Origin of the sequence: Nocardia sp. 2TAF39 (assembly GCF_052114905.1) — a bacterium.
Taxonomy (GTDB): Bacteria; Actinomycetota; Actinomycetes; order Mycobacteriales; family Mycobacteriaceae; genus Nocardia.
In genome coordinates, this window is the sequence record NZ_JBFRFQ010000030.1 from 1 (window position 1) to 56,315 (window position 56,315).

The following is a 56,315-nucleotide window of genomic DNA, read 5'->3' on the forward strand; positions in this document are numbered from 1 at the left end:
CTCAACGAAGCCGCTCATGCGCCGAGCCGAACGAACGCTCAACGAAGCCGCTCATGCGCCGAGCCGAACGAACGCTCAACGAAGCCGCTCATGCGCCGAGCCGAACGAACGCTCAACGMAGCCGCTCATGCGCCGAGCCGAACGAACGCTCAACGMAGCCGCTCATGCGCCGGGCCGAGCGAACGCGAGGCAGCCGCCTAGCGACCACCGAGTCCCGACATGGCGATGCCGCGGATGAACGCGCGCTGTGCGATCGCATAGATCACCAGCAGCGGAAGCAGGATGACGACCGCGGCGGCCATGAGGATGGGCCACTGGGTGTGGTACTGGCCTTGCAGCCGGACCAGACCCAGTGTGGCGGTGGCGATCTCGTTGCGCTGGATCATGACCAGCGGCCAGAGGAAGTCGTTCCACACGGTGATCCAGGTGAGCACGGCGAGCACCATGAGGGCGGGCCGGGTGTGCGGCAGCAGGACCCGCCAGTAGACCTGCCAGGTGGAGCAGCCGTCGAGGATGGCCGCCTCCTCCAGTTCCGTCGGCAGCGTGCGGAAGAACTGGCGCATCAGGTAGGTGCCGAAGGCGCTGCCGAACAGGCCGGGCACGATCATCGCCCACGGCGTGTCCACCCAGCCGAATGCGCGCATCAGCAGGAACTGCGGAATCACCGTCACGGTCAGTGGCACCATCAGCGTCGCGAGGTAGGCCAGGAACAATACGTCGCGCCCACGAAAACGCAAGCGCGCAAAGGCATACCCGGCCAAAGAGCAGAAGAAGACCTGTCCCGCCGTGACGCACAGCGCGTAGACCGTGGTGTTGAGCAGCATCCGGCCCAGCGGCAGCAGGTCGAAGACCTTGCCGTAGTTCGACCACCGCGGACGCTGTGGAAGCAGCGCGGCGTCGGCGATCTCGCCGTCCTGCTTCAGGGACCCGGACACCGCCCACAGGATCGGTGCGAGCGCACACCACGCGACGACGACGAGCGCGGCGTACACCGCGGTGCCACGCACCATCCGCCGCACGATCGCCCGCTCTATCCGGCTGCGGGCGAGGAGCGCACTCCCGCGCCGGAACGGCAGCGCGCGTCGCACCACCTGGTAGGCGTTCACTGTTCGACCTCTGCCCGTCGGGCCATCCGCAGCTGCATCAGCGTCAGCAGGAACAGGATCGCGAAGATCACCCAGGCCAGCGCAGAGGCGTAGCCGACCTCGTAAAATCCGAAGGCGTTCTGGAACAACATGATCCCGAGCAGGTAGGTGCCCGTCTCCGGCCCGCCGTTGCCGCCGGTCAGCGCGTAGGCCTGGTCGAATGCCTGCACCGAGTTGATGATCGTGATGATGAAGACGAACGACAGCGGCCCGCGGATCAGTGGCAGGGTAATCGAGGTGAACCGCCGCAGCGCTCCGGCGCCGTCGATCTGCGCCGCCTCGTAGAGCGTTTCGGGCACGCCTTGCATAGCGGCGAGCAGGATGACCGTCGCGAACGGCACGCTCTTCCATACGGTGACGAGACTGAGCGAGACCAGCGCCCAATCCGGATCGATCAGCCACGGCACCGCGTCGATCCCGACCCAGCCGAGCGCGAGGTTCAGCAGCCCATCCTCGGTGAAGATGAACCGCCACACCACCGCCATCGCGACCGTGGAGGCGACCAGCGGCAGGAACACGATGGTCCGAAATATTCCGATACCACGTAACTTTCGATTCAGAACCGCGGCGACCGTGACCCCGATCGCCACCGTGGGCACCAATGTCAGCACGGTGAAAACGGCTGTGTTGCGCAACGCGATGAGAAACAGCGGGTCCGAACCGAACAACCGGTGATAGTTGTCCACACCGACAAATCGCATCGGGCTGAACAAGTCCCACGATTGAAAACTCAGATAGAGCGAGAAACCCAATGGAAACAACAAGAATACGGCGACGGCCCCCATATTGGGCGTGATGAACGCCCAACCTGCTCGTTCCCGCCGCCTGGCCAAATGGGTCGGCGCGCCGGCGGGGGCCTGACGGAGGGCTTTGCCGGCGGTTTGCGACCACCGCGCTCTCGTCATGGCATATCCAGAAGTGCGTCGACGTCGGAGGCGAAGCGGCCGTTCAGGGAAGCCGCGGTGGCCGCGCCGCGCAGGACCCGGTTGGAGCCGCGCTCCAGCAGCGCGGATACCTTGCCCCACGCAGGAGTCACCGGCAGCGGGCGGGAGTTGGCCGGGCCATCGGTGAACACCTCGAGATTGCGGATCTCGCGGTGTGCGGCGGAGAACTCCGGTGCGCCCATGGCGGATTTCAGCACCGGCACGAAGAGGCCGGACGCGGCGATAATGGCCTGCCCCACCGGTCCGGTCGCGAATTTGACGAACTCCCACGCCTGTTCGATACGCGGACTGTCCGCCGCGATGGACAGGCCCGTGCTGCCGACGTCGGTGCTGGCGCCGCGGCCGCCGTGCGGGCCGGTCGGCAGCACCGTGACGTCGATAGCGAGATCGTCGTGCCCGGCGAATTCGGAGTAGAGCCAGTGCCCGCCCAGCACCATCGCCGCCCGGCCGCGGCGGAACAGGTCTGGTGCCGAAACAGACTGCGTATCGGCAACTTTCGGCGCTACGCGGTGGCGCACCGCAAGATCGGCGTAGAACTGGAACCCTTCGGCGAACTTCGGATCACCGAGATTCGTCCTGGTCGGGCGCACCGACGGCGTGAACCACTCGGCACCGTTGTTCCTGCCGAAACAGGCCGCCGAGAAGTACGGCACCCAGGCGTCGGCGAAACCCCACCTGGTCCGCCCGGAAGACTCGTGACTGGTCAACGCGCGGGCCGTAGCCAGGAACTCGTCGAACGACCAGGCGTCGCGCCAGCGGGCGGGCGGGGTGACCCCGGCGTCGGCGAACAGCTCGCGATTGCAATAGAGGAATACCCCCGACCATTGTTCGGGCAAGGCGTACTGCCCGCCCCCGTAGGCGAAGGTGTCATACAGCGCCGGGTAGCTGTCGGCCCGCAGCGCGGCGGCGTAGGCCGGATCGCGATCGAGCAGCGTGTTCAGATCCAGCAGTACGCCACGCTCGGCCAAGCCGGAATACAGCAGCTCCCACGCCATCATCACGTCCGGGCACTTGCCGCCCGCGCAGTAGGTGAGCATCTGCTGCAGCGGGTCCGGACCGGACATTATGGTACGAATCCTGATGTCCGGGTACCGATTCCGGAATTCGTCGATGATCTTCAGCCGCACCCGCGCCTCTTCCGGCCTGGCCTGGAAGAAGAAAGTCAGCGCGTCGTCGGGAGACCCGCACCCGGCGCCGGCGAGCAGCGGCGCGGCCAGTGCCGACCCGAGCAGCGTCCGACGACGGACCGGGGCGACGGGGGTGGGACGCGACACAACCCTCCTCGGGGGCGGATGTGGAGCTTCTCGAACCGCATGGCAGCATACTTCCGGCTACATCGGCGTGACGGCCGACACATGAACAATATTTCACGGTGCCCGCCCTGAATGCGGAATCGGCACACGTCGGGCACCGATCGGATACGTTGTCACATGTTTCGGCAGGATCCTGCGTGTTTTACAGGAGAGTAAATAGATGGCGACAATCGAATATCTGCGGACCGATCCCGATCTGCCGCCTGTCGGCGTGGTCGACAAGTCACCGATCACTCCTGCCAAGAAAGCGATCTTCGCCGGGATCGCCGTACTCGGCGCCATCGCGTGGGCAGTGCTCGCTATCTCGCGTGGCGAATCCGTCAACGCCGTGTGGATCGTGATCGCCGCGGTCAGCACCTACATCATCGCGTACCGGTTCTACGCCAGGTTCATCGAACGCAAGATCACCAAACCGCGCGACGACCTGGCCACGCCCGCCGAGATCCTGGAGAACGGCAAGGATTACATGCCGATGGACCGGCGGGTGCTCTACGGGCACCACTTCGCCGCCATCGCGGGCGCCGGCCCGCTGGTCGGCCCGGTACTCGCCGCGCAGATGGGCTACCTGCCAGGGACGATCTGGATCGTGGTCGGCGTCGTGCTGGCCGGTGCGGTGCAGGACTACCTGGTGCTGTGGGTCTCGATGAAGCGGCGCGGGCGCAGCCTCGGGCAGATGGCCCGCGACGAGCTGGGCGTGATCGGCGGCTGGTCGGCCATCGTCGGCGTACTCGTGATCATGATGATTCTGCTTGCGGTGCTCGCGCTGGTGGTGGTCAACGCGCTCGCCCACAGCCCGTGGGGTGTCTTCTCGATCGGCATGACCATTCCGATCGCGCTGTTCATGGGCGTGTACCTGCGCTTCCTGCGGCCGGGCAAGGTCGGCGAGGTGTCCGCCATCGGGTTCGCGCTGCTGATCCTGGCCATCCTCGGCGGCGGCTGGGTGTCGGAAACAGACTGGGGCGCCGACTGGTTCACGCTCTCGCCGGTGACCATCTCCTGGCTGCTGATCGCCTACGGCTTCGTCGCCTCGGTGCTTCCGGTGTGGCTGCTGCTCGCGCCGCGCGACTATCTGTCCACCTTCATGAAGGTCGGCACCATCATCCTGCTTGCGGTCGGCATTTTGGTCACGCTTCCGGTGCTGAAGGCGCCCGCCGTCTCGGATTTCGCGGCCTCCGGCACCGGTCCCGCCTTCGCGGGCTCGCTGTTCCCGTTCCTGTTCATCACCATCGCCTGCGGCGCGCTGAGCGGTTTCCACGCGCTGGTCTCCTCCGGCACCACGCCGAAGCTGCTGGAGAAGGAATCGCACGCGAAGATGATCGGCTACGGCGGCATGCTGATGGAGTCGTTCGTCGCGGTCATGGCCATCATCACCGCCTCGATCATCGACCAGCACCTGTATTTCGCGATGAACGCACCGCTCGGACTCACCGGCGGCACGGCGGAGAAGGCCGCGGCCTACACCAACAGCCTCGGACTGAGCGGTCCCCCGGTGACGCCCGCCGAACTGAGCCAGGCCGCAAGCGATGTCGGCGAGACCAGCATCATCTCCCGTACCGGCGGCGCGCCGACGTTGGCCGTCGGCATCTCCGAGGTGTTTCACCAGTTCCTCGGTGGCGCGAGCATGAAGTCGTTCTGGTACCACTTCGCGATCATGTTCGAGGCGCTGTTCATCCTCACCACGATCGACGCGGGCACCCGCGTCGCGCGCTTCATGCTGTCGGACGCGCTGGGCAACTTCGGCGGTGCGGCGAAGAAGTTCCGTGACCCGTCCTGGCGGGTCGGCGCGTGGCTGTGCTCGGGCGTCGTAGTCGCGGCGTGGGGTTCGATCCTGCTGATGGGTGTTACCGACCCGCTGGGCGGCATCAACACGCTGTTCCCGCTGTTCGGCATCGCCAACCAGTTGCTCGCGGCGATGGCGCTGACCGTGGTTCTGGTGATCGTGGTGAAGAAGGGCCTGGCCAAGTGGGCATGGATTCCGGCGATTCCACTGGTCTGGGATCTCGCGGTGACCATGAGCGCGTCCTGGCAGAAGATCTTCTCCGACGATCCGAAACTCGGATACTGGAAGCAGCACAGCATCTGTCAGACGGCGCAGGACGCCGGGAAGCTGTGCCTGACTGCGAAGACCCAGGACGATATGACCGCGATCGTGCGCAATACCTTCATCCAAGGCACGCTGTCGATTCTGTTCGCGGCGCTGGTGCTGATCGTCGCGGTGGTCGGCGCGGTGGTGGCGTTCCGTGCCTGGCGCTCCGGCCGGACCACGACCACCGAGACCCCCGAAGAGCCGTCGAAGATCTTCGCGCCCAGCGGTTTCGTCGCCACCCCGGCGGAGAAGGAAGTCCAGAAGCAGTGGGACGAGCTGATCGCGGCTGGAAAGGTTCGCGCGCCCGGCGCGGCGCACGCGCACGCACGATGAACGACGCCACGGCGCCGCGTGCCGGCCGGTCCGCACGACCGGTCGGCACGCGGCTGCGCGCCGCGGCACATGCCTGCGTCGGCGGCGCTCGCGCCGGCGTCTGGTGGTTCAACTCGATCCTGGGCGGGCAGGATTACCGGCGGTATGTCGATCATCTGCGGCGAAATCATCCCGGTTGCGAGATTCCGACCGAACGGGAGTACTGGCGCCGGCGCCATGCCGACGCAGACCGCAATCCCACCAATCGCTGCTGCTGAGTCCCGCCGAGGGCACGGATTTCTCGGTGCGCGCCGCCGCACGTCGAGTTGTTAGTTCACGCAATATTCGGCCGCTTGATCGTTGTGCGATGTCACCGCGGTCGTGCGAAGCGCGGACCCCAGCACGGGATGGTGGCTGATTTCCGCTAGCACGGGTCGGCCGCAGCTGACATTGTGGTTGACGTGACGATCACGGCATTGGATTTCGAGCGCTGCTATCGGGCGGTGTCGACTCGCGACTCCCGATTCGACGGGCAATTCTTCACCGCGGTGCGCACTACCGGAATCTATTGCCGCCCTTCGTGTCCGGCTATCACGCCGAAGCGTGCCAATGTGTCGTTCCTGCCGACCGCCGCCGCGGCGCAGCAGGCGGGCTACCGCGCTTGCCGCCGCTGTCTGCCGGACGCGGCGCCCGGCTCGCCGTTGTGGAACACCAGGGCGGATCTGGCCGCGCGGGCGATGCGGCTGATCGGCGACGGCGTCATCGAACGCGGCGGGGTACCCGCGCTGGCCGCCACGCTGGGCTATTCGCAGCGACAGCTCACCCGCGTGCTGACCACCGAGTTGGGCGCCGGACCGTTGGCGCTGGCCCGTGCGCACCGCGCGCACACCGCGCGGCTGCTGATCCAGACCACGGCGATGCCCATGTCGGACATCGCGTTCGCTGCCGGGTTCGCCTCGATCCGCCAGTTCAACGACACGGTGCGCGAGGTGTTCGCGGTCAGCCCGACCACAATGCGGACCGAGGCGCAACGTGCGAGAAACGGGTCCGCGGCACGCCCGGCGCCCGTCACCAACGGATCGCTCACCCTGCGGCTGCCCTACCGGGAGCCGCTGGACCGCGCCTGGCTGGAATGGTTTTTCTCCGCACACGTCGCCCCCGGCGTGGAGCTGTGGGAGAACCGCGCCTACACCAGGAACCTGCGCACCCCGCACGGGCACGCCACGACGCGGCTGAGCTTCCAGCGCGACCACGTACGGGCCGAGTTGTCCCTGCACGATATGCGCGACCTGGCACCAACGGTGGCGCGGTTGCGGCATCTGCTGGATCTGGACGCCGACCCGATCGGCATCGACGAAGCGCTCGGCGTCGGGCCAGCACAACCCGGGCCGTCCGCCGAACGGCTGTCGGACAACCACACCGAGCAACTGCCGGACGCGGGTGCGGGTTCGCCACCGGATGCCGAGGTGATGCCCGAGGTCAGCCGGTCCGGCGCACGGCGGCCCTCGTTCACGCCGGGCATTCGGGTGCCCGGCTGCCTCGACGCAGCCGAGCTGTTGCTACGCACCATGATCGGACAGCAGATCTCGGTGTCCGCTGCCGCCACGCACACCGCCCGGCTGGTCGAAACGCTCGGCGAGCGAGTGGACGGGCCGCTCCCCCTGCTGTTCCCCGCCCCGGACGTGATCGCCGAACGCGGCGCCGAGGTCTTGACCGGCCCCGCGCGGCGGGTCCGCTCGATCGTCGCCGCGGCGGAGGCGCTCGCCTCAGGTGAGCTGGTGCTGCACCAGGGTCGCACCGCCGTCGATCTGCGCCGCGAACTGCTCGCGCTGGACGGGGTCGGGCCGTGGACGGCCGACTACGTGACCATGCGCCTGCTCGCCGAACCGGACGTCCTCCTCGGCACCGACTTGGTCGTCCGCCAGGGCGCGAACCTGCTCGGCATCGACCTGAAGGACACCGCGCGCTGGGCGCCGTGGAGGTCGTACCTGTCCATGCACCTATGGAAGGCGGCGTTGACGGAACGTGCCACGCGATCGAGCACTTCCACGCACGCCACGAAGAAAGGCAGTGTCGAAACATGAACGCCACCACCACAACCCGCTCCAGCGTTGGCGAAATGCGCAACCTCACCGCGGACTTCGCCGTCATCGCCACCCCGGTCGGACCGTTCACCGCGCTCGTCGATGCGGACGGAGCCGTTCTGGCCTCCGGCTGGACCGCCGACGCGGAGAACCTCCGCGGCCTGATCCATCCCACGCTGCGCCCGGCCGCGCTGCGGCAACGGGACTCGCTTGGCGAGGTGACCAGCGCGGTCACCGCATACCACGAAGGCGACCTCACGGCGATCGATCCGATTCCCATTCGCCAGCAGTCCGGGCAGTTCCTGGTACACGCCTGGGCCGTGCTGCGCATGGTCCGGCCGGGTAGCCCGCTCACCTACACCGAATTCGCCGCCCGCGCCGGCCGCCCCGAGGCCACCCGTGCCGCGGCCAACGCGTGTGCCCGCAACGCCGCCGCGCTGTTCGTGCCCTGTCACCGGGTCGTCCGCATCGGCGGAGCGCTCGGTGGCTTCCGCTGGGGCCTCGATGTGAAGCGCTGGCTGCTGGGCCATGAGACCTAGGATGCACGATCCGCCCGTGCACAGCCACTGTCGGGCGCCGCCGCAAGAAGATCGGATATTCGACCGCCGGAGAGCCGAAAGCATGCGATGACGTCAAAGCATGCGATGACGTCCGACCAACGTCATGATTCTTCTCGATGATCTCGACTCAGGCGAACTGCCTCCCGAAATACTGATCAGCTCGGTGACGATGGCTGAACTCGCGGCAGGATCGCACTACACCGATGATCCCGCGGAACGTGCCCGCCGCATCGAACGGCTGCAGAACGCCGAGGCGCTGTTCGAGCCGGTTACCCTTTGATACCCAGGCCACGCGCCGCTATGGACACATTGTCGCTGCCGTGCTGGCCGCCGGACGTAGTCCCAAGCCTCGCCGTATTGATCTGCTGATCGCGGCGATCGCATCGGCCCATCGTCTGCCTCTTTTCACTGTCGATCCGAAGGATTTCGCGGGCCTGGAGAATCTCGTCACCATATCCGCAGTGACCCATCCGGACGATCGCTGACAAGCCGCTCGCGGCGTCAGGCAACGGTGGCTTCCAGGTGGGAACCGGTGCGGCCGCGCAGGACGTGTAGGCGGCTCGGGATGCGCTGGCGCATCTCGTCTACGTGACTGACCACGCCGACTACCCGGCCACCGGCCCGGAGTTCGTCGAGCACTCCCATCACGGCGTCGAGGGTGTCCGCGTCGAGACCGCCGAAACCCTCGTCGATGAAGAGGGTGTCCAGCACCAGGCCGCCCGATTCGGCTGCGACGGTGTCGGCCAGGCCGAGCGCCAACGACAGCGAGGCCATGAATGTTTCGCCGCCGGACAGTGTCTTGGCCGGTCGGACGACGCCGGTGTAGTCGTCGCGGATGTCGAGCCCGAGCCCGCCTCGGCGACCGCGCGGCCCCGCCTTGTCGGAGTGGACGAATTCGTAGCGGCCACCGGACATCCTGCGCAGCCGCACCGACCCCGCCTGCGCCACCTCTTCCAGGCGGGCGGCCAGGACATAGGAGCGCAGCGACATGCGCCGATTGTTCTCCCCCCGCCCCGCGACGACCTCCGCGAGACCGGCCAGTTCCGCATAGGCCTGCTGCGCGGGGGCGATTCGGTCGACGGCGGCCCAGAGCTGGCCGCCGAGATCCTCGAGCAGACTCACCCGCTTGCTCGCTTCGGCGTGGGCGGCGACCGCGGCGTTCAACCTGTCCTGCGCGGCAGCGACCTGCGCGTCGAGTTCGGCAAGGTCGCCAGGCTCCAGCGCCATCGCCGCTCGGATCTCCGGTTCCGCCAGCACCGCTTCCGCGTGGGCACGGGCCCGGTCGGCTGCCACGAGTTCCGCCTCGAGCTCGGCCTGCCGCTCTGGGGTACGGGAGGCAGCGGTGACGACCTTCGCGTAGGCGGTCAGCACCGCGACGTCATCGCGCGGAGCACTCGTCGCGGCGCGGACCGCAACCTTGCGGATATCGCGCACCGAATCGACGTCGACGTCGGCGGCGGCGGCGGCAGCGGCAGCGGCAGCAGCGCCGTCGGCGGCGGAAGCAATGCCGACGTCGGCAGCCGCGGCATCGCCGTCGGCGGCGGCAGAGTCGGCGGCAGCAGCGCCGTCGGCGGCGGAAGCAATGCCGACGTCGGCAGCCGCGGCATCGCCGTCGGCGGCGGCAGAGTCGGCGGCGGCAGAGTCGGCGGCGGCAGAGTCGGCGGCGGCAGAGTCGGCGGCGGCAGAGTCCGCGGGCACAGCAAAGGCCTCGCAGGACTGGACCACACTGCCCGCCGTCTCGTCCGCGGCGGCCGCACGATGTGCCGGTGCCGCGGAGCCGCCGACGCCGGGCCGCGGATCGCCGACTGGTACTTCTGGCACGAAACCCGCTGCACAGGAGAGGTTTTCGACTCGGTTGGCAATCACCGACACCTGATCCCGGGTGGCCGCCGCCTCCACCCGGGCATCGCGGAGAGCGGTGGCGTCCGCGACCAGGGCGATGAGCCTGGCCCGGCGGCGGTCGATGGTCTCGTCGTCGCCCGCGGCTGTGCGCAAGCGGGCGGTGAGTTCGGCGAGGCGAATGTCGGCGGAGGCGATGGTGGCGGCGACGGCGCTGCGGCGGGCGGTGGACTCGCGCAGCTCGTTGTGCAGGCGGGTTTCGTCCCCGCGTAGCCTGGCCAGTTCGACGGTGCTGCCGTCGGCGCGCGCCGCCAGCTCGGCGTTGTCCTCGTAGCGGTCGGTGGCGGCGCGCAGCGCGGCGGCGAGTTCGACGCGGTCGGCGTCGCCGCCACGCGCGATGAGCGCTTCGATCTCCCGTTCGAGCCCGGTGATGCGGGCAAGCACCCGGTCGCGGTGGTCTTCCGCCGCGCGCTCGGCCACCACGGCGGCGTCCTCTTCGGCCTTGGACACCGCGGTGACGGTGGGCTGGGCGGGCACGGGATGGTCCGCGGACCCGCAGACCGCGCACGGTCGGCCGTCGACCAACTCGCCGGCGAGTTCGGCGGCCATGCCGGTCAGTCTGCGCTCGCGCAGGTCGAGCACGAGCTCCTTGGCATCGAGGTGCGCCGTGCGGGCGGTCTCGAACTCGACCCTGGCGTGGTCGAGTGCCGTTCGGCGGGTGGCCAGTTCGACGGCGGCCGTCGCGGCGGTCTGCAGGCGTTCGGTTTCCGCGGTGAGCCCCGGCAGCGCCGCGACCGCTTCGGCCGCCTCGCGCGCTCTGGCCTCAGCGGTGGCAAGCGCGCCGGGAATCTCGTCGCGCAGCTCGGTGAGCTTCGTGATCCGCGTGGCCAGCGCCACGTCTTCGTCGCGCAGCGCATTCAGCTCGCCGCTGAGGCGGGCGGCGGTGGCGGCATCGGCGCGCACTTCGTCCAGCGCGCCGATCTGCCCGCTCCAACGCCGGATGGCCACGTCGAGGTCGGCGTCCTCCCATATCTCCGGCACACCCTCCCTCGTGGCACCCTCGAATCGGACCAGCTCGGTGCCACCGAGATCGGAACCCGCCGGATCGAGCAGTTCAACCGCCAATTGCTGTGCTGCGCTGCGATTTTCGCTCTCCTTGCGGCGCAAGGCCAGCACCGACGAGCGCGCCTCGCCGATCGCGGCGGCGACCGGTTCGGCGCGGCGCGCGAGCTCGAGTTCTGCCTGCAAGGCGGCGCGCCGGTCGGCGCTCGCAGCGTAGTCATCGAGCTGCCGACGGGCCGTGGCCATGCGGCGGTGCAGCTCGTGCAGCCGACGCTGTTCCTCGGCTTTCGCGCGCGTCCGTGCCGAGTCCTGGTGGCAGTGTTCGGCTCGCTTGGCGGACGTGGTCAGATCGGCGCGCGCGGTGGATAGCAGATCCTGCGACCACCCGACGGCCTCCAGCGGGCCGACCGACTCCGCCACTCCGACCCCGGCCGCCATGCCGACCTGGGTGATCAGCCGATCGATGCCCTGCTTGCGCGCTTCCAAATCGGCTTCCGCGGCGCGGCGTCTGTCCGCCAGCCACTGCTCGGCGGTACCGAAACGCCGGGTGTCGAAGAGCTTTTCGAGCAGCTTCTCCCGATCTTCGTTCTCCGCCCGCAGAAATCGGGCGAAATCGCCCTGCGGCAGCAGCACCACCTGGAAGAACTGGTCGGCGCTCATGCCGAGCAGGCGAAGGATCTCGTCACCGATATCGCCGATCCGGGAGAGGTTTTCGCCGCTGCCGTCCAACCAGGTCAGCGTCGCCTTGGCGGGTTCGGTGCGCATGCCGGTGCCGCGCCGTTTGGGCCGCTCGAATTCGGGTGTGCGGGTCACGCGCAGCCGCCGCCCGCCAAGAGTCGCCTCGAGCACAACCTGCGGCGGCGTCTGCTCCGGTGCGTGATCGGAGTGCAGCCGCTTGCTCTCACCGCGCGCGCCCGGAACCCGGCCGTAGAGGGCGAAGGCGATCGCGTCCAGCACGGTCGTCTTGCCCGCGCCGGTCTGACCGTGCAGCAAAAACAGCCCGTCGGCGCCGAGCACGTCGAAGTCGACTGCCGTGGCCTCGGCGAACGGGCCGAACGCGGTCATCTCCAGCTTGTGCAGCCTCATGCCGCCACGACCATGCCGACACCCGGATACGGCACGATCATGCGGACAATTCCCCGCTCATGGCGGCGACCGCCACTTCCGGCTCCCGTTCCGCGACGGCGGCGGCGAGCGCGCGTTCCAGCCATGCCATTTCGCCACCGCTCGGCGCACCACGGACGTCCGTGAGGAAGCTGTGGGCGACTTCGGTGTCGCGGCGACCGTGCACCCGCTCACGGTAGCGCAATTCGGGGTTGCCACCGGGCCGCATCCATTCCACGTGCACCGCGAACGGGAACCGTTCCCGCAGCTTGCGCATGGCGTCGACAGGACGGGCGATGTCGGTGAGCACCGCAGAGACGTAGTGCTGCTCGGCCGCGGTGTAGTCCGCGTCGGTCAGCAATTCGTCGAGGGTGCCGGTGATTTTGCTCAATCCCCGTACCACCGGCAGATCCCTGCGCCGGACCGAGCGCAATCCGGTCTCGTCCAGTTCGACGATCCACACCGCCTTGCTATGCGAGTTCTCCGCGAACGAATACGGTAGCGGCGAGCCGGAGTAGCGCACCGACTCCGACAGCGTCTGCGGCGAATGCAGGTGGCCCAGCGCCACGTAGTCGATGCCATCGAAGGCGGACAGCGGCACCGTTTCCACTCCGCCGACCGAGATCGATCGTTCCGATCCCGTGGCCTCCCCGCCGACGACGAAGGCATGCGCGAGCACGACCGTCCGCACGTCATCGCGGCCGGCGATGTCCGTGCGGATCCGGCCCATCGCGGCGTCGAGGATCTCCGCATGCGAACGCGCCTGCGGCACATCGAGTTCGGCGCGGGTGATCTCCGGCTCCAGGTAGGGGATGCCGTAGAACGCCACAGGTCCGTGCTCGTCCTCGAGCAGAACCGGCCGGTCGGCATCGGCGACGGTGGTGCGCAGATGCAGCCCGCCCGCCGCGGCGAAACTCGCGCCCGCCCCGAGCCGCGCGGGCGAATCGTGGTTACCCGACGTCGCGACGATATGCGCCCCGGCCGCGCGGATGGCCTCGAATCCCCGGTTGCACACCGCGATCGCGTCGGCACTGGGGATGGACCGGTCATATACATCCCCCGGCAGCACGACGACGTCGACCGACTCCTCCACCACCAGCTCCGCGATCGCGGCCAGTGAACGGGCCTGGTCGGCAAGCAGATCCACGCCATGGAACGTGCGCCCGATATGCCAGTCCGAGGTGTGCAGCATCCGCATGCCGCGAAACCGTAGGCCAACCCACCGACAGACTCCAATTGCCGCGCCGGTTCATCGGACTGCCGTGCCGCCGCACGGGCGTTATAGCGTGTCCAGATCAGCGAGTTCGACGTTCCCCGGGCCGACCGAACGCTCGAGGCAGCCGCGTACCCGCCAAGCCGACCGAAAGCTCGAGGCAGCCGCGTATGCGCCGGGCCGAGCGAAGGCGAGGCAGCCGCCTTACCTGGATACCAGCGCCACCGACGACCCCGACGTGCGAGGTGAGCTGCTCACCAGCCACGCCGAACATCTGGGAGCGCACGTCGACCAGCTGGCCGACAAGGCGTACCGGGCGGCCTGCGATCCCCGCGCCCGAATTCGTGGTGCTTGTTCGTGCCCGGCGATCCGTGCGGCTGACCACCGACTCGGCTCTGCTGCAGTGAGTGTTCGGCCGGAACGTGATCCTCGCGACGCCTCCCAGTTGATCGCGATGCTGCGCATGGTCGTGTTCGGCTGGCGGCAGGAGGCGTTGTCCAGGGACATGAAGACGGTGCAGCGCCGCGGCCGCGAGCTCTACCAACGACTCGGGATGATCGGCAGGCACCTGGAGCGGCTCGGCGCACAGCTGGGCAAGGCGTGCTTTCAACTGCACCGCTGCTTCCGTGTAGTCGCGATATGGTCACCACACGCGAACTCCACGCCCTGGAAATAGCCGAACTGGGAGGTGCCCGCGATCCCACAGCGCGGATTTTTGGCCACGTCCGGTGGGCTTGGCCAACGCCGGCGAGGAGCCGGGCAACGGCCCTGCCGTCACGCCGCCGATCGCCGCGGCGGTTAGTGTGCATATCGTGGCTGCTTCCCAACGTGTGCGATCCCGGGTGCCCGCGCCGCAACGTTCGATCCTGCCGTCGGTGCCGGGCCTCCCGGTCGGCGCGGCGGTCCTGATCGCGGTTGCCTGCACGTTTGTGGGATTTCTGATCGATGCCGGCGGCGACGGCGGCGAGTTGACCGGCTCGTTCACCGCGCTGTACATCGTCGGATGTGTGGCGGCCGTCGCTGCCGTGCGCTACCGCGGGTTGTTCAGCACGATGGTGTTGCCGCCGCTGCTGCTGTTCGTCGCGGTGCCGTTGGCCTACCAGCAACTCTCCGGGCGCGGCTCGACCTCCCTGAAGGACATTCTGCTGAACCTGGCGATCCCGCTGGTGAACCGGTTCCCGACCATGGTGCTGGCCACCGTCATCGTTCTACTGATCAGTGGCGGCCGGATCATGATGCACCGCCGCGAGGAGGCGGAGGGCCGGTCACCGGCGTCGCGTCGTGGCGAGCGGGGCAGGCCCGCGGCTAAGCGGCCACGACCCGGCCGCCCCTCCGGCTCGCTCACGGATTCGGCACGGCGCAGGACGCGCCGCCCGAAGGATGATGCCGATGCGCCCGACTCGGACGAGGAAACCCCCCGCCCGGCCCGCCGCCCCGCGACCCAGGTCGCCGACGCACCGCCCCGGGTCGCGCCGTCCCGTCCGCGCGAGGGCCGCGCTCCAGCCCGCGGCGTGTCCCGCCCGACGGCGGCCATGCCCCGTGCTGAGGGCGAGCCGTCGCGCGCGGCTGCCCGCCGCCGCGATGTGCCCCCGCATCCTCAGCCCAATGTGCGCTACCGGGAACGCGACTCCAGCCGCACCGAGCGACGCAGGCCGGAGAACCTGTAGCGGCAGATGCCGCGTCGTCGCGTCCGAGGCAGGACACTCAGCCCGCTTGCCTCAGCCGCTCGCGAAGCTGGTCGATGTAGCCATCCACAGCGTCGGCGGACACGATCCGCTCAGCGGCGCGTGCTGCGCAATTCTCGGGGCAGCGCGAAAACGAGGGTCTCGTTCGCGGTGGTGACCGGCTGAACATCGCCGTAGCCGTGCTCGGCCAGCATGTCCAGGACGCCGCGGACCAGGATTTCCGGGACCGACGCGCCGGAGGTGATGCCGATCGTGCGCACGCCGTCGAGCCAGGCCAGGTCGACCTCGCGGGCGAAGTCCACCAGGTGGGCCGCCTTGGCGCCGGCACCGAGCGCGACTTCGACCAGGCGCACCGAGTTCGAGGAGTTGCGGGAGCCGACCACGATCACGAGATCGCATTCCGGCGCCATCGCCTTCACCGCGACCTGACGGTTCTGCGTGGCGTAGCAGATGTCGTCGCTCGGCGGGTCCTGCAGGCCGGGGAACCGATCCCGCAGCCGCTGCACCGTCTCCATCGTCTCGTCCACGCTCAGCGTGGTCTGCGACAGCCAGATCACTTTCGACTCGTCGCGCACACTGACCTTGTCGACCGCGTCGGGGCCATCGACCAGCTGCACATGCTCGGGTGCCTCACCGGCGGTGCCCTCGACCTCCTCGTGGCCCTCGTGGCCGATCAGCAGGATGTCGTAGTCGTCGCGGGCGAACCTCTTCGCCTCCTGGTGCACCTTTGTCACCAACGGACAGGTCGCGTCGATGGTGTGCAGATTGCGCGCGGCGGCGGATTCGTGCACCGCGGGCGAGACACCGTGTGCGGAGAACACGACCACCGCGCCCTCGGGAACCTCGTCGGTCTCGTCGACGAAGACGACGCCGCGCTCGCGCAGCGTCTCCACCACGTGCCGGTTGTGCACGATCTCCTTGCGCACATAGATCGGCGCACCGTGCTTCTCCAGCGTCTTCTCGACGGTTTCGACCGCACGATCGACGCCGGCGCAGTAACCGCGTGGCTCGGCGAGCAGCACTCGCTTACCGCCGTCGGCATCGGCGTTTCCGGCGCCTGCCGAGCGGGCGATTCCGACGTTCAAGGGAATGGCCGATGACATGCCCACAGGATACGTGCGGCCGCCATCCTCGCCACGTCCGGGAGTTGTCCGTCACAATCACCACTCATCGTGCGGTATCGACCGGTCAAGGGCTGCGAACTGGGGCGGAAGGTGGTCGCGAGAAGCCCGGCGGAGCGCGGGACCCAACAGCGATTCGTACCGGGATCAACGTTCATTCTCCGCGTCTGCACGCCGCACCTCGCAGTGCCGGCCGATCCGTCGCGCGCCTGGATAGACGAATATGCGAACCGCGCGCGCCCCTCCTTTGCATAACACACCATTTCGGGCAGGCTAGGACCATGTTCCGACCACCGTTTCTGGCCCGGGTCGCCGCCGGTGCCGCCGTATACGCCCTCGAGGAATCCCGCAGGCTGCCAACGGCGGCAATGAATTTCCCGATCACGGCCATCAGTCAGATGCTGCAGACGACGATGCACGTCCAGCAGTTCGTGACCAGTTTGGCGCTGAAGGGCGACGCGGTTTTCGACCGGCTGTCCAACAGCCCGGCGGAGCAACCGGAGTGGGCCACTTTCGACGAGGACCTCGCCGAGGTCCCGAACCCAGGGCCCACTCGCAACAGCCGTTTCGACCTGTATGCCGCGGACGAGCCCGCACCGTCCCCATTCGGCGCGCCCGAACCGTACCCCACGGAAACCGCCGCCCGCGCCACCGAGACCAACGGCCATGCCTCCTCGGCGTCGATCTCCGAGCCGGAGACCGCTGAGCCGGAAACCCTGGAGCGGGAGACCACTGAGCCGGAAATTCGGGAGCCCGAGACCGTTGCGCCGGAAGCCGCCGAGTCGGAGCCAGAGCCCGTCGCGGCCGCGTCCGAGATCGCCGAGCCGGATGTCGCCCTCCGCTACGGCTACGCCAGTATGACCCTGGCCCAGCTGCGCGCCCGCCTGCGCATGCTGACGCTCGAGGACCTCACCGCGTTGCTGGAGTACGAGCAGCGCACCCGCGCCAGGGCGCCATTCGTGACCATGCTGACTAATCGGATCGCCACCGTGCGGGCCCAATGACCGAACCGAAACACCCCCCGTATACCTGCCCCTCCGCGTATACCTGACCACATGAAACAGGACGGCTACCCATGACGTGCGTGTATGCCTGACCGGAAGACACAGGACGGCTCACAGGCTGGGGCAGGGGGGCGGGCCAATTCCGCCGAGCAACCGTGGCCGGTGCGTTCGGTGGCGATCAAGGTCGCCCAATGGATCGACCGGCTCGGCAGCATCTGGGTCGAGGGGCAGATCACCCAGATCAATGTGCGCCCCGGCACGCGCACCGCGTTCTTGGTGCTGCGCGACCCGTCTGCCGACATGTCCCTCTCCGTGACCTGCGACCCGGATCTCATCCGCAATTCCGCTGTCCCACTGCAGGAGGGCAGCAGGGTGGTGGTCTACGGCAAGCTCTCCTTCTTCACCGGTCGCGGCACGATCTCGTTGCGCGTCATCGAGATTCGGCCCGTCGGCATCGGCGAGCTGCTGGCCCGCGTCGAGCGGCTCAAGGCGCTGCTGGCCGCCGAGGGCCTGTTCGATCCCCGGCTCAAGCGCCCGATTCCGTTCCTGCCGACAACGATCGGCCTGATCACCGGCCGTGCGAGCGCCGCAGAGCGCGATGTCCTGACCGTCGCGCGAAATCGCTGGCCCGCAGTGCGTTTCGAGATTCGTAATACCGCGGTGCAGGGTCCGACCGCGGTACCGCAGATGCTCGACGCACTGGCCGAGCTCGATCGCGATCCGGCCGTCGACGTGATCGTGCTCGCGCGTGGCGGCGGCAGCGTCGAGGACCTGCTGCCGTTCTCCGACGAGGCACTGTGCCGCGCCATCGTGGCCGCGATCACCCCGATCGTGAGCGCGATCGGCCACGAACCCGACAACCCGCTCAGCGACTTCGTAGCCGATCTCCGGGCGGCCACTCCGACCGATGCCGCCAAGCGCGTCGTCCCCGACGCCTCCGCCGAGCTGGCCGGCGTCCGTGAGCTGCGCGCTCGCTCCGCTGCCGCGCTGCGCGGGTGGGTCGACCGCGAGACAAATGCGCTGGCCCAACTGCGGTCCCGGCCGGTGCTGGCCGACCCGCTGCGCGAACTCGACCTCCGCTACCAGGAGGTCGAGCGCCTCCGGACAGCGGCGCGCCGCTGCACCGAGCAACTCATCCGCACCGAATCCACGGCGGCGAGGCATCTGCGCGAGAAACTCACCGCCGTAGGCCCGGCCGCGACGCTGGCCCGTGGCTACGCTGTTGTACAGCGCGTCACCGGTCAGGAGCGGCATGTGGTGCGCACGATCGAGGACGCGCCCGCGGGCAGCCAATTGCGCATCAGAGTCGCCGACGGCGCCGTCACGGCCGCCGCGCTCGGCACCCAGGTCCTTGGCGCCGAGCACACCGACACAGGGAGGAACTGACCTTGGCCGAGCCCGGCAAGTCCACGGGTGGGAACGGAAAAGGAGCAGACCCGGCCGCCGATCAGGCCGAGATCGCGAGCTTCGGCTACGAACGCGCCCGCGACGAACTGGTCAACGTGGTGAAGATCCTCGAACAGGGCGGCCTCGACCTGGACGAGTCCCTCGCTCTGTGGGAACGCGGCGAGGCGCTGGCCAACCGCTGCGAAGAACACCTCGCCGGTGCGCGCAAGCGTGTCGAGGACGCGCTGCACCGCACCGATCTGGAGGAGCAGCAATGAGCATTCGCCGCGCCACCCCGGACATCCGCACCACCGACATGGAAGCCAGCCGCGACTTCTACCGTCGGCTGGGTTTCCACGAAGCGATGGATTTGGGCTGGGTCGTGACGATGGTGTCGCCGTCCAACCCGACTGCCCAGGTCCTGCTGGTGGGTCCGGACGCGGAGCAGCTCCAGCCGACCATGAGCGTGGAGGTCGACGACGTCGACGCCGTGCACGAGGCGATGACCGCCACGGGCGCCGACATCGTCTACCCGCTACGCGACGAGCCATGGGGCGTACGCCGCTTCTTCGTCCGCGACCCGAGCGGAGCCATCGTCAACGTGGTGAGCCACCGCTGATGGCTTGGCGAAGAAACCGAACGAGGCGAGGTCATCGGCCCGCAGTGTGCCCCAGCGGATACCGAGCGAGGCATGTGGGCGACGACGAGCCTACTGACCCGTTCTAGCGCGTGGGCGTCGCCGTGGCGCAGTACCGTGCAATGCCGTCTTGCGCCTGCAGCCGCACGAACCCGGCTTTCTCCAGCACCCGGACCGAGGGCGGATTGGACAACTCCACCTCGGCGTAGACCGTGTGGACCTCGGGCGCGGTCAGCGCGTGGGCGGCAAGCGCCCTGGTCGCCTCGGTCGCGTAACCGCGACCCCGACGCGATGCGACGACGCCGTACCCGATCTCCAGTTCCCCGTCGACCGCGGGCCAGAACGACCCGGCCGACCCGACGACGAGTCCACTCGCGCGCTCGACGACCAGTCGATGCCCGAATGGACCAAGCCAGTGCGGATGCTCGGTGAGCAGGCCCGCGATGACCCGATCGCCCTCGGCAGGGAAGTCGGCGGCCCACACGGCGCCGCGTCGGTCACCGAGCACGGCAGCCGCCTCGTCGGCGGTCCACGACCGCAGCACGAGACGCTCGGTGGTCAGATCGGGGGAAAGAGAAATAGACACGTGACACTCCTGGTCATCGAAGAAGACCCGGTTCGCGTCGAAGCGTCTGCGGAATCAGAGGTGCGCGAACCGGAGGAAGGCATGCGAAAAACAGCTGAAGACAGCCATATTCATCGACCTCCGACTTCGGTTCGGCACGCGTCTCGCACCGGGAGCAACGCTAACGGCGGGGGCGAGAGAAGGCAAGGGCGCGGTCATCGCTTCATGGAGGCAGGTCCACCTGGCGATATGTGACACATATTTGTGACACAATGCTCAGGTGACCGCCATTCCCATCCGCGAACTGTCGCACCACACTGCCCGGTGCCTCGCATTGGTCAAAGCCGGCGAAACCCTCGAGATCACCGAACGAGGCAAGGTCATAGGCCGGATCGTACCGGTGGACGCAGAGCGGGATACCCGAGCGCGCTTGCTCGCCGAGGGACGAATACGACCGGCGCAGAGGAGCCGATCGGACCTGCTCGCGGACGTACGCCGCAGACTGAACCACGAATCAGTCGACGCCGACAGCCAGGCGAGCGCGGCGTTGCAGGCATTGCGCGATGACGAGCGCTACTGATGCTGTACCTGGACACCAGTGCGCTGGTGAAGTTGGTCCACCTCGAGTCCGAGTCGGCCGCGCTGGCTCGGTGGCTCGACGACAGAGCCGACCTGCCCTGGGTTTCGTCTGCGCTGGTCGAGGTCGAGTTGGTACGCGCGATCCGCGTAGCCGAACCAGCTGATCTGGTTCACGTACCGTCTGTCCTGGGGCGGGTCGACAGGTTGGAGATGGACGGGATCGTGTGCGCGAACGCCGCGGCGATTTCTCCGGCCGCCGTGCGAAGTCTCGATGCACTTCACCTGGCCACCGCGTTGGAACTGGCCGACGATTTGACCGCCGTCGTGACCTACGACAAACGGTTCGGCGATGCGGCGGAGGCCGCTGGGTTGACCCGGGTCGCGCCCAGTTGATCAGCGCGTCAGCGGTGGAGCGCTGGTGATCGCCTGAGCGAGCGTCGCGAACGCCGCGTGGTTGCCCGCTCCGGTGATCAGCACCCTGGACTGACCGAGATCCGCGATCCACGCGGTCTCCGAGCCCTGCTCTGCGTACACGATCCACTTCTGCTCGCCGATTTGCTCGGTGCCGCTCGCGTATCGGGACCCGAGCACAAATCTCGCCAGCGCCTCCTCGGTCGCGTTGCTCTGACTGAACCTCATATAGGTACCCTGCGGTGTGATGTAGCCGACGGTACTGACCGGTCCGCCGCCGGTACTGCCGACGGATTCGCGGCTACCGGAGTTCGGTGTCCAGTCGGCGGGCAGGTCCGGGTTTCGGATCGGGAACGGCAACGTGCGCGCGTCTGCGGTGAGAGCGGCCCGCACGTCGAAATGCGGAATCTGCCCCTGTGTCGGACCGTTGGCGGCGAAACTGCATTGACTGGCAAGACCCGCGAAAACCACGGCGATCAACACCAACGGAATAAGCGACCAGAACAGATCCCGGTAGTCGTTCAGAATGCGTGGCTTTTGGTACGACACGCTCCCAGTATCCACTTGCAGGACGGCACTCCCCCGCGCACCCCGATCCCTGGAACAGGTGCACGACCGTGCCACCTCGAATGAGAGAATTGACCAGTACGCACCGACGCACAGGAGGCACCTCGCAATGACGGCATCTTCCCCGAAACCGAGCCGCCGCGAGGCGCCCGACCGCAACCTCGCGCTCGAACTGGTCCGTGTGACCGAAGCCGGAGCGATGGCCGCGGGCCGCTGGGTCGGACGCGGCGACAAGGAGGGGGGCGACGGCGCCGCCGTCGATGCCATGCGGCAGCTGGTCAGCTCGGTGTCCATGCGCGGCGTCGTCGTCATCGGCGAGGGCGAGAAGGACGAAGCGCCCATGCTCTACAACGGCGAGGCCGTCGGTGACGGCACCGGCCCCGAAGTGGACTTCGCAGTGGACCCGATCGACGGCACCACGCTGATGTCCAAGGGCTCGCCCGGCGCGATTGCCGTGCTCGCGGTCGCCGAGCGCGGCGCGATGTTCGACCCTTCGGCGGTGTTCTACATGCACAAGATCGCCGTCGGCCCGGACGCCGCCCACGTGGTCGATATCTCGGTCCCGATCCGCGAGAACATCAGGCGGGTCGCCAAGGCAAAGAACTCCTTGAAATCCGACCTGACCGTCTGCATCCTGGACCGTCCCCGCCACGCCGAACTGATCCAGCAAGTGCGTGACGCGGGCGCCCGCATCCGCCTGATCTCCGACGGCGACGTCGCAGGCGCGATCGCTGCGGCCCGCCCGGACTCCGGCACCGACATCCTGGTCGGCATCGGCGGCACGCCCGAGGGCATCATCGCTGCCGCCGCGATGCGCTGCATGGGCGGCGAACTACAGGGCATGCTGGCCCCGAAAGACGACGAGGAACGACAGAAGGCCATCGACGCCGGCCACGACCTCGACCGCGTGCTCGGCACCGATGACCTGGTCTCCGGCGAGAACGTCTTCTTCTGCGCCACCGGCATCACCGACGGCGATCTGCTGCGCGGCGTGCGCTACTACGGCGGCGGCGCGTCGACCCAGTCGATCGTCATGCGCTCCAAGTCCGGCACGGTCCGCATGATCGACGCCTACCACCGGCTCACCAAGCTGCACGAGTACTCGTCGGTCGACTTCATCGGCGACGAGGACGCGGTACCTCCGCTGCCGTGACATCGGCCGCGCCTTCGGCGCGGCCAATAGACTCAGCATATGACCGAGGAGACGCAGTACCGCATCGAGCACGACACCATGGGCGAAGTTCGAGTTCCGGTGAACGCTTTGTGGCGGGCGCAGACCCAGCGGGCCGTGGAGAACTTCCCGATCAGCGGACGCGGCTTGGAGCGCGCGCAGATCCGCGCGCTCGGCCTGCTGAAGGCCGCGTGCGCCACGGTGAATCGCGACCTGGGTCTGCTCGATCCCGTGAAGGCCGATGCCATCATCGCCGCGGCGAACGAGATCGCGGAGGGTAAGCACGACGACCAGTTCCCCATCGATGTCTTCCAAACCGGTTCGGGCACCAGCTCGAATATGAACGCCAACGAGGTGATCGCTTCGCTCGCCAAGGCGAACGGCGTCACTGTGCACCCGAACGACGACGTCAACATGTCCCAGTCGTCCAACGACACCTTCCCCACCGCAACACATCTCGCCGCCACCGAAGGAGTCATCACCGAGCTGGTCCCGGCGCTCGAGCACCTGCGGCTCGCGCTGCTGGACAAGGCCACCGAGTGGCGGACCGTGGTGAAGTCCGGACGCACCCACTTGATGGACGCGGTGCCGGTGACTCTCGGTCAGGAGTTCGGTGGCTACACCCGGCAGGTCGCGGCGAGTATCGACCGCATCATGGCGACGCTGCCGCGGCTGGGCGAGCTACCGATCGGCGGTACCGCGGTCGGTACCGGCTTGAACGCCCCAGAGGGCTTCGGCGCGCGGGTCGTCGCGGAACTGGTGCGTGCCACCGAGATCGATGCGCTGCGCGAGGCCGAGGACCACTTCGAGGCGCAGGCCGCGCGGGATGGTCTGGTCGAGGCGTCCGGCGCGCTGCGCACAATCGCGGTGAGCCTCACCAAGATCGCCAACGACATCCGCTGGATGGGCTCGGGCCCGCTGACCGGACTGGCCGAACTTCAGCTGCCCGACCTGCAGCCGGGCAGCTCGATCATGCCCGGCAAGGTGAATCCCGTTCTGCCCGAGGCGGTTACCCAGGTGGCCGCACAGGTGATCGGCAACGACGCGGCGGTCGCCTTCGGCGGCGCGAACGGCGCCTTCGAGCTGAACGTCTACATCCCCGTGATGGCGCGAAACCTGTTGGAGTCGATTCGGCTGCTGGCCAACGTCTCTCGGCTGTTCGCCGACAAGTGCGTGCGCGGTCTGGTCGCCAACGTCGAGCATCTGCGCATCCTTGCCGAGTCCTCGCCCTCGATCGTCACACCACTGAACTCGGCAATCGGCTATGAGGAGGCGGCCGCAGTCGCCAAGGAAGCACTGAAGCAGAAGAAGACCATCCGCCAGACCGTCATCGATCGGGGCCTGCTCGACGAGAAGCTGACGGAGGAGGAACTCGACCGTCGCCTCGACGTGCTCTCTATGGCAAAGGTGAAAGACGTGGAGTAATCGGGTGAAAGACGTGGAGTAATCGCGCGCAATCCCGGCGCAAACGCCACGTTGGACACCCTCGTCTGCTCCAACGTGGCATTCGGCCCTTTGGCTTCCGCCTGATGCGGATGCTGAATTAATCCGTTTGCAATCCGAAGGTGTTACAGCCGCTGCGGCCGTTGTCACCGACTACAGGTACGAGGGTGCCGAAAACATCGAACGCTCGATCTGCTCCGACCGAAATCCCGGCGAACCCGCCGCTATAGAAGGCTTCGCCGGGATTCACTTACGGAAAGGCACTTTCCGATACGCTCGTGACCCGATCAGCCGCGCAGGTGAGCGAGTTCGTCGCGCGCCTTTTCCCCTTCGGGGCCGAAGTCGGTGCGGCTGAATACATTCCAGCGCTTCAACAGTGGAGCGAAGACCAGTTCGCCTTCCTTGGCGCGGTCGTAGATGCCCGCCTCGGCGAGAACCTCGTCACTTGTGCGACCATCCGCCAGCGTCACCGTGGGGACATGGAAATCCGCGACCCGGTCGGCGATGGCGCGCACGGTCTGGTCCGGCGCCAGGTCGAGACCGGCCGCGACCAGGTCCGCGAAGAAGACCGACTGCAGTTCGTCGTCCAGTGCGATGCGCTCGGCGATGGCGGTGACCATCGGGTTCTCACCGAGCGCCGCGATATTGCGATGCCGGATCACACTGGCCGCCTCCTCGAACGCACAGGTGGCCAGCACCTCGAGCAGGTGCATCGCCGGGCGGCGGAAGCCCTTGGTCATATGGTCCATCCGCAGCCGCTCCAGTTGGACCGGGTCGACCGACCTGGTGACCATGAGGTAGTTGCGGATCATGATCTCGTGCCGGTTCTCCTCGGCGGTCCAGCGACCGACCCAGCGCCACCAGGCGCCGGTCCGCAGGTACTTGCCGACCTCCCGGTGATACGAGGGCAGGTTGTCGGCGATCAGCACGGAGACAGTCAACGCCAACTTCGTGACGTCGTTGAGCTCGGATTGTTCCGGCTCCCAATCGACGCCGCCGAGGAAGGCGAAGTTGCGCCCGTCGTCCCACGGCACGAAATCGTGCGGCTGCCAGCCGTCGGCGACATCGACGTGTTTGCGCAGATTCAGTTCTACGTCCATCGCGAGGGATTCGAGCAGTTCGCGATCGGTCAAGAGAGTTTGCACCAAGACAACCTAGCGGCTGGGCCCGCGAAGCGGGCATCTGGGAATGGGACCGAACAGGCGCTCCGGGGCCGCCGGGGCGGCCGCGGACACCGGAAACCGAATCACTTCGGCGTGACGGTGATATTACCGTCTACCCAGGTGATGGTTCCGCCACTGAAGTCGCTCTGCTTGCCGCCCGGGATGTTTTTCTCGTCGCTGATCGGGTGGCCCAGGTTGCCGTTGGCACCGCCATCGGCTTTCCATGCTGCCCGGATCTCACCCCACACGATGTGCGGTTCGCCGTCCTTCGGCTTGTAGATCGTGCCGCCGACAAAGTCCTGGAACTCGCCGTCGTCGGGCCCGTCCGCTTCAGCTTCCAACGGCGCGCCGAGCGGGCCGGTGGGGCCGCCGCTCGCCACATACTTCTCGTAGATGTCGCCGGAGACGGTGACGGGCTCGCCACCCTGTGTCGGAAGCTTGGTCTCCTCCGCGGCGCCGTGCGGAGTGGCCTCGCCGGTGTGGGTCGCGGCGACCGAAGTGCTCAGCGGGTTCAAGGTGACGGGGTTGGTGATCGAGGCGGCGCTGCTGTCCTTGTCTTTGTCGTCGCCACAGCCGGCGACGACGAAACCTGCCGCGGCGATCAATGCGATGAAACCAGCCGTTCGTCGAGCGAAGTGGTGCATTTCCATCCTCTCGAAATCGGCCGCGCGGAGTGCCACGGACTCCGTGGCGCTCCGCGCGACCCAGGCCGATGTTCGGCAATGACCCGGCAGCAACTCGCCGGGTCATACCGAACAGCTATCGCGGCGGATAATACCCGCCGGCTATGAGGTGAAACACACCGCATTGCCGGCCGCCCCATCAGGCGTTGGGACCGTACTCCTCCAGCATCTCGGTAACCAACGCCGCGATCGGCGAGCGCTCGCTACGGGTCAGCGTGACATGAGCGAACAGCGGATGGCCCTTCAGCTTCTCGACCACCGCGGCGACACCGTCGTGCCTGCCGACGCGCAGGTTGTCGCGCTGAGCCACGTCGTGGGTGAGTACCACCCGCGACCCGGTGCCGAGGCGGCTGAGCACCGTGAGCAGCACATTGCGCTCCAGCGACTGGGCCTCGTCCACGATCACGAAGGAATCGTGCAGCGACCGTCCACGAATGTGGGTCAGCGGCAACACTTCCAGCATGTCGCGGCTGAGCACCTCCTCCATCACCTCGCGGCTGGCCAACCCGTCGAGCGTGTCGAAGACCGCCTGCGCCCATGGGCCCATCTTCTCGCTTTCGCTACCGGGGAGGTAACCCAACTCCTGGCCACCGACCGCATACAGCGGACGGAAGACCACCACCTTGCGCTGCGTTCGCCGTTCCAGCACCGCCTCCAGGCCCGCGGTCAGCGCGAGCGCGGACTTACCCGTGCCCGCCCGGCCGCCGAGCGACACGATGCCGACGCTCTCGTCCAGCAGCAGATCCAGAGCTATGCGCTGCTCGGCGGAGCGACCGTGCAACCCGAACGCCTCACGCTCGCGCACCAGCTGGACACGTTTGTCCGGCGTGACCCGGCCCAAGGCACTGGAGCTGGTGCCGAGCAACCGGATGCCGGTGTGGCAGGGCAGTTCTCGCGCGGCATCGAGGTCGATCACCGACTCGGCGTAGAGCTGATCGACCTGCGCCGAGCTGACGTCCAGCTCCACCATGCCGGACCAACCCGAGGTGACGACGTCCTGCGCGTGGTACTCGTCGGCGTGCAAACCCACCGCACTGGCCTTGACCCGCAGCGGAATATCCTTGGACACCAGCACCACTTCGCGGCCCTCGGCCGCGAGGTTGAGCGCACAGGCCAGGATTCTGGAGTCGTTGGTGTCGGTGCGGAACCCGACCGGAAGGACCGCGGGATCGGTGTGGTTCAGTTCCACCTGCAACGTTCCGCCCTCGGTGCCGATCGGCACCTGCTGATCCAGCCTGCCGTACTGCAGGCGTAAATCGTCCAGGTTGCGCAGGGCCTCCCGGGCGAACCAGCCCAATTCGTGGTGGTGCCGTTTGCCTTCGAGTTCGCTGATGACCACCAGCGGTAGCACCACGTCGTGTTCGCCGAACCTGGTGTACGCCCAGGGATCCGACAGCAGAACGGAGGTGTCGATGACAAAGGTATTGCCGGGTAATTGCGAGGGGCGGGCCCCCTTCGCGGCGGCTCCGCCTTTCGCGGAGCGGGATTGCGCCGAGGGAGCGGAAACGGAGCGTGTAGCAGTCACGGTGGGCTCCTATGTGTTCGTGCGGCACTCGCACGAACGATCTCGCTGGACCGGTCCGTCCTGATGGACCCCGACGTTGCCGTCAGGCGCCACGAGGGCCGGGTGCCGGCCCCCTCGTACTGAGTAGCTCAGTCACGGTCAGGACCTCCCGTACGAGCCACACCGCCGCGGCCCGCATACACGACGCTACCTTCGAACCCCACTTCCGCGCTCGGGGACAGGTACACGTGTCCGTGAACTTGTCGTAAACCAGAGCTGCGCGAGGGTTCAGCGCAGCAGGTCCAGCAGCACAGGAACACGGCTTTGCACCGGATCTTGTACGCCGCGCGAGCAAGGTGACCGTACCTTCGGCGGCCAGCGCACGCAGTTCCCGCAAATCTTGCTGAACCTCCGGTGCCGCGAGTTCGGCGCGGTAGTGACGGACGAACTCGACACCACGCGCGTCGCGGTCGGCATGAAACCAGCGATGCAGTTCGTTCGACGGGGTGAGCGCCTTGGGCCAGCGGTCGACGCGCGCTTGCTCTTTGGTGATCCCCGCGGCCAGAGCCGATCGATCAGCACCCGGATGCCGTCATCGGGGTCCGGGGTTTCGTAGACGCGTTTCACCCGAAATCCGGGTGGGTTCGAGTGTCATGGCAGTAATCGCAGCACAGCATCGCCGGGCTGGTTGGTTACGCCACACGGTCGCTGCCGCCCGGCCAGGAGATTAGAGTCGCTGGTATGGCGGGTAACGAGGAGCTGGAGAAGCTGTCGTCGAAGGAACTGCACGACCGCGCGGTGAAGGTCGCCGTGCGCCATGGGGATGTGAAGTTCCTGTGGCGGCTGCTCACCTCGATCCCCGCCGCGGAGGCCGCCGCGGGCAACCTCGGCGAGAGCGAGGCGGACATCAAGTACGTGCTGCCGATGATCGACGACTACATCCACGCGGGCGACGGTGCGATCGCCGAGGTGCTGCGGCCGTTCTACCTGGAGTACCTGACCCAGCACTCCTGAGGTCACTCAGCCGCGGGCACGTGCCGCGCGCCAGAGGCCGACGACGGTGCCGCGTAGGAAATTCTCCCAGCTGAAATGGTCGTGCCACAGGATGATTCGGCTGTCGCGCAGTTCGAACGTGCCGGTCACCCAGAAGCCGACGCGCACCGGACCCACCCGCAAGTAGTCGGTGCGGTCGGTGAGCACGATGTCTCCGTCGGCGGCGATGTGGTGCATGTCGACAGCGAACCCGATCCAGTCCCGGCTCAGCCCGCGCAACACGCCGCCGACCCGGCGGATGCCCCGCACGTCGGGCAGCGAGGTGTTCTTCCAGACGATGTCCGGGTGCAGCAGATCGAGCGCCTCCCCGGATGCGTTCATCTCCAGCGCGGCGAAGAACTCCCGCACCGTAGTGATCGAGTCCTGTTTCACGAGTTCTTCGGTCATGATTCGAGCGTAGGCCGCGGCGCTCCGGCGCGGCGCGCGATGAGCACGCCCAACCCGTCGAGGATGCGTCCGATGCCGAACTTCAGCGCGCCCTCGCCACCCACGACCGCTCCCTCCTCGGTGAACGCGGCCGCCGCCGTGGGGTAACGCTCGGCCGCGGCGGCCACCATGTCGGCAAGCTGTGCCGCGATCTGCTTCTCGAACGCCTCGGCATCGACCGCTCGGACCACCTGCACCAGGCTGCGCGCGTGCCCGGTCAGCAGGACGATGGTGTCCAGGCGTTCGGCGTTCGTGAGCCCGGTCGACGCGAGTGCATCCAGGGCGGACTCCACCCAGGCCATCTCGTTCGGGCCCAACGGCCGCACTCCTACCGACACCTCCAGCGACCACGGGTGCGCGTGGAAACGTTCGTAAAGCGTCTCGCACCACCGGCCCAGCTGTCCACGCCATGCCTCCTCGGTCGAAGCATCGTCGGCGGCGGGCAGCTCCGGCGGCACGCCCATCGCGGTGTCCAGCATCAGCGCGACCAACTCGGCCTTGCCAGGTACGTAGCGGTACAGCGACATCTTCGTGAAGCCGAGACGCTCCGCCAGCCGCTGCATGGACAGATTGGCCAGCCCTTCGGCATCGGCGAGCGCGATCGCCTCGGCGACGATCCCCTCTAGTGAGAGTGCGGGCTTGGGCCCGCGCTTGCGGCGCTGCTGGGTGCCCCAGAGCAGTTCGACTGCGGTAGGTATCGGCATGCCCGAATCCTTCCGGATAACGACTTGACGAGAAACTGTGTCTACCATACGCTGATTTGCGTCCGATGGAAACAGAATCTGGCGGACACTGATTTCGACCGTAAGGGAGCCACCGTGCGCAACTCGACCGTCCTCATCTCCGGCGCCAGCGTCGCCGGGCCCGCCCTGGCCTACTGGCTGCACCGCTACGGCTTCGCCGTCACCGTCGTCGAGCGCGCACCCGCGCTGCGCCCCGGCGGCCAGGCCATCGACTTCAAGGGCCGCACCCACTTCACCGTCCTGGAGCGGATGGGCATCCTGGACGAGATCGAGACGCGCAAGACCGGCGCCACCGACACCGTCTTCGTCGACGAGAACGGCGAGCAGCTCGCCGTCATGTCCGGCGACTTCACCGGCGGCGACGTAGAGATCCTGCGCGGCGACCTGGCCGAGATCATGTACAAGCGGACCGCCGAGCACTGCGAGTACCTGTTCGGCGATTCGATCAGCGCGCTCACCGAGACCGCCGACGGCGTGCACGTCGAGTTCGCGCACGGGCCGGCGCGCACCTTCGACCTCGTTTTCGGCGCCGACGGTATCCACTCCCGGGTCCGCAGGCTGGCTTTCGGCCCGGAGAAGGACTTCGTGAAGTACCTGGGCTACTACTACTGTGTCGCGGGCGCCAGCCCATGGAGCCAGGACGCGACGAGTCCACGCGAACGGGCGATCGCCTACGGCCACAACGCTCCCGGCAAGCTCGCGATCAGCGGCGGCTCGAAGGCACAGCAGCTGTATATGTTCGCCTCGCCCGAGCTCGACTACTCCCGCGACGACAGCGCCACCCAGCGGCGCATCGTCGAGCAGGTCTACGCGGACGTCGCATGGGAGGTGCCGCGGATGCTCGACGAGGTGGCCGACTTCGACGACTTCTACCTGGATTCGATCAGCCAGGTCCGGATGAAGCGCGACTACACCGAGGGGCGCGTCGCGTTGGTCGGCGACTCCGCGTACGGAAACACGCTGGGCGGCTTCGGCACCGGGCTCGCCGTGGTCGGGGCGTACGTCATCGCAGGCGAATTGGCCCTCGCCGATGGCGATCACACGGTCGCCTTCGCCCGCTACAACGAGATCATGAAGCGCTATGCCAAGATCGCGGGCAACAGCAACGCAGGCCGCTTCCTCGCCCCCAAGACCGCACGTGGCATCAAGCTGCGCAACTGGTTCTTCGGTTCCCGGATGTTCACGTTGATGCTGAAGTACAGCGACAATGCCGCCAATGACATCGAGCTGCGGGACTACCCGGCGTTGGTCGGCGCGACGGACATCGGTTGAGACCGTGGGATTGTCATGCGGGCCACGGCGCCGCCTCGGCACACGACATCTGCCGTCGGCAACTCGCCCGGGTTTCGATGGCCGGGGCGGGGCACGTCCAGATGCGTTCGGGATGCGGCGCGAAACCCGAGCTGCCGCTACCCGAACGCGGCTACCGCTGCGGCGGTTGTGTCGGGATAGATCAGCCGAGGAGGTGCCAGTCCTCCAGGCCGTTGTACAGGGGAACGTCGTTGGCCAGCTTGCTCACCCTGGCGCGCAGCGCGTCCACGTCGGAGCCCCCTGCCAGTGCGGTCGCGATGATGTCGGCGACCTCGGTGAACTCGGTGTCGCCGAACCCACGGGTGGCAAGGGCCGCGGTGCCGATGCGCAGACCGGAGGTGATCATCGGCGGACGCGGGTCGAACGGAACGGCGTTGCGGTTCACCGTGATTCCGATCTCGTGCAGCAGGTCTTCGCCCTGCTGGCCGTCGAGCTCGGAATTACGCAGGTCGACGAGCACCAGGTGCACGTCGGTGCCGCCGGTGAGCACGCTGATGCCCTTGTCCTTGACGTCGGCGGCGGTGAGGCGCTCGGCGAGGATCTTCGCACCGGAGAGGGTGCGCTCCTGGCGGTTCTTGAACTCCTCGGTGGCGGCGATCTTGAACGCGACCGCCTTGGCGGCGATCGCGTGCATGAGCGGCCCGCCCTGCTGTCCGGGGAACACCGAGCTGTTCAGCTTCTTGGCGTACTCCTGCTTCGCCAGGATCAGGCCGGAGCGCGGCCCGCCGAGCGTCTTGTGCACGGTGGAGGACACCACGTCGGCATAGGGCACCGGCGAGGGGTGCAGCCCGGCCGCGACCAGACCGGCGAAGTGCGCCATGTCCACCCACAGGTAGGCGCCGACCTCGTCGGCTATCGAGCGGAACGCCGCGAAGTCCTGATGACGCGGGTAGGCCGACCAGCCCGCCACGATCACCTTCGGGCGCGCGCCGAGGGCGATCGTGCGCACCTCGTCCATGTCGACGCGGTGGTCTTCCTTGCTCACCCCGTAGGAGTGCACCTCGTAGAGCTTGCCGGAGAAGTTCAGGCGCATGCCGTGGGTGAGGTGACCACCGTGCGCGAGGTCGAGACCGAGCAGTTTGTCGCCGGGCTCCATCAGCGCCATCAGCACCGCGGCGTTCGCCTGCGCGCCGGAATGCGGCTGCACATTGGCGAAGTCGGCGGCGAACAGCTCCTTGGCGCGGTTACGCGCCAGTGTCTCGACGACGTCGACATGCTCACAGCCGCCGTAGTACCGCCGACCCGGATAGCCCTCGGCGTACTTGTTGGTGAGCACGCTGCCCTGCGCCTGCAGCACCGCGCGCGGCACGAAGTTCTCGGAGGCGATCATCTCGAGGGTGTCGCGTTCGCGGGCGAGTTCGCCTGCCATCGCGGCGGCGAGTTCCGGATCGAGCTCACCGAGGGACTGGGAATTGACAGAGGCGGTCGTCTGCGTCACGGGGTCAGTCTATGGGCCGGATGCCGGTTCCCGAGCAGGGGGTTCACCGGCCGTCCGGAATCACAGCCGCAGCTGTGATCAGGAACTCAGCCCTGTGCTTCGCCGCGCGCACCCACGGGCAGGTAGTTCTCCAACAGCACTGTGAGGTGCTTTTGCGCGTCCTCGAGCGGGCGGGTGGATTTCGTCGCCCGCGCCTGCACGATGGCGCCCTCGAGCGCACTGAACACGAAGCTGCTGAAGGAGCGCGCCTCCGCGGCAGGCATGCCGGCCGCGGAGAGGGCGTCGCCGAAACGTTGCTGCCAGTCCTCGAAGACCGCGCCCGCGGCGGCCTGCACGCCGGGCTCGGTCTCGGCCAAGGCGGCCCCGACGATCGGGCACCCTGCGCGATAGCCGGTCTTCTCCAACGCGGAGACCCACCAACCGATGAGCGAACCGAACCAGCGTTCCGGCGGGGCAGCCGTGATCTTGTCGATCACGCCGTCGATCCGGGCGCCCGCGACCCGGGTCGCGGTCTCGACCAGCTCGCTCTTGCCGGAGGGGAAGTGCTGGTAGAGCGAGTTGCGCGAGGCCTTGCTCCGATCGAGCAGGGCGGAAAGACCCGCGGCGTGCACGCCCTGCTCGCGCACCAGCTCGATGGCGCTCTCGATCAACCTGGTGCGCGGTCCTGTGGTCGCGTCGGTGGTTCGCTCGCTGCGGTCGCCCATTGCACCCTCCTTCGCATGGTTGCGTGAACCGATCGGTCCATGCTCCAATCATGTCAGCTATGGACCGATCGGTTCATCGAAAGGATGGGATTCATGTCCGAGGCCACGATCGACCTCGCTCAGCTGTCCGGGCTGGAACTGCTGCGGACCGCAATGACGATGCCCGGCCGTCCACCGTTCATCGGTGACCTGCTCGGGATGGAGGTCGACGAACTCGAGCACGGCACAGTGGTCTTCGCACTGCGGACCCGGCCCGATTTCGCCAATCCGCTCGGCACCACGCACGGCGGCATCTGCGCCACCCTGCTCGATTCCGTGATGGGTTGCGCGGTGCACACCACACTGGAGGCGGGCGTCGGCTACACGACACTCGAACTGAAGGTCAACTACATCCGCGCTGTTCCCACCGGCGGACAGCGGCTCACCGCCACCGGCACGACGATCCACGTCGGCCGCACCACCGCGACCGCCGAGGGACGTGTGGTCGACGAACAGGGGCGGCTGGTCGCGCACGCCACCACCACCTGCGTCATCTTCCGCGGAAAGCGCTGATGTCGCACAGGCGCACCGAGCATTCGGGACACCGGTTTACGGGGCCCGACGAGCCGTAACGAGAAGGTGCGGCCCGACCGGTTTCCCAGGTGACATCTACTCGCGATCACCTTGCGAAGGAACAGACATGGTCACAGTGGTTTCGGTACCCAACTCCCCGGTCGAGGCGCTGCTGCGCACCCTTTCGCAACTGCTGTGCACCATCTCCGCCGGTGGCCAGGGCTGCGCGGTCATCCTGTAGCGCGCAAACCTCGACGGTCCGTGCGAAGCCACCGCGCCGGTCACAGGGCGCGCACAGCGCTGGGTGTGAGCGGTTCGTCGAGCAGCCTGCGGAACCGGTCGGCCCGGTCGTCGGCGTCGACCGCACGATCGAGCCATCCGCCCAGCAGCCGATACCCCTCCACGTAGGTGGAGATGTAGGCCCGCCACAGCGGCGAGGACAGGAACCGCAACGACTGCCGCGCCCGATCCGGCGTCACCAGGCTCCAGGTCTGCAAGAACTCCGCCACCTCGTCGTGGGTGCGACGCCGGTCGTGCAGCAGCAGCGCGGCATCCTGTCGCACGCCGAGCAGCTTGGCCGAAGCGTTCGCGAGTCGTTCGGCCCGTTCGCCGTCGAAGCGCAGGCCCAGGTCGGCGTAGATCTCCTGCGCCCAGACGCCCCAACCAGGCCCGACGATGGAGCGCAGCGCCAGATCGGCGAGACCTTCGGCCATCAGGCACTGTGGCGTATTCACCAAGAACAGTGTCTGCTCGGCCTGCCCGTCCGCAACCAGGCCGGCCTCCTTGCGGCAGTGCTCGGTGTGGTGTCCCGGGTACGACTCATGGGCGATCAGGTGCGGCAGGTGCGCCATGTGTTGTTTGAGGTCGGAGTTGATCGCGACCCGGGAGTGGTAGTTGCCCAGGTAGTAGTTGAACCCGGACCAAGGCTTGTCCCCGACCACCTCGTAGGTGACGTGCTCATAGTCGGGCAGCGGATACCTGGCGCGGACCAGCTCGCGCAACGCGCCGGAGAACGCCTCGACGCAGGCGGACAGCCGCTCAGGCGGAATCTCGTCGGCCTTGCGATGCGCGGTCACCCGCTCGGCCAGCGGCCCCTCTCCCGCGATCACCTCGTCCATCTGCCGGTGGGCCTCGCGGTAGTCGTCCACGTCGCCGGTTTCGATGTCGACATCGAAATATGCCCGCACCTCGTCGACGAATCCGATCTCGTCTCCGGCGAACTTGCGGCCGGAACATTCCAACGCGCGCAGATGCACGTCGAGGAATTCGGCGCGTTCCGGCGGCAGCCCGGCTTCGGGCACTTCGGCGCGCAACTCGGCGGCCCGTCGGGCCAGCGTTCGCGGCTGCGGTGCCGGCGCGTTCGCTACCTCTCGGCGCAGCGCGGGATCACCGGTATAGGCGTCGACGAACCCTTCCTCGAGCTGATCGAAGGCGAGGCCGAGCCGCAGGTATTCGGACACGAGCGGATGCGCTTCCATGGCAGCCGACATTAGCCGCTCACCCCCGCGCCAGCGACCCTGTGACCAACCGCTAGTGGTACCCCACTTATCCCACGATGTTGACGCAGAGCAGAATTCGGCTATGCGGCGACAGCTAGACCGAATCTCACCAGACCCGCACGGTAAGTGTGCGTGTTTGCCGAAGTGGAGCGTCGGGTAAATGGCACGGATGAGCGAGCCGAGTCCATACGTGGAATTCGACCGTAAACAGTGGCGAACCCTGCGTAAATCGACTCCCCTCGTACTCACCGAAGAAGAACTGATCGGCCTGCGCGGCCTCGGGGAACAGATCGATCTCGAGGAAGTCGCCGAGGTCTATCTACCGCTCGCTCGTCTCATCCACCTGCAGGTGGCCGCGCGCCAGCGCCTGTTCGCCGCCACCGCGACCTTTCTCGGCGAAACCCACCCGGACGAGCAGGTACCGTTCGTGATCGGCGTCGCAGGCAGCGTCGCGGTCGGCAAGTCGACCACCGCCCGCGTGCTGCAGGCACTGCTGGCCCGCTGGGATCATCACCCGCGCGTCGACCTGGTCACCACCGACGGATTTCTCTATCCCACCGCGGAACTCACCCGCCGCGGCATCATGCACCGCAAGGGTTTTCCGGAGAGTTACGACCGCCGCAAGCTGCTGCGATTCGTCACAGAGGTGAAATCCGGCGCGGCGGAAGTGTGCGCGCCGGTGTATTCACACATCTCCTATGACATCGTGCCGGACAAGTTGCACTGCGTTCGCCAGCCCGACATTCTGATCGTGGAGGGCCTGAACGTACTGCAGACCGGCCCGCGGCTGATGGTCTCCGATCTATTCGACTTCTCGATCTATGTCGACGCGCGCATCGAGGACATCGAGAAGTGGTACGTGCAACGGTTTCTCACACTGCGCAAGACGGCTTTCGCCGACCCGAACGCACATTTCCACCACTACTCCGGATTCACCGACGAGCAGGCGACCTCCGCCGCGCAGGAGATCTGGAACAACACCAACCGCCCGAATCTGGTGGAGAACATTCTGCCCACCCGGCCGCGCGCCACCTTGGTGTTGCGCAAGGACGCCGACCACAGCATCAATCGGCTGCGTCTACGGAAGTTGTGATTCCGCTTACAATTTCCACGCGTCGTCGAGGCGTCGCGCGACATCGATATCACGAGCCGCGGCAATGTGCGGTCTGCGGATCTCGGTGGAGATATAGCGGGCGACGAACCGCCTGATCTCGTGGTCCACGCTGGCGAGGATGCGCAGCAACTGTCCGCGCCTGGTCGCGCTGGCGACGTTGACGTGCACGTCTCCGGGACGCGGCTCGGCGATGTCGAGCAACACGCGCAACGGCGCGGCGGTACGCACCGTCAGATGTAGGTGGATGGTCCCCTCGACATGGAAGCGATGCCGATCGACGGCCAGATCGAGAAGCAGGTCGACATTCAGCGGGATGACCAACTCGAACGAGATGGCCTCCTCGACGTGGCGGCGCACCCGTGGCTCACCGAGCTGAACCTGCGCGGACACCTTCGCCAGTCGTCCCGGCCCCATCCCGATCGGTCCGAAATCGAATGCGGTGCCGGTCAACTGGCCGAATGCTCCGGCGATACGCTCCGGTGAGGCCGCGTACTCCAAAAAACGCCTGCCGAACTCCTCGTAGCTGATGTGGTCGCCGCCCGGCCCCCGGTGCGCAAGCTCAGGCGGCCCGCCGGGCCGAGTGTCGTACGCGCTCATCCCTACGCCTCGCTGATGCTCGGCTCCGGCACGATCGTGCCGATGGCCGTGTTGATGGTTCGGTCGCTACGCTCGGCTGGGCTCATTGTTCGCTCGCTACGCTCGCTCATGACTCCACCTCGCTGACGCTCGGCTCCGCCACGACCGAGCGATGCTCGGCTGCGCCTGATGTTCGCTCGCTACGCTCGCTCATGACTCCACCTCGCTGACGCTCGGCTCCGCCACGACCGAGCGATGCTCGGCTGCGCCTGATGTTCCGCTCGCTACGCTCGCTCATGACTCCACCTCGCTGACGCTCGGCTCCGCCACGACCGAGCGATGCTCGGCTGCGCCTGATGTTCCGCTCGCTGCGCTCGCTCATGAGACCGCACGGTACGCGAGAGGGGCGGAGTCGGAGCCGAATTCACGGCACCAAGATCGGATCAGACTCCGAAGCGGCGATGGCGCGCGGCGTATTCGCGCAACGCCCGCAGGAAATCCACCCGCCGGAACTCCGGCCAGTACGCCTCGGTGAACCATATTTCCGAGTAGGCGCTCTGCCACAGCAGGAACCCGGACAGTCGCTGCTCGCCGGAGGTGCGGATGACCAGGTCGGGGTCCGGCTGGCCGGAGGTGTAGAGGTGCTGGCCGATGGCGTTCACGGTGATCGACTGAACAAGATCCTCGCCGGTCTCCCCCGCGGCGATCTCCTGGCGGACCAGCGAGCGCACCGCATCGGCGATCTCCTGCCTGCCTCCGTAGCCGACCGCGACGTTGACGTGCACGCCGCCGCGCTCCTCCGTGCGCTCGGCCGCGGTACGCAATCGCTTGGCGATCAGCTCGGGAAAGCCGTCCAGCGAGCCGACGATGCGGACGCTCCAGTTCTGTTCCGGCGCCGACAGTTCCTCGACCACGTCGGTGATCACCTCGAACAGCGTCTCCAGCTCGTCCGGATCACGCTGCAGATTTTCGGTGGAGAGCAGGTAGACGGTCACCATCTCGATGCCCTCGGCTTCACACCAGCCGACCAGCTCCGCGATCTTCAGCGCGCCGACCCGATGACCGTGACTGACATCGGTGAAACCGTTCTCCCGGGCCCACCGGCGATTGCCGTCACACATCACCGCGACATGCCGGGGATGCTGCTTGCCTGCCAGCTGCTTGGACAGCCGGGCCTCGTAGACGCGATACGGCAGACCCCGCACCTGACTCGGAAGTTCCACCCGGGCAACCCTACGCCTCACCGGCACGATCTCGGCACCGACCGCGCGACCCGGTACAGTGGCGATGAGCTCAAACCTACGGTTGCGTAGGTTACTGACGGGTTTATCTAGGAGGTAACTCGTGTCCGAACCGGTCGGCGCCCCCGACGCGACACTGGTCGCAGCACCTGCCTCGGCGGGCGAATCCCTCGCGGCGGCACTCGGCAAACCGCGCATGCGTGGCTGGATCCACACCTGGGCGGTCGGCATCGCCGCCGTCGGGGCCGTCGTGCTGGTCGCCGAGGCGGGCACGGTCTCGGCGACCGCAGGATGGTCGACACTGGTCTACGGCGTTACCGTGTGCGCGCTGTTCGGCATCAGCGCGGTCTACCACCGGGTGACGTGGCCGAGCGCGCGAGCCCGCATCCGGATGAAACGGGCGGACCATTCGATGATCTTCCTGTTCATCGCAGGCAGCTACACACCGTTCGCCCTGCTCGGCCTCCCCGGACGCACCGGGCAGACGCTGCTGATCGTGGTCTGGGCCGGCGCGCTGGCCGGAGTAGCGCTGAAACTGCTGTGGCCGACCGCGCCCCGCTGGGTCGGCGTTCCGCTGTATCTGCTGCTCGGCTGGGCCATCGTCCCGGTCGCCGGCCAACTCAATAACGAGATCGGCATCGCGCCGCTGATCCTGCTGCTGATCGGAGGGTTGATCTACAGCGGAGGCGCGATCCTCTACGCCACCAAGTGGCCTAACCCCTGGCCGACCGTATTCGGACACCACGAGTTCTTCCACGCGGCCACAGTGCTCGCCGCGCTCACCCACTACGCGGCGGTCTGGCTCGTGGTCCTGCGCTGACCTGTGCGCATGCGCACCCGACAGGTCTTCAGATCCGCTGCAGCGCCGAGCGAAGGTCCTCCGAGGTGGAGACCGGGCGGTCGCAGACCGTGCCGCGACAGACGTAGGCGGTGTCGGTATCGCGGATCAATGGGCGGTTGGCCAGGAGTGGGACCGCGTTCGGGGCGGCGGCGAGGACCACGGAGCCGCCGGGCGCCTCGACTCGGGCTGTCGTGAGCAGTTCGGCTGGGCGGCCGAGGGATTCGGCGGTGGCGATGGCGACTTGCAAAGGCCCGCGCAAGGCCGCCTCCGCGACGGCGAGCCACTGCCCCGCCGACCGTGGCGCGCGCGCGAGGACGATCGCACCACGGTCGAGTGTGCGGTCGGCGAGATCGCGGTAGCGGATTTCGCGCTCCGGGTCGCTCGCGGCCGCGGCGGTGAGCAGGGCTTCGGCGAGCGCGGAGGCGCCGGCGGGGGTGGCGCCGTCGATCGGGTCACGCGGCCGAGCGACGAGTGTCTCGGCGTCGTCAGCGGTGTCGAACCAGCTGCCCGGCACGTCCGGATCGGCGAAATGCTCGATCGCCTTGTCCAGCAACCGTTGAGCGTCCTCGAGCCAGCTGAGCTCGGCGGTGGCTTGGTGCAGGGCGAGCAGACCGGTGACCAGCCACGCGTAGTCCTCCAGGATGCCGGGCGCGGAGCCGACGACACCGCCGAGCGAGGCGCGGCGCAGACGTCCGCCCACAACGTGCTCGGCCAGCAGGAAGCGCGCGCAGCGCACGGCGGCGGCGACCCAGCCCGGCTCGCCCAGCGCCGATCCGGCCTCGGCGAGCGCGGTGACGGCCATCCCGTTCCACGCGGTCACCACCTTGTCGTCACGCTCCGGTTGGGGACGGCGGGCACGGGCCGCGCGCAACGCCGCCCCGATGCGCTCCAGGCGAGCGTCGTCCTTCTCGGTGACCGGCTCGGAGTACCTGGTCAGCACCGACGTGCCCTGTTCGAAGTTCCCCGCGGTGCTGACGCCGAAGAATTCGGCGGCCCACGCCCCGTCGATCGCACCGAGCGCGCCGGTCAGCTCGGCGGGCGTCCACACGTAGGTCGCGCCTTCGACGCCTGGGCCGCCCGCCTCCAGATGGGTATCGGCATCCAAGGCGGAGGCGAAGCCACCCTGTTCGGTACCCAGGTCTTCGACGATGAACTGCACAGTCTCCCTGGCCACCCGGTGCGACAACGATTCCGGCAGCGCCGACGTACTGCGCCGCGCCAGATGAGCGTAGGCGCGCAGCAACTGGGCGTTGTCGTAGAGCATCTTCTCGAAGTGCGGCACCACCCACGCGGCGTCGACCGAATACCGGGCGAAACCACCGCGCAGCTGGTCATAGATCCCGCCGCGCGCCATCGCCTCTGCCGTGCGGGAGACCATGTCGAACACCGTGGAGCTGCCGGTCCGCTCCCAGTGCCGAAGGAGCCCCTCCAGCAACGCCGACGGCGGGAACTTCGGCGCACCACCGAACCCACCGTGCTTCTCGTCCTCGTCGCGCAGCACGGTGGCGACGGCGTGGTCGAGCAGCTCAGCCGTGATCGTCAGGTCCGCGTCGGGCAGCCCCGCCGTCTGCGCGCGCAGAGCCTCGGCCGCCTGCGTGGACGCTTGGCGCACCTCGTCGCGGCGGGTGTGCCAGGTGTCGGCGATCGCGGTGAGCAGCTGGGTGAACGACGGCATCCCGCCGCGCGGGAGCTTCGGGTAATAGGTTCCGCAGTAGAACGGTTCGCCGGCGGGTGTGAGGAAGCAGGTCATCGGCCAGCCGCCCTGCCCGGTCATCGCGACGGTGGCGTTCATATAGACCGCGTCGAGATCGGGCCGCTCCTCCCGGTCGACCTTCACGCAGACGAAGTTCGCGTTCATCTGCTCAGCGGTCGCCGCGTCCTCGAACGACTCGTGCGCCATCACATGGCACCAGTGGCAACTCGCGTATCCGATCGACAGCAGGATGGGGACATCCCGCGCGACCGCCTCCGCCAACGCATCGGCATCCCACTGCCGCCAATCGACCGGGTTGTCGGCGTGCTGAAGTAGATAAGGCGATGTCGCGTTGACCAATTGGTTCACGGTGCCAGCCTCCCACACCCACCGAGCACAGAACGAGATCCACACACAACCCGCCCGGCCGATCATATACGACCGCGTGAACAGCACATCGCCGCCGAGCAGCCCGAGCACCAGCTCGTGCGCGATCACATGACCGTGTAACCGATCTCCCGAGATGGCACAGCTAGTGGACCATCAGCAGAAGCGATCACTGCCGCGTGGGCCCGTCTCGCCGATCTCGCAGACTGCGATGTCGCGTGCCGACTCGCGAGCGACTGAGCACACTTTTCACGGCGGCCGCCCCTGGCACGCTGACCGCGACTCGAGCCTGCGCAGCCGTCATGTCTCGCTTGACTCTCCGGTGGCGGGAGGGAAGAAAGTCGGGGGGGTGAAGATTGATCTGGTACGAGAGGACAGGTACTACTACGGTGCGAGCACGGCCCCGGTGCTGCGGACCTTCGCGGCGTACGACTATGTGACCGTCGACGGATCGGGGGCACCCGGCGGGCCGGTCTACTCCACCGCCGTTGAAACGCTCTACCGTGCCGTCTACGGGGCCAAGAAGGCCGCGAAAGCCGCCGGACGCGACTTCGTGGTGCCGAAGCTGGAGGGCCTATGGTGGGTCGAGTCCGATGCGCCACCGCTGTCGGTGCCGCGCGAGCAGTGGCAGTGGAAGCTGCTGATCCGCATGCCCGAGGTGGTCACCGCCGAGATGGTGGCTGGGGCGTCCTTCGAGCGGATCACCGAGGGTGAGGCAATCCAGGCGCTGCATGTCGGCCCGTATGCAACCGAACCGCAGACGCTGGCACGGATGGACGCGCTCATGTCGGCCGAGGGATGGGCGATGAACGGACGCCACCATGAGATCTATCTGTCCGACCCGCGTAGATCTCCCGGACCGACGACGAAGACTATTCTCCGTCACCCAGTGCGCCGCCCGGATCGGGAATAAAGACGCGAAAGGCGCTTCGCCGGCAGTGCCGACACTGCCGGCGGACACTGACATGGCACCGACTATCGCGAGGCAAGGCAAACTCCTGCTACGCATTTACCCCGGTGAATTCTTCCGCGCCGACTACGGCGTCCTGGTCAACACCTCGCGCCCGACATAGGCCAAGAGTCGACGGTGCGCCGGTTCATCCCCGGCGACGACGACTTCCGGCCCGAAAATGCCAGGCGCGCGGAAGGAATCGATGCCGCCCATCGCCTGCATGGTGGCGAGCAATTCGTCACACAATCCGTCATCGGCCAGATCCGGCCGGTCGATGGCCACCGCGATATCGACACCGTGGACGAGAACCTCGGTGAGATGCACCAGCGCCGCCGCGGGCCCTGGCAAGTCGCCCAGCGAAATGCCCACGGTGGCATCCAGCGCGTCCGGCCGATGCCACGCGGCGCGATCCACCTCCGCCGCCGCGGCGAACGCACCCTGCGGGTCGCCGCCGAGCCAGTCGGATTCGTGGTCGGCGCCCGCATCCGTGCCGCTCAGCGCGGCCGCGAACAGATGCATGCCACCCACGGTGTGGTTGAGCACGGTCCGCACATCCCAATCCAGGCACGGCGTCGGTGCGGCCAGGCCCGCGTCTCCCACGGCGGCGACGATCGCTCCGGTCGCGTCCAGTGCGCGGTCGATCTGTCCGATCACGTTGTCCATGAGCTTCCTTCGGTCGAGCGGTATCGCTGAATTGGTAACACAGGACACCGATCGGCGCGCGACATTGCGAACACCATTTTGCGCCGAAATGGTTGCTAATGGTGTGCTTCCGAGGACCGCGGAAAGTAGTGGTTTGCGCGGGAGCCACCCGGCCCGCTAGAGCAAACTCAGCAGCGGCTGCGCCGGTCAGCTGGACTCGGTGCGGCCCTCGGAGTCCGCGTCGTTCGATTCCTCGCCCGGCTGGCGCGTGATGCCGTCCTCGGTCCCCTCGTCGGCCTCCTGGTCCGGTTCGGGGTGCTCGGGCTCGAAGGTCGCGGGCAGGCCCTTGATGTGCCGGTTCATCGATCGGACCAGCAAGAAGGTGCCCGCGAGCAGAATCAGGATGATGACCAGCCCGAGCGGCGATGCCTTGCCGAACTCGGGGCCGGTCGGTGCGCCGGGCGTCTGGGCGAGCAGAACCAGCGTCACAGCCGCTCGTCCTCGATGCCCGCGAACAGGTCGGTCTCGGGCAGTGCGGTGCGCACCCGGGTTTGGGCCAGCTCGAATTCCTCGGTCGGCCACAGCCGCTGCTGCATCTCCATCGGAATGGCGAAGAACGCGCCGTTCGGGTCGATCTGCGTCGCGTGCGCGCGCAAGGCGTCGTCGCGCTGCGGGAAGTACTTGGCGCACTCGATCTGCGTGGTGACCCGCGAAAGTATGTCACCGCGCTCCGCGGCGAACTTGCGCATCCGATCCAGCCACTCCTGCAGCGGGAACGGCTCGCCTGCGCGGTCGAACTCGTCGGCGAAAACTTCCATTCGCCGCATGCTGAACCCGTGGTCGTAATACAGCTTCAGCGGCGTCCACGGCTCGCCCGCGCCGGGGAAGCGCTCCGGATCGCCTGCCGCCTCGAACGCGGCGACCGACACCTGATGGCAGCGGATGTGGTCCGGATGCGGGTAGCCGCCGGTCTCGTCGTAGGTCGTCATCACGTGCGGTTTGAACTCGCGCACCACCCGCACCAACGCCTCGGTGGCCTCCTCCAGCGGAACCAGCGCGAAGCTGCCGTCGGGCACCGGTGGCGGCGGGTCGCCCTCCGGCAGGCCCGAGTCGACGAAACCGAGCCAGTGCTGGCGCACGCCGAGCGCGTGTGCCGCGGCCGCCATCTCCTCACGGCGGATCTCGTTGATCCGCTCCAGGACGCCCGGCGTGTCCATGGCCGGGTTGAGGATGCTTCCGCGTTCTCCGCCGGTCAGCGTGACGACGAGGACGTCGTGTCCTTCGTCGGCGTAGCGGGCGGTCGTCGCCGCACCCTTGCTGGATTCGTCGTCGGGGTGGGCATGCACCGCCATGAGGCGAAGGCCACTCACGTTTTTGTTCACCTCATCGCTCTCGGTCGCGGGCGTCAGGTCTTCGTTCCCTATAGTTCCATTCGATCGACATTTGTTCCGACTTACCCCCCGGGAGCGACTACAGATGACCGAGCCCGCGCCGGAAACCGGCGGTGACGCGACGGCCGCTGCTCCGGCGCCGAGCCGACGGCCCGCCGACCGGTACGGCAGGAAAACACCGGTGCGCCGCCGGTGGATTCCGCTGGTCTTGGGCATGCTGGTGGTGCTGGCCGGGCTCGGTGTCGCCTACCTGGGCTACCAGAAGTACGGTCCGGAGGACATCGACGCCGAGCAGCTCGGGTATACCGTCGTCGACGACTCGACCATGACGATCCGGCTCAAGGTCACCCGCAAGGACCCCGCGCAGCCGGTGGTGTGTTTCGTCCGTGCGATGGCGCGCGACGGCTCCGAGCTCGGCCGCCGCGAGGTGCTGGTCGAACCCTCGGCCAGCGGCACGGTCGAGCTCACCACCATCGTGCGCTCGTCCGCTCGCCCCGTGTCGGGCAGCATTTACGCGTGTAGCGGTCAGGTACCCAGCTATCTTCGGGCAGGCTGATCCGCCGCTTTTTCGCGCGAGAAGTCCACGAAATTAACTCCGACCTGCACGTTTGTGATTCATGCTAAAATGGTGTGATACACGGTTCCGGGGCTCGGAGCCGTGTTTGCTGCATTGGCGGCCAGCGCTGTCGGTTCGGGCTTGCGAGTTCGCCCGAAACCTGGGCCTGTAGGGGTTCGATGAACTTCCCAGGATTGCTCTTGCCGTCGACTGGTGCGTGCCCGCCTCCAGGTGGGCACGCACCAGTGCTCAGGGAATCCCGGCCTGCCGGGAACAACTACTAGGGAGTGATCGAGATGACTGAGACGCAAGTGACCTGGCTGACCCCGGAGTCGCACGACAGGCTCAAGGGCGAACTCGACGCGCTCATCGCCAATCGTCCGGTCATCGCCGCCGAGATCAACGAACGCCGCGAAGAGGGTGACCTCAAGGAGAACGGCGGTTACCACGCCGCGCGCGAGGAGCAGGGTCAGCAGGAGGCGCGGATCCGCCAGCTGCAGGAGCTGCTGAACAACGCCAAGGTCGGCGTCGCGCCCACCAAGTCCGGCGTCGCGCTCCCCGGTTCGGTCGTCAAGGTCTACTACGACGGTGACGAGTCCGACACCGAAACCTTCCTGATCGCCACCCGTGAAGAGGGTCTCAGCGACTCCAAGCTGGAGACCTACTCGCCGAGCTCTCCGCTCGGCGGCGCGCTGATCGACGCCAAGGTGGGCGAGACCCGGGAATACACGCTGCCCAACGGCAACATCATGAAGGTCACGCTGCTCAGCGCCGAGCCCTACCACAGCTGACGCTCGCGGCCGCGGCGCTCCGCCCGGCCGATACTTCCCCCGCGGACACGAGCGGCCGCGCCCGATCACCGGGTGCGGCCGCTTCGTCATGTCGTGAACCTAGCTCAACGCCTGCTCGACGTCCGAGAGCAGGTCGCTGACATCCTCGATACCGACCGACAACCGCACCAGATCCGCAGGCACCTCCAGCACGGACCCCTCGGTGGACGCGTGCGTCATCGCGGCCGGGTGTTCGATCAGCGATTCCACGCCGCCCAGCGATTCGGCCAGGGTGAACACCTCGGTCCGTGAGCAGAACTTGCGGGCCGCCTCGACGTCGCCGTGCAGGCGTACCGAGATCATCCCGCCGAACCGCCGCATCTGCTTCTCGGCGATGCTGTGGCCCGGGTGCTCCGGCAGGCCCGGGTAGATCACCTGGGAGATCGCGGGATGCCCGGACAGGAATTCCGCGAGTGTTTCGGCGTTGTCGCAGTGCCGGTCCATCCGCACCGCGAGGGTCTTGGTGCCGCGCAGGGTGAGGAAGGCGTCGAACGGGCCGGGGACCGCGCCCGCACCGTTCTGCAGGAACGCGAAAGCCGCGTCGAGCTCCGGATCGTTGGTGATCAGCGCGCCGCCGATCACGTCGGAGTGGCCACCCAGGTACTTGGTGGTGGAGTGCAGCACGATGTCCGCGCCGAGCAGTAGCGGCTGCTGCAGATACGGGGTCGCGAAAGTGTTGTCCACCACCAGCTTCGCGCCCGCTGCGTGCGCCACGTCGGCCAGCGCGGGGATGTCGCCGATGCTCAGCAGCGGGTTTGTCGGGGTCTCGATCCACACCAATTTGGTGTTCGGCCGGATTGCGGCGCGCATCTCGTCCACGTTGAACACATGCGCGGGCGAGTGCTCGATACCCCACTGGCTGAACACCTTGTCGATCAGCCGGAAGGTGCCGCCGTAGGCGTCGTCGGGGATCACGATGTGGTCGCCCGGACGCAGCGTGGCGCGCAGCGCACAGTCGGTGGCGGCCATGCCTGACGCGAAAGCTCGTCCGTAGCGGCCCGATTCGAGCGCGGCGAGGTTCGCCTCCAGCGCCGTGCGCGTCGGGTTGCCGGTGCGGCCGTACTCGAAACCGCCGCGCAACCCGCCCACGCCGTCCTGCGCGAACGTCGAACTCGCGTAGATGGGCACGTTGACCGCGCCGGTCTGCGGATCGGGATCGAATCCGGCGTGCACGGCCCTGGTAGAGAATCCCAGCTCACTCATGTGCTCAGCCTAATTGGGTCGATTTGCGGGCAGCTCGCCGGTGGGCCCTGATAGCGGCGAGCTGCCCGAACAATCCGTGGGTCAGGCAGTCAGGAATGACAGCAAGGCGGGGTTGACCTGGTCTGCGCAGTCCTCGTGCACCGAGTGTCCGCAGCCCTCGAACACCTGAGATGTCGCGCGCGGTATCCGGTGGGCCAGCTCGGCGGCCTGCCACGGCTCATCGAAGCGGTCCGCTCCGCCCCAGACCACCAGGGTCGGTGCGCCCACCTCGCCGAGCAGCCGTTCGGTCAGCGCGTAATCGAAGTTGCGCTGCTGTGACCACAGCGCCTCGCGGTTGTCGGGCCTGCTCATCGGCGCCCAGTTCTCGTCGATCAGCTCCGGGGTGACCCGGACCTGGTGTGCGAACGATTTGCGTTGCGTCGCTTCGCTGTTCGACTTGGTCATCAGATTGCCGATCAGCTCGCCGAGCACCGGAACCTCCAGTGGGCGCCAGTCCCAGCTCGACGGCACATCAAGACCCGGCGACGCGAGCAGCGCAAGGCGGGGCACCCGCTCCGGATGCCGCTCGGCGAAGTACAGCGAGGTAGCGCCGCCCCAGGAGTGTCCGACCAGCGACGCCTTCGGCAACGCCATCGCGTCGAGGAAGGTGCCGAGCGCGCCGGACATCGCGTCGAGGTCGTAACGGAAGTCACGCTGTTTCAGCGTGGTGTAGCCCTGTCCCGGCAGGTCAACGGCATAGACGGTGAAAAGTTGCGCCAGCACCGGAATCGTGTCGCGGTAGGAGTAGAGCCACTGACCGCCGCCCGCGACGAGCACGACCGCGGGTCCGGTGCCAGTTTTCGTGTAATGGAACCGCGCCAGGTCGGTGTCCGCGTACCGGGACTCGACAGTGGTCAGATACTGGGACTGGTAGTCGCGGTCTTCCGGCGGTTGCCAGACGTAAGCGATCGCGGTCGCCGTCGACAACACCACCACCACCATGAGCATGGCGGCACCTGCCACGATCAGGCGCCGCAACCATCGGCGCGCACGACTCGGGTTCCGCTTCAGCTGTGCCATCTTCGTCCTCCACTACTTCGCGGCCATCGGCCATACCCAGCTAGGACGAGGAGCCACCGAACAATGTGACGAGGTGTGGAGTGACACCGGTCTCAGCGCGGCCGATGCCAATAGGCTGAGGTCATGGTGACTGTCGAAGAACTGTTCGCAATCGATGCTTTGCTGTCCGAGGACGAGCGTGAGATCCGCGACACCGTTGCGGCATTCGCGGCCCAACGGCTGCGACCGCACATCGCGGACTGGTTCGAGGCAGGCGCTTTTCCGGCCAGGGAGATCGCGCCGGAGCTCGGCAAGCTCGGGTTGCTCGGCATGCATCTGGAAGGCTACGGCTGCGCCGGAATGTCGGCGACCACCTACGGTCTGGCCTGCCAGGAACTCGAGGCGGTCGACTCGGGCGTGCGCAGCATGGTCTCGGTGCAGGGCTCGCTGACGATGACCGCGATCCACAGGTACGGCTCCGAGGAACAGAAACAGCGGTGGCTGCCGGAGCTGGCCGCGGGCCGCGCGCTCGGTTGTTTCGGGCTCACCGAACCGGACTTCGGCTCCAACCCCGGCGGCATGCGGACCAGGGCGAAGCGCGACGGCGCCGACTGGGTGCTGAACGGTTCGAAGATGTGGATCACCAACGGCTCGGTGGCCGACATCGCGGTGGTCTGGGCGCAGACCGAAGACGAGGGCAAACAGGTGATCCGCGGGTTCCTGGTTCCGGCTGGTGCGCCTGGCTTCACCGCGCGGGAGATGCATCGCAAGCTGTCCCTGCGCGCGTCGGTCACCGCGGAGCTGGACTTCGACGATGTCCGCCTGCCCGCGGATGCGGTGCTGCCGCAATCGCGCGGCCTCGCCTCGCCGCTCGCCTGCTTGAGCGAAGCGCGTTTCGGCATCGTCTTCGGTGCGCTCGGCGCGGCCCGCGACTGTCTCGCGGCGACCATCGAGTACGCCAGGACGCGCGAAGTGTTCGACAAGCCGCTGGCCGCCTATCAGCTGACCCAGGCGAAGCTGGCCGACATGGCGCTGGAGTTCGGCAAAGGCCAGTTGCTCGCGCTGCATATCGGGCATCTGAAGGACCGCGGCGAGGTCACCCCGGAGCAGGTGAGCGCGGGAAAACTGAACAGCACGCGCGAGGCCATCGCGATCGCCCGGGAATGCCGCACCATCCTCGGCGCCAACGGCATCACACTCGACTACCCGGTGCTTCGTCATGCGAACAATCTGGAGTCGGTGCTCACCTATGAGGGCACGGCGGAGGTGCATCAGCTGGTGCTCGGCCGGGCACTGACCGACGCGAATGCATTTCGCTGACAAGCCTTTTCACAAAGAAAATTTGCTGAGAACCAAATTTCCGGCAATCAACACTGCGACAAAAGTCACAGTTCTATAAATATTGGATGATTGCTAGGATGCGAAAATGTTTCTGATCGGTCCCACGCTGCTCGAAGTGTCGGCGCAGAGGATTTTGCACCGACTACACGAGACGTACGGGGTGCCCGCGCTCGCCGCGGCCGCGGAGATACCTGCGCTTTCGGCGGCGCTGGACCAGCACGCCGCGGCGGTACGCGACATTCTCCGACACGGCGTGCCGGGAGCGTCGAAAGTTCCGGCGGCCGTGCTCCTCGCGGGTTATGCGCGTGGACTGCTCGATCAGGTTCGCGAGACGAGTGCCGCCGGGCCCGACATCGACGAGCCGAGCGGTGTACCGACGATGCTCGGAAACGCACCGGGAGATCTCATCGGCTGGGCTGAGGCCGACTGGGCCCAACTGCGCCTTGCCGGGGTATGCCTGCACGCCATGCGTCGACCTGCCTGAGGCGCAGTCCATAAACCTGTGTATTCCGGGTTGCCGGAGCCCGGCCACAGGAGTGCGGCCGCCGCAGGTATTCCTACGGCGGCCGCACTTGTCTCAACAGGTCAGCGCACGTCGCCCGGGCCGCGATAACCCGGGTACTCGCCGGACTGCGGGCCGCTGGCCGGTGTCGAGCCTTCGCTCCATTGCTGCCCCTGGCCGCGCGCGGCCTGCTGGTCCATCAACAACTGCTCACGGGCGGCGTCCTCACGACCGCGCTGGTAGGCCTCGGCCTGGCCCTTCACCGCGGGTATCTCCTCCTCCAAGCCGCTGAGCCAGTTCTCCCAGCGCTGTTGCATCGGGCGGATCATGCCGCCGCCGACGCCGACCACCAGGATGCCGCCGAGGGTGGCCAGCACCGTGATCAGGATCGGCATGGTGACCGAGGTGGCCACCCCGATCTGGTTCAGCGCGGCAACGATACCGACGCCCCAGACGAACACCCCGGCGATCCGGCCGACCATCGCGCCGTAGGACAGGCCGCCGAGCATGGTGCCGACCATCTCGCGGACCGCGTGGGCGATGGCACCGGCCACCACCACGATGATGATCGCGACCGCCGCCTTGGGCAGCCAGGAGACGATGCCGCTGAGCATGTTGCTCACCGGATTCGGCCCGAAAACGCCGAAACCGAGCTGCAGCGCGATCAGCAGGATCGCGTAGTACGCCAGCTTCGCCAGCAGGTCGGAGGCGTCGTAGCGACTGCGCGACAGCATCCGCTGGATCCCGCCGCGCTCGACGAGCCGGTCGAACCCGACGCGCTCGAGCACCTTGTCGACGATCGTCGCCACCACCTTCGCGACGACCCAGCCGATGAGCAGGATGACGAGAAAACCGACCAGCTTGGGGACGAACGTGGCGACGGAACTCCACGCATCGGAGAACCCCTGCTGGAAATCAATAGCCAAACTAGAGGTGTGCATGCCCATCCCTTCGCTCTCCGATGACGCCGCGGCAATTTGCCACAGCTACGTCAAGCCCCGCTATACCCCTACTGCTGCACTCGAATCTGCCATTCGCGGACAAATTGCCCCTTTGCCGGATTCGACATAATCGAGACAAAATTCGTCCTGAGGGCGACGGGGACGCGCATCGGTCCCGCCGCGCTACCAGGAGTCGGCGGCGGCAGACAGGACATCCCACCGGGCGCCCGGTTATGCGCGGCCGCAGATGTTTTCGCGGCTCACCGTCGAGGAGTTCACGGAGCAGGTGAGCGTGGTGCGGAGGACATTGTTCCGTCTTGATCATCTTCATGCTGTTTCCGTGTCACCAACGCGCCGAGGCAGGCGGCGCACGCTGATAGCGGACCCGACACGAGGACGATGCCTCCACCACGAAACCCTCGGAGGTGCATGACGCACACGCTGACGATCGAACCCATCGTACGAACTTCGGCCTCGAATGCGCTGGGAGCCTGCTGTGTTCGTGGTAACCACGTGCCATACCCCGCGCACAGCGTTGTCCGACCGCTGCCGGATCACCGCGAGCTGGTCGAGGCCTTCGGCGGACATCGCGCTGATTCGGCCACCGATCTCCCGCTGGTCTGCTCGCCGGTGCACTGGCAAAGCGGCAGCGGCACGACAATCCCCGTTGGCGCCGCCGGAATCGACTGCCGACGTGCGGAACTGGTGGCCGCTATCAATGCCTGGATGATCGACCAGTTGCTTGCCACGCCAGCACTCCACCGAACATCCCCACGCCGAATCCTCGGCGCCACGGTCGACCGCATAGCCGCGGCACACGTGCACGCCAGCAACCTGCTACACACCGCCGAAAAGGTCTCCGACGACCGCGTGCACGCAGCCCGGTATAGCCCTGGCCCTGCTGATCGGGCGAGCCCGGTTACTTTCCGATGGTTCCGGTGCTGAGGAATCCGAGCAGATCGTGGCGGGTGATGACGCCGACGGGCTTGCCGTCCTCGACCACCATCAGGGCGTCGGTGTCCGACAGTGCCTTCGTCGCGGCCGAGAGCGGTTCGCCGGAACCGATCAGCGGGAACGACGGGCTCATGTGCTGGGCCACCGAATCCGTGAGGTGCGCACGGCCTTCGAACACCGCCGACAGCAGATCGCGCTCGGACACGCTGCCCGCGACCTCGCCCGCCATCACCGGCGGCTCGGCGCCGACGACCGGCATCTGCGACACCCCGTACTCGCGCAGGATCTCGATCGCGTCGCGCAGCGTCTCCGACGGATGGGTGTGCACCAGGTCGGGCAGCTCGCCCGACTTTCCGCGCAGCACGTCGCCGACCAGCGGCTCGGCGGCGCCGTCCAACCGCTCGTGAAGGAAGCCGTAGGAGCTCATCCACCGGTCGTTGAAGATCTTCGACAGGTAACCGCGTCCACCGTCCGGCAGCAGCACCACGACTACGGCGTTCGGATCGCGCCGCGCCACCTCGATGGCGGCTACCACCGCCATACCGCACGAGCCGCCGACCAGCAGGCCCTCTTCGCGGGCCAGGCGCCGGGTCATGTCGAAGGAGTCGGCGTCGGAGACCGCGATGATCTCGTCCGGCACGGCGGGGTCGTAGGCGGACGGCCAGAAGTCCTCGCCGACGCCCTCGACCAGATAGGGCCGTCCGGTGCCGCCGGAGTACACCGACCCCTCCGGGTCGGCGCCGATGATCTTCACTTTCCCGCCGGAGACCTCCTTGAGGTAGCGACCGGCGCCGGTGATGGTGCCGCCGGTGCCGACACCCGCCACGAAGTGGGTCACCTTGCCGTCGGTGTCCCGCCAGATCTCCGGGCCGGTGGTCCCGTAATGGCTGTCCGGGCCGCCCGGGTTGGAGTACTGGTCGGGCTTCCACGCACCGGCGATCTCCCGAACCAGGCGGTCGGAAACGCTGTAGTAGCTGTCCGGGTGGTCCGGCGGCACCGCGGTCGGGCACACCACGACCTCGGCGCCATAGGCGCGCAGCACATTGCGCTTGTCCTCACTGACCTTGTCCGGGCAGACGAACACGCAGTTGTAGCCGCGCTGCTGTGCGACGAGCGCCAGGCCGACGCCCGTATTACCGGAGGTGGGTTCGACGATGGTGCCGCCGGGGCCTAGCTCCCCGGACTTTTCGGCGGCGTCGATCATCTTCACCGCGATCCGGTCCTTGGAGCTGCCGCCGGGGTTGAGGTATTCGATCTTGGCCGCTACCAGGCCCGCGTTCGATCCCACCACCGAGTTCAACCGGACCAACGGCGTATTACCGATGAGGTCCACGACATGATCCGCGATGCGCATGCCCCCATAGTTGCAGACGCACCAACTGTGGGTTCGCGCACGCCGCACGCGACTCGTCGCGGCTACCGATAAATCGGCATCGCCACCTTTAAGATCGCAGCCATGAGGCAGCCGAAGATCGCTCGTGCCGCCACCATTCTGGCCGGATCGGCGGTGGCCCTGGTGGTCGGGTCCGGAGCGCAGGCGGACGCGACGAGCGTCGAATTCCCGCAGGTGCCCACGCTCGCGCGCGGTGGTCTGTGCTGGACGAATATCCGCACCTGGGCCGATACCAGCCCCGAATGGCCGGGCCGCGCCATTCTCAACGTGCGTGCGCTACCGGTCTCCGGTCTCGGGCCGGGCGCCTACCCGCTGGCCCCGCTGTGCGAGGTTCGCACGACCGTCGCCTGGCGTAATACCAGCACCGGCGCGACGGGCAGCTACGACAACATCGTGGTCACCGGAATCTATGGCAGCATCCAGTACGCGCTGTTCCAGGACACCGGCCCCGGCCGCGTCGAAGTAACCGTCTCCACCGACAGTGCCAACATCCCGGCACGCGGCACGTTCGTCGTACCGGGCTGACCCGAGCCGACGGTCGCGCCGAAGTCGCGCACCGGCCACCGCCCACGACAGCCGAATGCGCCGTCTGACCGATCCGCGTCGGACGGGAGCCGCGGCTCGCAGAACATCGCGACAATCGTCGCGGGCGGGCATCCGGTGCCGATGGGCTACCTGCTCGCCCCGGACTTCCGCGCCGCGCCCGAACTCCTTTTCTCTTCTCCGCCGACGGTTCCACCCTTCGGCCGCGGGTTACCCACTGGCCGCCGCACAACTTCTTCCGGTGCTGATCGAGGCGCTGCGCGCGCGGCGACCCCCGCTTCCCGCACACCACGACGGGACGTAGATTCGATACGAACCCGCGAGTAACAACGCGGTTCGCAAAGACCGTCCGACAAAGGAGTCCCCATGCCTGAGGCCGTCATCGTTTCGACCGCACGCTCCCCGATCGGCCGGGCCCGCAAGGGATCGCTGGTCGACCTGCGGCCCGACGATCTGACCACGCAGATCGTGCGGGCAGCGCTCGACAAGGTGCCCGCCCTGGATCCAGCCCAGATCGACGACCTGATCCTGGGCTGCGGTTCCCCCGGCGGCGAGCAGGGCTTCAATATCGCCCGCATCGTCGCGGTGCAGCTCGGTTACGACTTCGTGCCCGGCACTACCGTGCATCGCTACTGCGCCTCGTCGCTGCAGTCCACCCGGATGGCGTTCCACGCGATCAAGGCAGGCGAGGGTGATGTGTTCATCTCGGCCGGCGTGGAGACGGTGTCCCGCTACGTGCACGGCTCCGCCGACAGCTGGCCGAACACCCAGAACCCGGTGTTCGAAGCGGCGCAGGCGCGCACGGCGAAAACCGCCGAGGGCGGCGCGGGCATCTGGCACGACCCGCGCGAGGACGGCCTGGTCCCCGACGCCTACATCGCGATGGGCCAGACCGCCGAGAACGTCGCGACCTTCACCGGCATCACCCGCGAGGAGCAGGATCGCTGGGGCGTCCGCTCGCAGAACCGGGCCGAGGAGGCGATCAGGAACGGCTTCTTCGAGCGCGAGATCACCCCGGTGACACGGCCGGACGGCACCGTGGTCAGCACGGACGACGGCCCGCGCGCCGGCGTCACCTACGAGGCGGTCTCCGGGCTGAAGCCGGTGTTCCGCCCGGACGGCACCATCACCGCGGGCAACTGCTGCCCGCTCAACGATGGCGCCGCCGCGCTGGTCGTCATGAGCGACACCAAAGCCGAGGAACTGGGCCTGACCCCGCTGGCCCGCATCGTGTCCACCGGTGTCTCCGGCCTGTCGCCGGAGATCATGGGCCTCGGCCCGATCGAGGCGTGTAAGCGCGCGCTGACGCTGGCGGGCAAAACCATCGATGACATCGACCTGGTCGAGATCAACGAGGCGTTCGCGGTGCAGGTGCTCGGCTCGGCCCGCGAGCTGAAGATCGACGAGGACAAGCTGAATGTCTCCGGCGGCGCTATCGCGCTGGGCCACCCGTTCGGCATGACCGGCGCCCGGATCACCACCACGCTGATCAACAACCTGCAGACCTACGACAAGCAGTTCGGTCTGGAGACCATGTGCGTCGGCGGCGGCCAGGGCATGGCGATGGTCATCGAGCGGCTGAGCTGAGACGACGAAAGGGCGGTCGCCGGGATTCCGGCGACCGCCCTTTCTCGTAGCTCACTAGTCGTTCTGGAAGTAGCTCAGCAGTCGCAAAATCTCGACGTAGAGCCATACCAGAGTGACGGTCAGGCCGAGGGCGACGCCCCAGGCCGCCCGCTCCGGCGCCTGCGCGCGGATCAGCTGATCGGCGGCGTCGAAGTCGAGCAGGAAGCTGAACGCGGCGATGGCGATGCACACCAGGCTGAAGACGATCGCCAGCGGGCCGCCGTCACGCAGGCCCAGACCGCCGGAGATGAAGAAGCCCGCAATCAGATTGCCCAGCACGAGCACCAGGATTCCGATCATGGCGCCGACGATGATCCTGGTGAACCGCGGGGTCACCCGGATGGCGCCGGTTTTGTACACCACCAGCATGCCCGCGAACACACCGAACGTGCCGAGCACCGCCTGACCGATCAGGGCGCTGCCGCCGACCCCACCGAACTCGATGTTGGTGAACATGAACGACAGCGCACCGAGGAACAGCCCCTCGGCGACCGCGTAGGACAGCACCAGCACCGGGTTGTCCATCTTGTTCGCGAAGGTCGCGATCAGCACAAGCACCAGGCCGACCAAGCCGCCGACGATCACGAACAGCGGCGCGAGCGAGGTGTTCGCGTTGGTGAGGCCGTAGGAGACGATCGCGGACAGGGCGAGCACGGCGAGCGTGATGCCGGTCTTGGTCACCACGTCGTCGATGGTCATCGCCCTGGTGGCAGGAGCCTGCTGATAAGGCTGCGGGTACTGGCTGTATGGCTGCTGGCCGTACTGGTTGCCGAACTGTCCCGCGGTGGTTACGCCGGAACCGAAGCTGGCGTATCCACCGCCCTCCTGCCTCGGCAGGTTCCTGAAAACCGGATTGCTCGTGGTACGCAAAGCACGTCCCTTTCTGGAGTCGTTGCCGCTGTTCATCGAGAGGTGCACTCGATATCCAACTGCTCTGTCCAACGTTTGTCATCGGAAGCGAGTTCCCCGGAAACGCGCCGAGCCAGACAATTCGGACTCTACCGCTGCCGCGGGTCGTGCAGCCCACGCACGGACCGAGTCACCGTGAATTTCCGGTTGCGGCCGACCACTTCGGTCCGGCCCACCATCCGTTCGACCACGCTCCGATAGTTCAGATGCGAGTTGTAGACGGTCCACAGCTCCCCGCCGGGACGCAGCACCCGGCCGGTCTCGGCGAACATCTTGATCGCCGACCCGGTGTGCACAGCAGCGCCGACGTGGAACGGCGGATTGCACAGCACCAG

General features: G+C 67.4%; 56 protein-coding genes and 1 pseudogene (1 of these 57 running past the window's edge). 28 read left to right on the forward strand and 29 right to left on the reverse strand.

Features of this window, described 5'->3' with window-relative positions:
- Positions 1-197 precede the first annotated feature (197 nt).
- The 3 genes from AB4Z47_RS19245 to AB4Z47_RS19255 form a co-directional block, all read right to left on the reverse strand.
- A complete protein-coding gene (locus AB4Z47_RS19245) occupies positions 198-1,010 on the reverse strand; it encodes a carbohydrate ABC transporter permease (RefSeq protein ID WP_441952657.1) in 813 nt (270 codons plus the stop codon).
- 92 nt (positions 1,011-1,102) lie between these two features.
- The gene (locus tag AB4Z47_RS19250) at positions 1,103-1,978 is read right to left on the reverse strand and encodes a carbohydrate ABC transporter permease (protein ID WP_441952659.1); all 876 of its coding nucleotides are present in this window, start codon (positions 1,976-1,978) and stop codon (positions 1,103-1,105) included.
- A 68-nt stretch (positions 1,979-2,046) separates the two neighbouring features.
- Positions 2,047-3,363, reverse strand: a complete 1,317-nt coding sequence (locus AB4Z47_RS19255; protein ID WP_441952534.1) for an ABC transporter substrate-binding protein — start codon at positions 3,361-3,363, stop codon at positions 2,047-2,049.
- 199 nt (positions 3,364-3,562) lie between these two features.
- On the opposite strand from AB4Z47_RS19255, the gene AB4Z47_RS19260 reads away from it, so the two are divergent.
- The 6 genes from AB4Z47_RS19260 to AB4Z47_RS19285 all read left to right on the forward strand — a co-directional run bounded on the left by AB4Z47_RS19260 (position 3,563) and on the right by AB4Z47_RS19285 (position 8,929).
- Positions 3,563-5,821: a carbon starvation CstA family protein gene (locus AB4Z47_RS19260; RefSeq protein WP_441952536.1), complete on the forward strand. Its 2,259-nt coding sequence runs from the start codon at positions 3,563-3,565 to the stop codon at positions 5,819-5,821.
- Positions 5,818-6,078, forward strand: a complete 261-nt coding sequence (locus tag AB4Z47_RS19265; RefSeq protein ID WP_441952538.1) for a YbdD/YjiX family protein — start codon at positions 5,818-5,820, stop codon at positions 6,076-6,078. The genes AB4Z47_RS19260 and AB4Z47_RS19265 overlap by 4 nt, the downstream gene beginning before the upstream one ends.
- Before the next feature lie 183 nt (positions 6,079-6,261).
- Positions 6,262-7,884 carry a DNA-3-methyladenine glycosylase 2 family protein gene (locus AB4Z47_RS19270; protein ID WP_441952540.1) on the forward strand — a complete coding sequence of 541 codons (1,623 nt, stop codon included), beginning with the start codon at positions 6,262-6,264 and terminating at the stop codon, positions 7,882-7,884.
- A 35-nt stretch (positions 7,885-7,919) separates the two neighbouring features.
- On the forward strand, positions 7,920-8,423 hold the full coding sequence (locus AB4Z47_RS19275) for a methylated-DNA--[protein]-cysteine S-methyltransferase (protein WP_441952661.1): 504 nt from the start codon (positions 7,920-7,922) through the stop codon (positions 8,421-8,423).
- 124 nt (positions 8,424-8,547) lie between these two features.
- A complete protein-coding gene (locus AB4Z47_RS19280) occupies positions 8,548-8,724 on the forward strand; it encodes a hypothetical protein (RefSeq protein ID WP_441952542.1) in 177 nt (58 codons plus the stop codon).
- Between the two features lie 40 nt (positions 8,725-8,764).
- Positions 8,765-8,929, forward strand: a complete 165-nt coding sequence (locus AB4Z47_RS19285) for a hypothetical protein (RefSeq protein WP_441952544.1) — start codon at positions 8,765-8,767, stop codon at positions 8,927-8,929.
- Between the two features lie 16 nt (positions 8,930-8,945).
- On the opposite strand, the gene AB4Z47_RS19290 is transcribed toward AB4Z47_RS19285, so the two are convergent.
- Positions 8,946-12,431, reverse strand: a complete 3,486-nt coding sequence (locus AB4Z47_RS19290) for an AAA family ATPase (protein WP_441952546.1) — start codon at positions 12,429-12,431, stop codon at positions 8,946-8,948.
- Between the two features lie 37 nt (positions 12,432-12,468).
- Complete coding sequence (locus AB4Z47_RS19295; RefSeq protein ID WP_441952547.1) at positions 12,469-13,647, reverse strand: exonuclease SbcCD subunit D; 1,179 nt, start codon at positions 13,645-13,647, stop codon at positions 12,469-12,471.
- An 88-nt stretch (positions 13,648-13,735) separates the two neighbouring features.
- Between AB4Z47_RS19295 and rmuC the strand changes: the two genes are divergently transcribed.
- Positions 13,736-14,338: a DNA recombination protein RmuC gene (gene rmuC, locus AB4Z47_RS19300; RefSeq protein ID WP_441952549.1), complete on the forward strand. Its 603-nt coding sequence runs from the start codon at positions 13,736-13,738 to the stop codon at positions 14,336-14,338.
- Between the two features lie 136 nt (positions 14,339-14,474).
- Positions 14,475-15,329 (forward strand): DUF6542 domain-containing protein, encoded by an 855-nt coding sequence (locus AB4Z47_RS19305; RefSeq protein WP_441952550.1) that lies wholly within the window; start codon positions 14,475-14,477, stop codon positions 15,327-15,329.
- A 110-nt stretch (positions 15,330-15,439) separates the two neighbouring features.
- On the opposite strand, the gene AB4Z47_RS19310 is transcribed toward AB4Z47_RS19305, so the two are convergent.
- Positions 15,440-16,450, reverse strand: coding sequence for a 4-hydroxy-3-methylbut-2-enyl diphosphate reductase (locus AB4Z47_RS19310; RefSeq protein ID WP_441952552.1), 1,011 nt, complete (start codon positions 16,448-16,450; stop codon positions 15,440-15,442).
- Between the two features lie 299 nt (positions 16,451-16,749).
- On the opposite strand from AB4Z47_RS19310, the gene AB4Z47_RS19315 reads away from it, so the two are divergent.
- The 4 genes from AB4Z47_RS19315 to AB4Z47_RS19330 all read left to right on the forward strand — a co-directional run bounded on the left by AB4Z47_RS19315 (position 16,750) and on the right by AB4Z47_RS19330 (position 19,477).
- Positions 16,750-17,472: a lipid droplet-associated protein gene (locus AB4Z47_RS19315; RefSeq protein WP_441952553.1), complete on the forward strand. Its 723-nt coding sequence runs from the start codon at positions 16,750-16,752 to the stop codon at positions 17,470-17,472.
- A gap of 84 nt (positions 17,473-17,556) precedes the next feature.
- Positions 17,557-18,858: an exodeoxyribonuclease VII large subunit gene (xseA, locus tag AB4Z47_RS19320; protein ID WP_441952555.1), complete on the forward strand. Its 1,302-nt coding sequence runs from the start codon at positions 17,557-17,559 to the stop codon at positions 18,856-18,858.
- 71 nt (positions 18,859-18,929) lie between these two features.
- Positions 18,930-19,136 carry an exodeoxyribonuclease VII small subunit gene (locus AB4Z47_RS19325; protein WP_441952663.1) on the forward strand — a complete coding sequence of 69 codons (207 nt, stop codon included), beginning with the start codon at positions 18,930-18,932 and terminating at the stop codon, positions 19,134-19,136.
- Positions 19,133-19,477, forward strand: a complete 345-nt coding sequence (locus AB4Z47_RS19330) for a VOC family protein (RefSeq protein WP_441952557.1) — start codon at positions 19,133-19,135, stop codon at positions 19,475-19,477. The genes AB4Z47_RS19325 and AB4Z47_RS19330 overlap by 4 nt, the downstream gene beginning before the upstream one ends.
- 103 nt (positions 19,478-19,580) lie before the next feature.
- Here the strand turns inward: AB4Z47_RS19330 and AB4Z47_RS19335 are convergent, their stop codons facing one another.
- Complete coding sequence (locus AB4Z47_RS19335) at positions 19,581-20,081, reverse strand: GNAT family N-acetyltransferase (protein WP_441952559.1); 501 nt, start codon at positions 20,079-20,081, stop codon at positions 19,581-19,583.
- Between the two features lie 259 nt (positions 20,082-20,340).
- Here AB4Z47_RS19335 and AB4Z47_RS19340 point away from each other — a divergent pair, with 259 nt between their 5' ends.
- Together AB4Z47_RS19340 and AB4Z47_RS19345 are read left to right on the forward strand one after the other, a co-directional pair.
- Positions 20,341-20,640 (forward strand): type II toxin-antitoxin system Phd/YefM family antitoxin, encoded by a 300-nt coding sequence (locus tag AB4Z47_RS19340; RefSeq protein WP_441952561.1) that lies wholly within the window; start codon positions 20,341-20,343, stop codon positions 20,638-20,640.
- Positions 20,640-21,032, forward strand: coding sequence for a type II toxin-antitoxin system VapC family toxin (locus tag AB4Z47_RS19345; RefSeq protein ID WP_441952562.1), 393 nt, complete (start codon positions 20,640-20,642; stop codon positions 21,030-21,032). Before AB4Z47_RS19340 ends, AB4Z47_RS19345 begins: the two co-directional genes overlap by 1 nt.
- On the opposite strand, the gene AB4Z47_RS19350 is transcribed toward AB4Z47_RS19345, so the two are convergent.
- Positions 21,033-21,599: a DUF4245 domain-containing protein gene (locus tag AB4Z47_RS19350; protein ID WP_441952564.1), complete on the reverse strand. Its 567-nt coding sequence runs from the start codon at positions 21,597-21,599 to the stop codon at positions 21,033-21,035.
- A gap of 127 nt (positions 21,600-21,726) precedes the next feature.
- On the opposite strand from AB4Z47_RS19350, the gene glpX reads away from it, so the two are divergent.
- Complete coding sequence (glpX, locus tag AB4Z47_RS19355; RefSeq protein ID WP_441952566.1) at positions 21,727-22,770, forward strand: class II fructose-bisphosphatase; 1,044 nt, start codon at positions 21,727-21,729, stop codon at positions 22,768-22,770.
- Between the two features lie 39 nt (positions 22,771-22,809).
- The gene (locus tag AB4Z47_RS19360; RefSeq protein ID WP_441952568.1) at positions 22,810-24,213 is read left to right on the forward strand and encodes a class II fumarate hydratase; all 1,404 of its coding nucleotides are present in this window, start codon (positions 22,810-22,812) and stop codon (positions 24,211-24,213) included.
- A gap of 305 nt (positions 24,214-24,518) precedes the next feature.
- Here the strand turns inward: AB4Z47_RS19360 and AB4Z47_RS19365 are convergent, their stop codons facing one another.
- The 4 genes and pseudogenes from AB4Z47_RS19365 to AB4Z47_RS19380 all read right to left on the reverse strand — a co-directional run bounded on the left by AB4Z47_RS19365 (position 24,519) and on the right by AB4Z47_RS19380 (position 28,208).
- A complete protein-coding gene (locus AB4Z47_RS19365) occupies positions 24,519-25,376 on the reverse strand; it encodes an acyl-ACP desaturase (protein WP_441952569.1) in 858 nt (285 codons plus the stop codon).
- 101 nt (positions 25,377-25,477) lie between these two features.
- A complete protein-coding gene (locus tag AB4Z47_RS19370; protein ID WP_441952570.1) occupies positions 25,478-25,999 on the reverse strand; it encodes an LGFP repeat-containing protein in 522 nt (173 codons plus the stop codon).
- Between the two features lie 217 nt (positions 26,000-26,216).
- A complete protein-coding gene (locus AB4Z47_RS19375; protein ID WP_441952572.1) occupies positions 26,217-27,602 on the reverse strand; it encodes a PhoH family protein in 1,386 nt (461 codons plus the stop codon).
- 82 nt (positions 27,603-27,684) lie between these two features.
- A pseudogene (locus AB4Z47_RS19380) lies at positions 27,685-28,208 on the reverse strand (DUF488 domain-containing protein).
- A gap of 114 nt (positions 28,209-28,322) precedes the next feature.
- On the opposite strand from AB4Z47_RS19380, the gene AB4Z47_RS19385 reads away from it, so the two are divergent.
- The gene (locus tag AB4Z47_RS19385) at positions 28,323-28,595 is read left to right on the forward strand and encodes a hypothetical protein (RefSeq protein ID WP_327110057.1); all 273 of its coding nucleotides are present in this window, start codon (positions 28,323-28,325) and stop codon (positions 28,593-28,595) included.
- 6 nt (positions 28,596-28,601) lie between these two features.
- Here AB4Z47_RS19385 and AB4Z47_RS19390 read toward each other — a convergent pair whose 3' ends face one another.
- Positions 28,602-29,021, reverse strand: coding sequence for a limonene-1,2-epoxide hydrolase family protein (locus tag AB4Z47_RS19390; RefSeq protein ID WP_441952574.1), 420 nt, complete (start codon positions 29,019-29,021; stop codon positions 28,602-28,604).
- A complete protein-coding gene (locus AB4Z47_RS19395) occupies positions 29,018-29,764 on the reverse strand; it encodes a TetR/AcrR family transcriptional regulator (RefSeq protein ID WP_441952576.1) in 747 nt (248 codons plus the stop codon). The genes AB4Z47_RS19390 and AB4Z47_RS19395 overlap by 4 nt, the downstream gene beginning before the upstream one ends.
- A 114-nt stretch (positions 29,765-29,878) precedes the next feature.
- Between AB4Z47_RS19395 and AB4Z47_RS19400 the strand changes: the two genes are divergently transcribed.
- Positions 29,879-31,075: an FAD-dependent monooxygenase gene (locus AB4Z47_RS19400; RefSeq protein WP_441952578.1), complete on the forward strand. Its 1,197-nt coding sequence runs from the start codon at positions 29,879-29,881 to the stop codon at positions 31,073-31,075.
- 181 nt (positions 31,076-31,256) lie between these two features.
- On the opposite strand, the gene glyA is transcribed toward AB4Z47_RS19400, so the two are convergent.
- A complete protein-coding gene (gene glyA, locus AB4Z47_RS19405) occupies positions 31,257-32,552 on the reverse strand; it encodes a serine hydroxymethyltransferase (RefSeq protein ID WP_441952580.1) in 1,296 nt (431 codons plus the stop codon).
- A gap of 86 nt (positions 32,553-32,638) precedes the next feature.
- Complete coding sequence (locus tag AB4Z47_RS19410; RefSeq protein ID WP_441952582.1) at positions 32,639-33,256, reverse strand: TetR/AcrR family transcriptional regulator; 618 nt, start codon at positions 33,254-33,256, stop codon at positions 32,639-32,641.
- Between the two features lie 93 nt (positions 33,257-33,349).
- Between AB4Z47_RS19410 and AB4Z47_RS19415 the strand changes: the two genes are divergently transcribed.
- Positions 33,350-33,808 (forward strand): PaaI family thioesterase, encoded by a 459-nt coding sequence (locus AB4Z47_RS19415; RefSeq protein ID WP_441952584.1) that lies wholly within the window; start codon positions 33,350-33,352, stop codon positions 33,806-33,808.
- Positions 33,809-34,089: 281 nt separating this feature from the next.
- On the opposite strand, the gene AB4Z47_RS19420 is transcribed toward AB4Z47_RS19415, so the two are convergent.
- The gene (locus AB4Z47_RS19420; protein WP_441952586.1) at positions 34,090-35,286 is read right to left on the reverse strand and encodes a DUF885 domain-containing protein; all 1,197 of its coding nucleotides are present in this window, start codon (positions 35,284-35,286) and stop codon (positions 34,090-34,092) included.
- 181 nt (positions 35,287-35,467) lie between these two features.
- Between AB4Z47_RS19420 and coaA the strand changes: the two genes are divergently transcribed.
- Positions 35,468-36,400, forward strand: coding sequence for a type I pantothenate kinase (gene coaA, locus AB4Z47_RS19425; RefSeq protein WP_441952588.1), 933 nt, complete (start codon positions 35,468-35,470; stop codon positions 36,398-36,400).
- Between the two features lie 6 nt (positions 36,401-36,406).
- Here coaA and AB4Z47_RS19430 read toward each other — a convergent pair whose 3' ends face one another.
- Positions 36,407-37,018, reverse strand: coding sequence for a hypothetical protein (locus tag AB4Z47_RS19430; RefSeq protein ID WP_441952590.1), 612 nt, complete (start codon positions 37,016-37,018; stop codon positions 36,407-36,409).
- A gap of 422 nt (positions 37,019-37,440) precedes the next feature.
- Positions 37,441-38,220 (reverse strand): isoprenyl transferase, encoded by a 780-nt coding sequence (locus tag AB4Z47_RS19435; RefSeq protein ID WP_357265379.1) that lies wholly within the window; start codon positions 38,218-38,220, stop codon positions 37,441-37,443.
- A 214-nt stretch (positions 38,221-38,434) separates the two neighbouring features.
- Here AB4Z47_RS19435 and trhA point away from each other — a divergent pair, with 214 nt between their 5' ends.
- Complete coding sequence (gene trhA / locus AB4Z47_RS19440) at positions 38,435-39,058, forward strand: PAQR family membrane homeostasis protein TrhA (protein WP_441952665.1); 624 nt, start codon at positions 38,435-38,437, stop codon at positions 39,056-39,058.
- A 28-nt stretch (positions 39,059-39,086) separates the two neighbouring features.
- Here the strand turns inward: trhA and AB4Z47_RS19445 are convergent, their stop codons facing one another.
- The gene (locus AB4Z47_RS19445; RefSeq protein WP_441952667.1) at positions 39,087-41,207 is read right to left on the reverse strand and encodes a thioredoxin domain-containing protein; all 2,121 of its coding nucleotides are present in this window, start codon (positions 41,205-41,207) and stop codon (positions 39,087-39,089) included.
- Between the two features lie 301 nt (positions 41,208-41,508).
- Between AB4Z47_RS19445 and AB4Z47_RS19450 the strand changes: the two genes are divergently transcribed.
- Positions 41,509-42,072, forward strand: coding sequence for a GyrI-like domain-containing protein (locus AB4Z47_RS19450; RefSeq protein ID WP_441952592.1), 564 nt, complete (start codon positions 41,509-41,511; stop codon positions 42,070-42,072).
- 123 nt (positions 42,073-42,195) lie between these two features.
- Here the strand turns inward: AB4Z47_RS19450 and AB4Z47_RS19455 are convergent, their stop codons facing one another.
- The 3 genes from AB4Z47_RS19455 to mca all read right to left on the reverse strand — a co-directional run bounded on the left by AB4Z47_RS19455 (position 42,196) and on the right by mca (position 44,105).
- Entirely contained in the window at positions 42,196-42,774 is a 579-nt protein-coding gene (locus AB4Z47_RS19455; protein ID WP_441952593.1) for a TIGR03086 family metal-binding protein, read from the reverse strand.
- Between the two features lie 186 nt (positions 42,775-42,960).
- Positions 42,961-43,242, reverse strand: coding sequence for a hypothetical protein (locus AB4Z47_RS19460; protein ID WP_441952595.1), 282 nt, complete (start codon positions 43,240-43,242; stop codon positions 42,961-42,963).
- Positions 43,239-44,105: a mycothiol conjugate amidase Mca gene (gene mca / locus AB4Z47_RS19465; RefSeq protein ID WP_441952668.1), complete on the reverse strand. Its 867-nt coding sequence runs from the start codon at positions 44,103-44,105 to the stop codon at positions 43,239-43,241. Before mca ends, AB4Z47_RS19460 begins: the two co-directional genes overlap by 4 nt.
- A 124-nt stretch (positions 44,106-44,229) precedes the next feature.
- On the opposite strand from mca, the gene AB4Z47_RS19470 reads away from it, so the two are divergent.
- On the forward strand, positions 44,230-44,700 hold the full coding sequence (locus AB4Z47_RS19470) for a DUF4307 domain-containing protein (RefSeq protein ID WP_441952597.1): 471 nt from the start codon (positions 44,230-44,232) through the stop codon (positions 44,698-44,700).
- Between the two features lie 296 nt (positions 44,701-44,996).
- Positions 44,997-45,491, forward strand: coding sequence for a transcription elongation factor GreA (gene greA, locus AB4Z47_RS19475; protein WP_441952599.1), 495 nt, complete (start codon positions 44,997-44,999; stop codon positions 45,489-45,491).
- Positions 45,492-45,590: 99 nt separating this feature from the next.
- Here greA and AB4Z47_RS19480 read toward each other — a convergent pair whose 3' ends face one another.
- A complete protein-coding gene (locus AB4Z47_RS19480) occupies positions 45,591-46,733 on the reverse strand; it encodes a cystathionine gamma-synthase (RefSeq protein ID WP_441952600.1) in 1,143 nt (380 codons plus the stop codon).
- A gap of 81 nt (positions 46,734-46,814) precedes the next feature.
- Complete coding sequence (locus AB4Z47_RS19485; protein ID WP_441952602.1) at positions 46,815-47,792, reverse strand: alpha/beta fold hydrolase; 978 nt, start codon at positions 47,790-47,792, stop codon at positions 46,815-46,817.
- Positions 47,793-47,915: 123 nt separating this feature from the next.
- Here AB4Z47_RS19485 and AB4Z47_RS19490 point away from each other — a divergent pair, with 123 nt between their 5' ends.
- The gene (locus AB4Z47_RS19490) at positions 47,916-49,091 is read left to right on the forward strand and encodes an acyl-CoA dehydrogenase family protein (RefSeq protein WP_441952604.1); all 1,176 of its coding nucleotides are present in this window, start codon (positions 47,916-47,918) and stop codon (positions 49,089-49,091) included.
- A 106-nt stretch (positions 49,092-49,197) separates the two neighbouring features.
- Positions 49,198-49,596 (forward strand): DUF6401 family natural product biosynthesis protein, encoded by a 399-nt coding sequence (locus AB4Z47_RS19495; RefSeq protein ID WP_441952606.1) that lies wholly within the window; start codon positions 49,198-49,200, stop codon positions 49,594-49,596.
- Between the two features lie 101 nt (positions 49,597-49,697).
- Here AB4Z47_RS19495 and AB4Z47_RS19500 read toward each other — a convergent pair whose 3' ends face one another.
- Both AB4Z47_RS19500 and AB4Z47_RS19505 read right to left on the reverse strand, forming a co-directional pair.
- Positions 49,698-50,555 carry a mechanosensitive ion channel family protein gene (locus AB4Z47_RS19500; protein ID WP_441952607.1) on the reverse strand — a complete coding sequence of 286 codons (858 nt, stop codon included), beginning with the start codon at positions 50,553-50,555 and terminating at the stop codon, positions 49,698-49,700.
- Positions 50,556-51,474: 919 nt separating this feature from the next.
- Complete coding sequence (locus AB4Z47_RS19505; protein ID WP_441952608.1) at positions 51,475-52,863, reverse strand: cystathionine beta-synthase; 1,389 nt, start codon at positions 52,861-52,863, stop codon at positions 51,475-51,477.
- A 102-nt stretch (positions 52,864-52,965) separates the two neighbouring features.
- Between AB4Z47_RS19505 and AB4Z47_RS19510 the strand changes: the two genes are divergently transcribed.
- On the forward strand, positions 52,966-53,427 hold the full coding sequence (locus AB4Z47_RS19510) for a hypothetical protein (protein WP_441952610.1): 462 nt from the start codon (positions 52,966-52,968) through the stop codon (positions 53,425-53,427).
- A gap of 384 nt (positions 53,428-53,811) precedes the next feature.
- Positions 53,812-55,032, forward strand: a complete 1,221-nt coding sequence (locus tag AB4Z47_RS19515; RefSeq protein WP_441952612.1) for an acetyl-CoA C-acetyltransferase — start codon at positions 53,812-53,814, stop codon at positions 55,030-55,032.
- Positions 55,033-55,086: 54 nt separating this feature from the next.
- Here the strand turns inward: AB4Z47_RS19515 and AB4Z47_RS19520 are convergent, their stop codons facing one another.
- Positions 55,087-55,941 (reverse strand): Bax inhibitor-1/YccA family protein, encoded by an 855-nt coding sequence (locus AB4Z47_RS19520; RefSeq protein WP_441952614.1) that lies wholly within the window; start codon positions 55,939-55,941, stop codon positions 55,087-55,089.
- Between the two features lie 128 nt (positions 55,942-56,069).
- Positions 56,070-56,315, reverse strand: partial view of a class I SAM-dependent methyltransferase gene (locus tag AB4Z47_RS19525; RefSeq protein WP_441952616.1) — the final stretch only. Its footprint extends 906 nt past the window's final position; 246 of the gene's 1,152 nt are visible here — the last part of the coding sequence; the start codon falls outside the window, past its right edge; it ends in the stop codon at positions 56,070-56,072.

Bases quoted from the DNA above. Each gene is read 5' to 3' on its own strand.
- AB4Z47_RS19485 (WP_441952602.1), bottom strand. From the start codon at position 47,792: ATGGCACAGCTGAAGCGGAACCCGAGTCGTGCGCGCCGATGGTTGCGG.
- AB4Z47_RS19445 (WP_441952667.1), bottom strand. From the start codon at position 41,207: ATGATCGGCCGGGCGGGTTGTGTGTGGATCTCGTTCTGTGCTCGGTGG.
- glpX (WP_441952566.1), top strand. From the start codon at position 21,727: ATGACGGCATCTTCCCCGAAACCGAGCCGCCGCGAGGCGCCCGACCGC.
- AB4Z47_RS19330 (WP_441952557.1), top strand. From the start codon at position 19,133: ATGAGCATTCGCCGCGCCACCCCGGACATCCGCACCACCGACATGGAA.
- AB4Z47_RS19275 (WP_441952661.1), top strand. From the start codon at position 7,920: ATGCGCAACCTCACCGCGGACTTCGCCGTCATCGCCACCCCGGTCGGA.
- AB4Z47_RS19390 (WP_441952574.1), bottom strand. From the start codon at position 29,021: ATGACCGAAGAACTCGTGAAACAGGACTCGATCACTACGGTGCGGGAG.
- greA (WP_441952599.1), top strand. From the start codon at position 44,997: ATGACTGAGACGCAAGTGACCTGGCTGACCCCGGAGTCGCACGACAGG.
- AB4Z47_RS19265 (WP_441952538.1), top strand. From the start codon at position 5,818: ATGAACGACGCCACGGCGCCGCGTGCCGGCCGGTCCGCACGACCGGTC.
- AB4Z47_RS19385 (WP_327110057.1), top strand. From the start codon at position 28,323: ATGGCGGGTAACGAGGAGCTGGAGAAGCTGTCGTCGAAGGAACTGCAC.
- AB4Z47_RS19495 (WP_441952606.1), top strand. From the start codon at position 49,198: ATGTTTCTGATCGGTCCCACGCTGCTCGAAGTGTCGGCGCAGAGGATT.
- AB4Z47_RS19455 (WP_441952593.1), bottom strand. From the start codon at position 42,774: ATGGACAACGTGATCGGACAGATCGACCGCGCACTGGACGCGACCGGA.
- AB4Z47_RS19480 (WP_441952600.1), bottom strand. From the start codon at position 46,733: ATGAGTGAGCTGGGATTCTCTACCAGGGCCGTGCACGCCGGATTCGAT.
- AB4Z47_RS19290 (WP_441952546.1), bottom strand. From the start codon at position 12,431: ATGAGGCTGCACAAGCTGGAGATGACCGCGTTCGGCCCGTTCGCCGAG.
- AB4Z47_RS19505 (WP_441952608.1), bottom strand. From the start codon at position 52,863: ATGCGCATCGCGGATCATGTCGTGGACCTCATCGGTAATACGCCGTTG.
- AB4Z47_RS19515 (WP_441952612.1), top strand. From the start codon at position 53,812: ATGCCTGAGGCCGTCATCGTTTCGACCGCACGCTCCCCGATCGGCCGG.
- AB4Z47_RS19360 (WP_441952568.1), top strand. From the start codon at position 22,810: ATGACCGAGGAGACGCAGTACCGCATCGAGCACGACACCATGGGCGAA.
- AB4Z47_RS19420 (WP_441952586.1), bottom strand. From the start codon at position 35,286: ATGGAAGCGCATCCGCTCGTGTCCGAATACCTGCGGCTCGGCCTCGCC.
- trhA (WP_441952665.1), top strand. From the start codon at position 38,435: ATGCGTGGCTGGATCCACACCTGGGCGGTCGGCATCGCCGCCGTCGGG.
- mca (WP_441952668.1), bottom strand. From the start codon at position 44,105: ATGGCGGTGCATGCCCACCCCGACGACGAATCCAGCAAGGGTGCGGCG.
- AB4Z47_RS19470 (WP_441952597.1), top strand. From the start codon at position 44,230: ATGACCGAGCCCGCGCCGGAAACCGGCGGTGACGCGACGGCCGCTGCT.
- AB4Z47_RS19430 (WP_441952590.1), bottom strand. From the start codon at position 37,018: ATGAGCGCGTACGACACTCGGCCCGGCGGGCCGCCTGAGCTTGCGCAC.
- AB4Z47_RS19410 (WP_441952582.1), bottom strand. From the start codon at position 33,256: ATGGGCGACCGCAGCGAGCGAACCACCGACGCGACCACAGGACCGCGC.
- AB4Z47_RS19345 (WP_441952562.1), top strand. From the start codon at position 20,640: ATGCTGTACCTGGACACCAGTGCGCTGGTGAAGTTGGTCCACCTCGAG.
- AB4Z47_RS19490 (WP_441952604.1), top strand. From the start codon at position 47,916: ATGGTGACTGTCGAAGAACTGTTCGCAATCGATGCTTTGCTGTCCGAG.
- AB4Z47_RS19500 (WP_441952607.1), bottom strand. From the start codon at position 50,555: ATGCACACCTCTAGTTTGGCTATTGATTTCCAGCAGGGGTTCTCCGAT.
- AB4Z47_RS19295 (WP_441952547.1), bottom strand. From the start codon at position 13,647: ATGCGGATGCTGCACACCTCGGACTGGCATATCGGGCGCACGTTCCAT.
- AB4Z47_RS19510 (WP_441952610.1), top strand. From the start codon at position 52,966: ATGAGGCAGCCGAAGATCGCTCGTGCCGCCACCATTCTGGCCGGATCG.
- coaA (WP_441952588.1), top strand. From the start codon at position 35,468: ATGGCACGGATGAGCGAGCCGAGTCCATACGTGGAATTCGACCGTAAA.
- AB4Z47_RS19395 (WP_441952576.1), bottom strand. From the start codon at position 29,764: ATGCCGATACCTACCGCAGTCGAACTGCTCTGGGGCACCCAGCAGCGC.
- AB4Z47_RS19280 (WP_441952542.1), top strand. From the start codon at position 8,548: ATGATTCTTCTCGATGATCTCGACTCAGGCGAACTGCCTCCCGAAATA.
- AB4Z47_RS19315 (WP_441952553.1), top strand. From the start codon at position 16,750: ATGTTCCGACCACCGTTTCTGGCCCGGGTCGCCGCCGGTGCCGCCGTA.
- xseA (WP_441952555.1), top strand. From the start codon at position 17,557: ATGCCTGACCGGAAGACACAGGACGGCTCACAGGCTGGGGCAGGGGGG.
- AB4Z47_RS19260 (WP_441952536.1), top strand. From the start codon at position 3,563: ATGGCGACAATCGAATATCTGCGGACCGATCCCGATCTGCCGCCTGTC.
- AB4Z47_RS19310 (WP_441952552.1), bottom strand. From the start codon at position 16,450: ATGTCATCGGCCATTCCCTTGAACGTCGGAATCGCCCGCTCGGCAGGC.
- AB4Z47_RS19245 (WP_441952657.1), bottom strand. From the start codon at position 1,010: ATGGTGCGTGGCACCGCGGTGTACGCCGCGCTCGTCGTCGTCGCGTGG.
- AB4Z47_RS19415 (WP_441952584.1), top strand. From the start codon at position 33,350: ATGTCCGAGGCCACGATCGACCTCGCTCAGCTGTCCGGGCTGGAACTG.